Below are 56911 nucleotides of genomic sequence, written 5' to 3' on the forward strand. Positions count from 1 at the left end.
TCGGCAACGCGATCAAATTCACCCCGCGCCTGGGCACCGTCGATGTATATGCCAAATCGGTCGGCGACGACATCGTCTTCACGGTACGCGACAGCGGCGAAGGCATCCCCAAGGATCACTTGCCGCACGTGTTCGACCGTTACTGGACGGTAAAGGAAGGCAATCCGACCGGCACCGGGCTGGGGCTGTACATCACGCAGGGCATCGTCGAGGCCCATGGCGGGCAGATTGTTGCCGAGAGCGAGCCGGGGCAGGGCAGTGAGTTCCGTTTCACCGTGCCGCGTCTGGACTAATCAAGCGGATCGGCGTTTGGGGGCCTGCAACATGGCCACCCACTCGGCGGCGAATCGATGGCAATCGCCGGGCCAGCGCGCCGTCAGCAGTTGCCCGTCGCGCACCACAAATCCCGTTTGTGGTGCCTGCGCGCAATCTCGTTTGGCGACCAGCGGCCCGCGTATAAAGTCGGATTTGCTGGCCAGCGCTGTTTTCACTTCCGCTTCGACGGTCTGCTTGTAGGTGCGGTAGTAGCGCCCCAGCCAGGCAGCGGTCATCAGCCACGCCGGCAACTCCATGGTTGCCGCGAGCAACGCCGTGACCTTGCGCCCGAACAACACCGAACGCCCGGTATCGGGGTCGAGCGTGCGCGCCAGCAACAGCACGCCATGACACACCGCCGCCACGGGTTTTTCGGCTTTGAAAAATTGCAGTGTGATTTGCTGGGCCTGTTTGGATTCCAGCAGTGTGCGCATCCCTTTGGCATGTCCGCCGGGAATCAGCAGACCATCGAACCGGCTCGTGTCGACATCGGCATACGCCAGCGGCTGCCTGAACGCTTCGGATTCGATCATTTTCGCGTAACTGTCCAGATCGGCCTTGCGCGTCATCAGCAGCGAACTCAACGGGCCAAAGCCGATATCCACCAACCGTGGGTCGGCGTGGGCAGGCAAGCCTTGGGGCGTGGCAAAACGCACCTCAATGCCTGCATCACGCATCGCCTGCCAGGGCACGCTGCTTTCGGTGGGGTCGTAATCGGCGCAGGGCAACAGAATCAGAATCATCGAGGACAGACTTCCAGGTCGTGAGTAATCGCATAGCCAGAGCGTAGTGGGTCTGCGCGAGCGGGGGGTAATTTCCTTCAATACCGCCTGCTGTGCGCCGGCTACCGTGAGCGCCTTGTTCCCCGATTTGAAGCAGGTGTGCGATGAGTCTGATTGTGTCGATGGCGGCGTTTGCCCTGGCCGCGTCCATTACTCCGGGGCCGGTGAATATCGTGGCGTTGAGCTCGGGGGCGCAGTTTGGCTTTCGTGCCAGTCAACGGCATGTAGCCGGAGCGACGCTGGGGTTTGTGCTGTTGCTGGTGTTGATGGGGCTTGGGCTGCATGAAGTGCTTGCGCTGTGGCCGTCGCTGACCCGCGTGGTGCAACTGGCCGGGGTGGCGTTTCTGCTGTTCATGGCCTGGAAACTGGCCACCGATGACGGACAGTTGAATGCCGGGGAATCAGGCAGAGCACCATCGATGCTCTACGGCGCAGTGATGCAATGGCTCAATCCCAAGGCCTGGCTGGCCTGCGTGGCGGGGATGGGCGCGTTTGTCGCCGATGGCGAGGCGCGGCTGGTGTGGCAGTTTGCGGCGGTGTATCTGGTGATCTGCTATCTGTCGGTGGGTTGCTGGGTGTACGCCGGGACGTTTTTGCGCGGCTATCTGCACAACCCGGCGGGGATGCGCTTGTTCAACCGGGTGATGGCGTTGCTGTTGGCTGTAAGTGCGGGGTATTTGCTGCTGCCCTGATCCGTACTCCGGCAAGTGGAGTACGGATCAGCTTGTAGTCAGATCAATCAGGCATCGTCAGAAAATGCCATTGAGTTCCCGGAAGACGTGGGGCGGCATGGCCGTAAATCGGTTATTTCGCAGTTGGCTGATCGAATACAGCGCGCTGGCCGTACGACCGTTGCCGTCACCGAAGCCCTGAAAGCCGACTACCGCGCCCAATACCTGTTTATCAAAGTGCGGATGGCTTGGGTCCAGGGTTTTCAGATGTTGTTCGAGCAGCGCGAATCCGGTAGGGCTGCTGCCGTATTTGGTAGGGGCACCGGCATCGCGCACTTTGCCGAAAGCTTCCGGTACCAGTTTTCGATGAACCTCCCTGATCACGTTCGGGTCGTTCAGGGGGGCCTTGTTCGCGGTGTAATCGCGCAATACCCCAAGGACATTGTCGAAGTCGTTACCACTGGAGCTCGAGCCGTTCAACATCCACGCGGTGGCTCGTTGTGAAGGATCGGTATAGCCAAGGGGATTGAAGCTCGCTTCCGGCATCACGTCGTTGTACGGCGATTTGCCCAGATCCAGTTTCAGAATGTCTTGCTGATAGCCCTTCATGTATCGGGCTTTTCTGCTCTCGAGTTCGTAGAGGACAGCCAGTGTTTCGGTGTAACCCTGCACCGTGCTGCGCGCATCGTTGAGCTGGACGGGGTGGCCCTTGATGAATGCTTCTGTCAGTTCTTCCAAAGCCCCTCGACCGATCAGCGACTCCAGATCGCCTGCCTGTTTCGACTGGTAAGCGGATTCCTTCACGGCGTTGTTCGCGAGGTGGCGCCATTCTGTTTCAGTTGCCCCTTTGGGCAGCTTGAAATTCTTGTCGCTCAAACGCGTAACGACGTGTTGTACCGTTTCGATGGCATCGCTTTTGAGCAGTGCCCGAGCATGAGAAACCGTGTCCAGCGACATCCGCGCGTGCGCTGCCGAGCCGCTGTGATCAATGACTTTGAGCAGGTCATAACTGTTGGCGCCGGTCAGGTATCTCAGTTGCTGTTTCGCCTGGTGCGCAAGTGAGCGGGCACTTCCGCTCAATTTCGCAACACCTCGGCCGAGCAGTTTGCCACCGACCTTAAGCAGTTGCGGCAAACCGGATAACGGGTTGAACAGACTGAGGGCCGTGCTGGCCAGAACCCGCGAAGCCGACAGTAGTTTGCCGGCGATGCTCGCGGCTTTACTGGCGGCGGCAGCGATTGCCGCTGGCGCAGCGAAGAGGGTCATTGCGAGAACGGCGGCATCGACAATGCAGTCGAAAATTGCACCACCCTGTTTCTTCGGATCCCCTGACGTCAGTCCTTCGACGCAGCTCTTGAAGGGGATGATCAGGTTAAGAATCATGTTGAAGATGGCCTCGGTCTTCTCGATCGCCTTCTCCCGTACCGTTTGTTGCAGACCCAGTTGGTGGATTTCCTGCTCGGTGATATACGGATTTTTTCTGGCGATCAGTGAACCCAGGTCTTTCACGCGTGCGGATCGGTACAGGGGTGTTTGATCGTCCCGGTTTTTATACGGGTCGGGGGCTTCAAACGCACCAATCTTGCGCACCTGGATTCTGGATTTGACGTTGGCCCTGGGGGTGACGTTTTGCAGGTAGGCCTGTAGATCAACGGGGGCTCTTTCGAGTTGCTTCTGATCGGTGAATCGAGTGTCGAGCTGGAAGACGCTTCCGGAAACCAGCGGATTGAAGAGTGTTTCCAGATCAGGGTTGTGCCGACACTCCATCCGCAGAGGAAACAGCTCAAAACACTTGATGGCGTAGCCATGCTGTACACAGAGAATGACGCCATAACGGCCGGTTTCTCCCGGGATGTAAGTGGCAGGGCTGAAGCCATAACGACCGGTGACTCTCGCCGGTTTGTAGTTCATCTGCTGAACGCAATAGATACCGATCGCTCCATCTTCAATAGACGCTGCATCTTCCGGAAACAGCTGTGAAATGGCGATCTGGATGTTGCGCGTCAGACCTTCGAGGACGGCGTCGAAATGACTGGCGGTCGCCGTTTCGTAAAGCTCGGCAACGGGAAACAGATCGGGCAGCCTCGCAAAGGATTTGTAGATACTTGTGCCTCTGATGCGATCCCAGTCCCGGGTGTGCAGTTCGTCACTCATGTAGAGATCCAGCACCGACACTTTGCGACCGGCGCCACCGCCACTGCCACGGTGTTTGACCAGCAGTTCATCGGGGTCGCATTCCGGTTCCCGGGACTTGAGTTCTTGCAGTGCGAGCTGTCTGCGATCAGGAAATGGCCTGGAAAAACGTTCGGTGGCTTCCAGCATTATGGCGACGTACTGGTCGTACTCGCGTATGGCGTGCTCGATGTCATCGGGCTTGAGATTGCCTTGCGCATCGCGTGTGATGAGGCCGTTCATCCAGGCCCAGGTCACCACCGGGTCCACCGATCCCTCGGCCTGCAATGACGCCAGTGGCGCGAGTGATTTAGTCGACTGGCTGAACCCCATCAAATGTTGATAGGTCATTTTGCGGCTGGCGCCGGGAACCAGCGCTTCAACCAGATGTATAGCCTGCGTAGCGATCACGCAGGCCGGTGTTCCCATCTGCAGGCTGGGCGGCCAGTCTGGAAAAAGGTACTCGGGGGCCATGCCTGCCAAAACCATTTGTGCCACCAGCGGCGCGAGTGGGGGGGCGACGTGCAGGTTCTTGATCAGATGCGCTTCCAGGTCGACCCGAATCCGGGAGGGGTGCTGTTTGAAGTAGCTTTTTGAATACAGATCGAAGCCGGCGAAGTGGGTATTGGCGATATTGAGCCCCGGGTCGAGGTCCAGCAAGATCACGGCAGCCGCCAGTTGTTCTGCCAGCTCAGTCGTTTGGTTTGTTGCTGCTGGTTCATCAAGCCAGCCCAATTTCGACAAGTAATATTGCCCGTGCCGGGACGCCGCACTTTCGAGCACTTGCTGCAGGCGATAGTCCGTGCTGGTTGTAGCGCCGTCGCCCGGTACGCTTTCAATCAGCACACGTCTGCCGAGGCCATTGATGATGGCTTCAGAACCCTGCCTGCAACTTTGTGTCAGATCAAGAATCATGACCCGCTTGTTTCCCACAAGTTTGAACGGCGACTCGTCGGGCGCGTCCAGAAGTTGCCAATAGTTTCCGAACTTCGGAGGCTCAGGCAATGTCGAGAAGTTCAACAGATCGAGCAAGTTGCGGGTGTCTTGTTCGGTATCCGGCACTTGCAGCCCGTTGAATTGCAGCCACTGGCCGACGGTCACTTCGCCTCCCGTAGCGATCCAGCCGCCACTGGATTCGGCGACCTTGGCCAGAAGTTTCAGGCTGTCGCCGAAGCTCGTCAGGCCTGCGACATCCGCGGTGATATCCCGGGGAGAAACAAAGGGGGTAGCGGGCCGGTCGTTGCTGGCGACCATGTTGCGGTAACTGAAGTAGAGACGTCCATGCTCGTCCAGCAGAAAAACCGCGTTGTCCGGAATCTGGCGCCGAGCGCGGACAAAGTGAAAATCCTCGTGGCGCAGAAGTATGGAAAGCGACACTTTACCGTTGCGATGAACTCGGTCGAGTGCGCTGTTTTCTATACACGTAACCAGGATTTCGTTGCATTTCCAGTCGAGGCGTTCAGCGGCGTATTCATCGCTGATAAAGTTTGTAATGGTCTGGGTTACGTTATTTTTCTGAAGTGAGTCTGTGGAATCGTAAGCGTAGTTGTCTGTTGGTTTCATGATTCGGAATCCATTCTCTAATAGTGAAATAAACAGAAATAGATGATCGTTTTCTGATTGTCGTGTTTGTGAAAGTGGCTTTTTAGAGTACGGCGACAAAACGTAAAGTTAGTGGGGATTGCTGTTCCAGGTATTTCTTTACGGTGTCCGGATTGGAGGGGAAGGTTGATTTAAAAGGCCTGGGATGTTGGGGGCGATAAATATGTATATTTTTCCGGGTGTGTAGAGTCAGGAAGGCAGCTGGGCAAAACAGTTGAGTAGAGAAAAAGGAGAGAAAAAGGAGGAAAAAGAGGGGAAAAAGAGGGGAAAAAGGGGACGCATTTATTTACCAGTCCCACTATGTAAACCCGCAGCTCCTTGCAACGGGGAGCGCGGGTTTTGTCGTTTCCGGGCTTTCGGAAACCATCGTTGAAGAGTGTTTAAGTTTATGTCCGTAAAGCCACGCAACCTTGCGCCTTTGCCTACGCATCCGCCAGAATCCGCCGGCTTGTGGGCCTTGGGGTCGGGTTCTATTGTGGGTCGGTCGCTGACGAATCAGCGATCGGGTTTCGCAGCCCGGATCAATCAAGGCGCCCAGCGCGCCGTTTCCGTTCAGCTTGATTTGGCTGATCGCGTAATGGCGGTTGTGCGCGGGATACCTTCGGGTATGCCGGGTTCCTTGATTCCCGGTCTGCGAACCCGCGTACAGCTGCCACCTTTCTTCGTTTCGCAGCGAACCCTGGCAGCTCCATTAATCAAGGAGTTTTACCATGATCAAACCAACGCCAAACCCGCCTGAAACCGACCCGACCTCGCCCTACGAAACCCTCGACTCCAAGAAATTCCACGAAGCCGCCGACCGCGCCCTCGATCATTACCTCAATCCGCTGCTCCCCCGAAAACCACTCCTCAAACCCAATACCCGCTACCTCATCGCCCCCGGCATCCCGAACGAAGAACTATTGGCCGATGCCTGCGAAACCCTGACCTCGGCCAAAACCATGGCCAGCGATTTCGCGGGGATGATCGAGGCGCCGCAGCGGCATGTGCTGTTGGGCATCGGGCAACTGATCATGCTGGCGGAACTGGCGGTGAATCGGGTGCTGGATAATCTGGATGTGGCGGCTGAGCCGCGTGCCTGAGTGCTGAAACCGAAACGGCCCATTGCGGGCCGTTTTTGTTGTTATCCCCGATACTGCCCCGGCGTCGCCGCCAGATGCTGTTTGAACGCCCGCTGAAAGTGCGCCTGATCGGCAAACCCGGCCTCCAGCGCCACATCCGCAATCAACTGCCCGCGACGCAGACACTCACGCGCAAACTGAATGCGCTGGTTGACCAAAAACGCATGAGGCGTCATGCCGAAGTGCTGTTTGAAGGCGCGGATCAGATAAGACGGCGAGAGTTCGGCGGCGACGCAAATGTCGTCAAGGCTGAGCAGATCGGTGCAGTGCTGGCGAATGAAGTCGGCGGCGCGTTCAAGTTTGAAATTCGGTTCTCGCAACGGTGGCTCGATAGGGTTCAGACACAGTTGCAGGTCGCTGAAAAACTCCACCGCTGCACTCTGTTTGCGCAGCACGTCTTGCTGTTCGTCGACCAACACGGCGTACAACCCGTTCAAGTCGCGAAACAGGCGGGCGTCATTCAAATGGGTATCGGAAAACCGCCGAAACTCAAGTTCCCCACTGAAGCCCAGCTGATGCTGCAGATCCGTCAGCCACGGCGTTTCCACATACAGCATCAAATACGACCACGGCTGATCGTCGATCGGGTTGCAGGCGTGCACGTCCCCCGGATTCATCAGCACCACGGTGCCGGCCGCCACTTCGAACGAGGATTGCTCATGCACGTAAGTGCTGCGCCCGGCGGTGATCGCGCCGATGGAAAAGTGCGCGTGGGAGTGCCGTGAATAGCAGACCTCACGCCCGTCGGCGATGGCCCGCGCTTCGATAAAGGGCAGGGCGTCGTCGCGCCAGAAGCGCGGGGCTTTTTCGGGGTTCTTGGTGGCAGCTTTCATTGTTGGGGTTCTCGGCAGACCAGTGCCCGAGTGTATTAGCTCTGGCCGGCGAAGGCTCGTTCCAGTTCGGCGATGTCGAGTTTTTTCATTCCGAGCATGGCCTGCATCGCCCGTTGCGCCTTGGTCTGGTCGGGATCGGTCATCATGTGCGTCAACGCTACCGGCACGATCTGCCACGACACGCCGAACTTGTCCTTGAGCCAGCCGCACTGTTGCGCTTCCACCGGCCCGCCGGCGCTGAGGTTGCCCCAGAAATGGTCGACTTCTTCCTGATTCTGGCAATTGACTTGAAACGAAATCGCTTCATTGAACTTGAACATCGGCCCGCCATTGAGCCCGGTGAAGGTCTGGCCGTCGAGTTCGAAACTGACGGTCATCACCGAGCCTTCCGGGCGGCCGTGAAACTCCTGGCCGGCCTTGCCGTAGTGGGTGACGGCGGTGATTTTCGAGTGGTCGAAGATCGAGCAGTAAAACTTCGCCGCCGCTTCGGCCTGATCGTCGAACCACAGGCAGGGCGTGAGTTTTTGAAAGCGTTGCATGGCAGTCTTCCTCGGCAGGTTGGACACGCTGGATTAATAGCGTAGCCAGTCTGTGCTCGGCTGGCGGTGCCCCGGATCGATGGTTGGATGCAAGGAGGACGGGATGCAGTCGTATTGACCTTGTTGTTTGTCAAAACGACTATTTTCGTCTGTGTCAAATTGACTCGTGTTCGCGCAACTGATTGATATTGCTGGGCGAATAATCTGGCACGCAAGTTGAAGTGTCTTGCGTACAAACCGATCCGCTCAGGAGTACGAAAACATGTTCGCTTTCTTCGAGAATCCGCTGAACGTTCTGCACCTGTCGAGCAAAGTGCTCGTCGCCGGTCTGGTCATGTTGCTGGCGGGAATCTACGGCGCTTATCTGTATCAGGGCCACATGCCCATTGCGTTGCTGGTGGCGATGCATGCGATGACCATCGTCGGCCCGACGTTGATCAAGATTGGCTATGTGATGCGCCTGCTGTCGCAGTATCGGTTGGGCCAGTCACCCGCACTGGCGGTGGCCTGAGATGCGCAGACTCGCGGCGGCGCCAGTGTTCAGCTTTGGCTTTCGGCCGCTGTTTCTGGCCGGGGCCGGATTCGCCGCTCTGGCGGTGCTGATCTGGGGTCTGTGGCTTTGCGGCCATTGGTTCGATCTGCAACCGACGGGCGGCATGCTCGCCTGGCATCGGCATGAAATGCCGTTTGGTTTTGCGGCGGCAATTGTTGGCGGATTCCTGTTGACTGCGGTGCCCAACTGGACCGGCATTCCCGGCGTACGCGGCGGGGCCTTGATCGCGTTGGTGTCGGTCTGGCTGCTCGGGCGTGGTGCTTGGGTTTGCACTGGTGTTGATCGCGGCGGGTTGCCGGGTGTTGGTGGTGCCGTTTTCCAGCCTTGGCCTCGGCTTGTCCGTGGTGCTCTGGGGCGCGGGGTTCGGGCTGTTTTTACGGCATTACACCGGGATCCTGCTCTAGCCAAGGCTCTAGCGTTTTACCCGCGACGCTCGGCAATCATCAGCAATGACTGCGGCACCGGGCTTTGCGGATGCTGCGGCTCGCGCAGGTCGGTCAATTGCAGGCCGGCCATGTCCAGCGCATTCAGCCAACTGGACAAGGTGCGGAAATACCACGGCATCGGCGACCACTCGCCCTGAAACCCGTCGAAGGTTTCTTCCCGCCAGCCATCCTGATAATCACCGGCGGCCACCGACCATGGATGCAGCGTCTGGATCACCAGCGCACCGCCCGGCGCGAGCAGGCCATTCATCGCCGCGAGCAGCGGGATGATGTCCTGATGCAGCAGGGAAAAGTTGGCGCAGATCAGGTCGTAGTCGCGGCCAATCTCGACTTTCGCCTCAACCAGATCTTCGTAACTGGCGACATGCACGGGCGATGAACCGGCCAACTGCGCAGCCTCGACCAGTGTCGCATCACCGTCCACGCCGACCGCCTCTAATCCTCGCTCGACCAGCGCCCGCAACAGCCAGCCTTCGCCGCATCCCAGATCGAGCACGCGCTCGGGCTGGCGTCCCATCACCGCCAGCAGAACGGCCTGATCGGTCACTTGCCGGCGACTCTCGATGGCGCCGCTGCGCACGGCTTCGGTCCAGGCCCGGGCGTTGTGGTGCCAGCTCTGGAGGAGGGTGGATTCAGGCGAGGACATGACAAACTCCGGGATCGCGGGATGCAGGCAAGGATAGGTCAGGTGTAGTCGACCAGTTGAATGCGGTTGCGCCCGGCGCGCTTGGATTCGTAGAGCGCGCTGTCACCTTGCTCGATCAACGCTGCGAGGCTGGCCGGCGGCTGATCGAACACCTTGGCGCCGATGCTCAGGGTGACGGCCTGCGGGGTGGTGTAGGTCTGGGTCGTCATCTGCTGAAACTGCTCACGCAGCGCACTGTCCAGCAGCATGATCTGTGCGTGGGATACATCGCCCAGCAGCATCACGAATTCGTCACCGCCCAGCCGTGCCGCCAGCGCGCCTTTGGGCAGCACCGCGCGGATCATTTCGCTGAGGGCAATGAGCAACCGGTCGCCGGCGGTATGGCCATACAGGTCGTTGATCAGTTTGAAGTTGTCGATGTCGATCAGCAGCAGGGCGCCGGGGCGGGTGTTGGAGACTTCATCGAGCAGGCGCGGTGCACGGACTTCCAGGGCGCGACGGTTGTACAGCGCGGTCAGCGGATCCCGGGCGGCCAGTTCGGCGATCTGTTTTTCCCGACGATAGCGCTCGGTGCCGGTCATCGACAGCGCGATCAGCATGATCGCCATCGCGCCCTCGACCAGGGAAATCTGAATGATCTCGCCGCGCAGCGACGCCAGATCGATCAGCGTGCCGGGAATTACCGCGATGATCGCCTTGGTGAAATAGAACGTGCCGTGGATCAGCAGCACATAACGCAATTGCACCGCGCCGACGCTCAGCGAACTGCCATGCGGGCGCAGTAACAGGCTGGCCCGCAGCATCAACGCGGCCACCAGCAGCGAGTTGGCCATCAGCATGATCTTTGACCACGATGGACTTTCAGGTAACAGCAGCAACGCCAGCCACAGCAGGAACATCAAGTACCAGGCTCGCGACAACCGGCGCTGGGTAAACCGCGCGACCCCCAGCAGAAACAGCCAGTGCGCGACCACCAGCAAGCCGTTGGCGAACCAGATGCCGATCAGCGGATAACCGTTGGCGCGCAACAGGGCCAGGCTCGAGCCGACGGTGATGGTGGCGAAACCGGCGCTCCAGAACAGCAGGGAGGGTTCGCGGATGCTGCGCCATTCGACCGCCAGATACAGGGCGGCCGCCGCGGCCAGGGCGGTGGAAATGGTCAACATCGTAAGGGGGTCGAGCGCCATGAAGGGAGTGGTCTGTCTGAATGGTGGTAATGGGCCACGATTGTAAGCGTTCCCCCAGTGCGCTGCTATTTTCACTCACCGGATATTCCATTTTCAGACGAGGTGTCCCATGGACCGAGTGACCGGCGGTTGTCTGTGCGGCGCGGTGCGGATCGAAACGACGGGCCGACCCTGGCGGGTTGGCGTTTGCCATTGTCTGGATTGCCGCAAACATCATGGTGCGCTGTTTGCGTCGGCGGCGATCTTTCCGGCGGAGGCGGTGACCATCACGGGAGAAACCCGCGACTACGCCGGGCGGTTTTTCTGTCCGCGCTGCGGGTCGTCGGTGTTCGGGCGCAGTGGTGATGAAATCGAGGTCAGTCTGGGTGCGCTGGATGCGCCCGATCAGTTGCAGCCGACTTATGAACTCTGGACGGTGCGTCGCGAGTCGTGGCTGCCGGCGTTTCCATTGGCCAGACACTATGTGGGTAATCGCGAGGGGGCGGGGAGAACCGAAGAGTAGCCGGGGCAGGTATGGCGCCTGACCCCGGCCAATAAAATCAGCCGCGAATAAAGGCCAGCAGATCCGCGTTGATCGTCGGCGCCTCGGTGGTCGGCATGCCGTGGGGGAAGCCCGGGTAGATCTTCAGCGTGCTGTTCTTCAGCAGCTTCGCCGAGAGTACGCCGGCGTTTTCGTACGGCACGATCTGGTCGTCATCGCCGTGCATCACCAGCACCGGGATCGAGATGCCTTTCAGGTCTTCGGTGAAGTCGGTCTGCGAGAACGCGACGATACCGTCGTAGTGAGCCTTGGCGCCGCCCATCATGCCCTGACGCCACCAGTTGAGAACCACCGCTTCCGAAGCCTTGGCCCCGGGCCGGTTGTAGCCATAGAACGGGCCGGCCGGCACGTCGTGGTAGAACTGCGAGCGATTGGCTGCCAGTTGCGCCTGAAGATCGTCGAATACCGACTTCGGCAAGCCGCCGGGATTGCTCTCGGTTTTCACCATCAGCGGCGGCACGGCACTGATGATCGCGGCTTTGGATACCCGATCCTCGCCATGCCGGGCGATGTAATGAATGACTTCGCCACCACCGGTGGAGTGGCCGACGTGCACGGCTTTCTGCGTCCCCAGATGGTTGACCACCGCCGCCACGTCGTCGGCGTAATGATCCATGTCGTGGCCGTCCCAGACCTGGCTCGAACGCCCGTGGCCCCGTCGATCATGGGCCACGACCCGGAAGCCCTGAGCAAGGAAGAACAGCATCTGCGCATCCCAGTCATCCGCGCTCAGCGGCCAGCCGTGGTGGAAGTGGATTACCGGAGCGTCTTTCGGGCCCCAGTCCTTGTAGAAGATTTCGACGCCGTCTTTCGTTGTGACAAATCCCATGTTTGCGACTCCTGGAAATGCGGAACGTGACCCCGAAGGGAGTGATGACAAGCGTTATCAACTCTAGGATTGAAGTGCACTTCAAGGTCAAGCAAGTTCCGAACGGTCATTGCTGGAGTGAATGGTGGGTCATAGGCGTTGTGCGCTTGACCTTAAAGTTTGGTTGAACCTTAGAGTTCTTGCTCACCGGCCATTCGCCGGGTCAATCAGCGAGAGGGTCAGCGAACATGAACAAGCGCTTTACAGAGGTGGAATTCGGAACGCACAAGGTTGAAGTGCTGGAGGGCGGCTACTACGACCGATTCCGGATGAACCCCAACCTCGACGAAGTGGCCCGGGACAATGCAGCCGGCAACATCGACTTCTTCCGGCGCATTCCCAAGCTACAGGTCGCGTCGAGAGTCGGGCCGACCTGGGCGCCGAACTTCTATTACCGTTCCGGCAGCGTGCAGTTGCTGTTCCTGGCGCCGCTGGACCGTCTGCGCGCCACCTTGCCTGCGCCGCTTGAACCGCTGCGGGCGTTTCCCGGTTACGGACTGGTGGCGCTGACGTTTTTCTCCTATTCGGTTTGCGACAACGACCCGTACGACGAAGTCTCCGTGGCGATTGTCGTGCGTCGCCCCGGCGCCCGCGGCTCCCATGCGTGGGAACTGATGGACGCCATGCGCCGACGCAGTTTCACCGCCCATGTGCTGGCGCTGCCGGTGAACACCGAAATCGCCCGGGTGCGCGGCGTGCACGGCTATCAATTGCCCAAGTGGCGCGCCGACATCAACGTGAACATCGGCACCAGCGTCAGTGCCCACATCGACGGGCCCAAGGGCTTGCCGGACCTGGTGCTGAAAGCGCCGCTGCCAACCCTGAAAAACGTCACGCCGCAATCGCGCATGAGCACCGCCACCATGATTCATCAGGTCGATGGCCTGTGGCACCAGAGCGTGGTGCAGAGCAACACACTATCCTTTGCCCAACGCCTGTTTCCCCGCGATGTGCAGCTGGATCGCAACGGCGGCCCGCTGAGCCAGTTGCTCGATGGCCTCGGGGCTACGCGGATCCTGCGGCTGGACGTGATCAAGGACGCGCAGATCGTGCTGAACCTGCCGGTGCCGCTGACGGCGTTCGGTCAGGCCGGTGTTACCCAGAGAGAGGCTGCCAAATGACCCACCGTATCCTGCATGTCGTGACCAATGTCGCTCACTATGCCGATCCGACCGAACCCACCGGGCTGTGGTTGGGGGAGTTGACCCATGCCTGGCAGGTGTTCGCGGAAAAAGGCTTTGAGCAGCAACTGGTCAGCCCCAAGGGCGGGCAAAGTCCGTTGGAGCCACGGGCGCTGAAGTGGCCGATGCTCGACCGCTCGGCGAAGGCCTGGCTGAACGACCCCGCCAGCATGGCGCTACTGGCGAATACCGCCAGCCCGGAACAGATCGACAGCGCGGATTTCGACGCCATCTACTTCACCGGTGGCCATGCGGTGATGTGGGACTTTCCCGATGACCCCGGTCTGCAACGGCTGACCCGGGAGATCTTCGAGCGCGGCGGGATCGTTTCGTCGGTCTGCCATGGTTATTGCGGGTTGCTCAACACGCGACTATCGGACGGCAGCCTGCTGGTGGCGGGGCGCAAGGTCACCGGTTACTCGTGGATGGAAGAAGTGTTGGCTGGTGTCGCGAAAAAAGTACCGTACGACTCGGAACAACAGATGAAAGATCGCGGGGCACGCTACGAAAAGGCGTTTCTGCCGTTCACGTCGAATGTGGTGACCGACGGCAAACTGGTAACCGGGCAGAACCCGCAATCGGCCAAGGCTACGGCGCAACGTGTTGCCGCGATGCTGTAGATCCATGACCGGTGGTCGCGGCAACTGGTCGTCGAGTCAAAATGCGCTTAGCTCAAAGGGATAAGCCGAGGCGCGCGCAGCCATCGAAAGCTGTAGCCGCGCCCTTCAGAACACCGTGAGTCTGAGGAAATCCCCGATGCTGACCTTGAACATCAATGGCAAGGATCAGGAGCTCGATGTCCCTGCGGACATGCCGTTGCTCTGGGTTCTGCGCGATGTCGCGCACCTGACCGGTACCAAATTCGGTTGCGGCATGGCCCAGTGCGGTGCTTGCACCGTGCATGTCGATGGCGCACCGCTGCGCTCGTGCATCACGCCGGCCACCGCCGTGGCCCACGGCCAGAAAATCCTCACCATCGAAGGTTTGTCCAGTGACGGTTCGCACCCGGTGCAGCAGGCCTGGGCCGAGCTGGACGTGGTGCAGTGCGGCTATTGCCAGTCCGGGCAGATCATGTCCGCCGCCGCGTTGCTGGCGAAAATCCCCAAACCCACCGACAGCGATATCGATCAGGCGCTCTCCGGCAACATCTGCCGCTGCGGCACGTATCCAAGAATCCGTGCGGCGGTCAAACGCGCCGCCGACATCGGTTGAGCGAGGGGATGTGAGTGATGAACAGTCCTGTATCCCGTCGCGGATTTCTCAAGGGCAGCGCCGTGCTTGGCGGTGGTCTGATGGTGGCGTTCGTGGTGCCCGGCGGTAACCGCTTTGCCACGGCAGCGGAAAATGAAGGCAAGGCCTTTGCGCCGAACGCATTCCTGCGGATTGCCCCGGACAACAGTGTCACGGTGCTGCTCGGCCATTCGGAAATGGGGCAGGGTATCTGGACCGGCCTGACCATGTTGATCGCCGAAGAACTGGACGCCGATTGGTCGAAGATTCATGTCGAGCACTCACCGGCGTCAGCAACCGATTACGGCATGCCCGCGTTTGGTGGGATGCAGATCACCGGTGGGTCGACCTCGACCTGGATGGAGTTCGACCGCTACCGACTCGCGGGCGCTACGGCGCGGCAGATGTTGATCGAGGCCGCGGCCAAGCGTTTCAACGTGGCACCCTCGACGATCCGCACCGAGTCCGGCGTGGTGATTGCCGGTGACAACCGCGCCACCTACGGTGAACTGGCGGACGCCGCCGGGCAACTGCCGGTGCCGGATCCGAAGTCGATCACGTTCAAGGAAGCCAAGGACTGGAAGGTCATCGGCAAACCCACCAAACGCCTCGACACCCCGGAGAAAATCACTGGCCGCGCGAAGTTCGGCATGGACGTGCAGTTTGAGGGATTGATGACGGCGATGGTCGCGCGTGCCCCGGCGTTTGGCGCCACGGTGAAATCCTTTGAAGGCGCTGGGGCGCTGGCGATCCCCGGCGTGCACAAAGTGGTGCAGGTGCCGACCGGTGTGGCGGTAGTCGCCGAGCATTACTGGGCGGCGAAACTCGGGCGCGATGCGCTGAAGGTCGATTGGGACCTTGGGCCTGGCGCTGACCTGAGCAGTGAAAAGCTGTTGGCGAGTTTCCGCAAACTGGCGGCCACGCCGGGCACCTCGGCGGCGCAGGCTGGCGATGCCAAAGGCAACTTCGGCAAGGCTGCGAAGAAAATCGACGTCGAATACAGCGTGCCGTACCTGGCCCATGCACCGATGGAACCGCTGAACTGCACGGTGAGGATCAGTGCCGACAAGTGCGAGATCTGGACCGGCACCCAGTTCCAGACGCTGGATCAGATGGTCGCCGGCAAAATTACCGGGCTTAAACCGGAGCAGGTCGAGATCCACACCGAGTTCCTCGGTGGCGGTTTCGGTCGCCGGGCCAACCCGACCTCGGACTTTGTCGCCGAAGCGGTGCAAGTGGCCAAGGCTGCCGCGATGCCGGTGAAAACCGTGTGGTCGCGTGAGGATGATATTCGTGGCGGTTATTACCGCTCGATGTTCCTGCATCAGGCGAAGATCGGCCTCGGCCCCGACGGCATGCCGCTGGCCTGGCAGCATGTGCTGGTCGGGCAGTCGATCATGGCCGGCACCATGCTCGAGAAAACCATGGTCAAGAATGGCGTCGACCAGACGTCGGTCGAAGGCGTTTCGGACAGCCCGTACATCAAGGGCCTGGCCCATCATCAGGTCGAACTGCATTCGCCGACCACCAGGATCAACGTGCTGTGGCTGCGTTCGGTGGGCCACAGCCACACCGCGTTTGTCGTGGAATCGCTGATCGATGAAATGGCCACGGCGGCGGGCAAGGATCCGGTGGAGTACCGACGAACGCTGCTCAAGGACCACGCCCGGCATCTCGGCGTGCTGAACCTGGCGGTGGAGAAGGCCAACTGGAAAGCGCCGCTGCCGGACGGCCATGCGCTGGGCGTGGCGGTGCATGAGTCGTTCGGCAGCTATGTGGCGCAAGTCGCCGAGGTGTCCCAGGACAATCTGGCGATCCGCGTGCATCGCGTGGTCTGCGCGGTGGACTGCGGAGTTGCGGTCAACCCGCAGAGCATCGCGGCGCAGATGGAGTCGTGCATCACTTTCGGCCTGGGCATGGCGCTGCACAGCAAACTGACGCTCAAGGACGGCCAGGTCGTGCAGTCCAACTATCACGACTATCAAGTGTTGCGGCTCAATGAAATGCCGGTGGTCGAGGTGCACATCGTGCCGAGCACCGACAAACCCGGCGGCATCGGCGAGGCCGGTGTGCCGCCGACCGCGCCGGCGGTGGCCAACGCGGTGTTCGCCCTGACCGGGCAGCGTTTGCGGGAACTGCCGCTGCAACTGTCGGGGGTGTGAGATGAAACGACATCTGTTGTTGGGCACGGTGATGCTGGTCGGGCTGGGCGGTTACGCGTCGGACCTGTTTGCCGACGATCAGGAAGCCTTGAAAGCCTTCGGCACGGTGCAGAAAGTCTTCCAGAGCCCGCGTTGCCAGAACTGCCACATTCCCGGCGATTCACCGTTGCAGTTCGACGCCGGCATTCCCCACGCCATGAGCGTGGTGCGCGGCATGGACGGCAAGGGCGCGGCTGGTTTGCCTTGCGCCACCTGCCACGCCGAGAGCAATCCGCCGGCCAGTTACGGCCCTCACGCGCCACCCGGCGCGCCGCACTGGAGCCTGCCGCCTGCCGCCCACAAAATGGCCTGGATCGGTCTGCCGCCGGACCGCTTGTGCGCAATGATCAAGGACCGCGCCAGCAACGGCGACCGGGATTTCGCCGCACTGATCAAACACGTCAGCGAGGACAAACTGGTGCTCTGGGGCTGGAATCCCGGAGCAGGGCGCGCGCCGGTTCCGGTGCCGCACGATATCTTCGTGACCCAGTTCAAACTGTGGGCCGATGCGGGCGGGCCGTGTCCGGTGGTCGGCGGGTGAGAGGTTGAGTGATCGCTGATTCGGGCTACTCTCAACTGCATCGACGTCAAAGGAGTGTGTGATGCTGGTACCCGGCAAACCCGCCAATGAAGCTGTCCGTATTCAAGCGTTGCAGGACCTGAAACTGCTCGACACCGCACCGGAAGAGCGCTTCGACCGGCTGACGCGACTGGCCAAGCGCCTGTTCAACGTGCCGATCGCACTGGTCACGCTGGTGGATAAGGAGCGGCAATGGTTCAAGTCTTGCGTGGGTCTGGACACGACCGAAACGCCGCGCTCGGTTTCATTCTGCGGTCATGCGATTCTCAGGGACGAGCTCATGCTGGTGCCTGACGCCCGAGAGGACGACCGTTTCCACGACAACCCGTTGGTTACCGGGGAGCCAAACATCCGGTTCTACGCCGGTTATCCGCTGACCGTTCCCAACGGCAACAAGATGGGCACCTTGTGCCTGATCGACACCAAACCCCGCGATCTTGACGATGAGGAACGCGCCTTGTTGCGCGATCTGGCCGGCATGGCCGAACAGGAACTGATGGCCGTGCAGATGGCGAGCATGGATGAGCTGACGCTGCTGTCCAACCGTCGTGGCTTCAAGATGCTGGCCCAGCATGCGCTCGACGCCTGCGCACGCCTGGAAAAACCGGCGACGCTGCTGTTTTTCGATCTCAATGACTTCAAACAGATCAACGATCTTTATGGGCATGCCGAGGGCGACAGCGCGCTGAAGAACTTCGCCGATGTGCTGCGCATCGCCTTTCGCGAGAGTGATGTGGTCGGGCGCCTGGGTGGCGATGAATTCGTGGCGCTGCTGACTGGCTCAAGTCACGTGGAAACCACCCGGATCATGGCGCGGCTCAAGGACATTCTCGAAGAGCGCAATGCCACATTGCACCGGGGTTACGCGATTCGCTTCAGTGTCGGCCAGATCGAATACGACCCGCGACGGCATGAAACGGTAGACAAGTTGCTGGCGGATGCGGATGCAGCGATGTATGAGCACAAGCAGGCATTGAAGCGTTGTTAGTGCGGGCCTCTTCGCCAGCCGGCTCGCTGCCACCCGGATTGTGGGAGCAAGCCTGCTGGCGAGGCGTCTTTGAAGACGCTGCTATTTGGCAAACAACTGCCCCTTATCCTTGAACGCCTTGAACTCCAGCGCATTGCCGCATGGATCAAACAGAAACATCGTCGCCTGTTCTCCCACCTGACCCTGAAAGCGAATGCCGGGCTCAATCACGAACCGCGTGCCCAGTGATTTCAGACGCTCGGCCAGGGTGCGCCATTCCTCCATGCCCAGCACCACACCGAAATGCGGCACCGGCACGTCATGCCCGTCCACGGCGTTGGTGTGGGCGGCTTCCTGCGAGGCGTTTTTCGGCGCCAGGTGAATCACCAGTTGATGACCGAAGAAATTGAAGTCGACCCAGTGATCGCTGGAACGACCTTCCTCCAGGCCGAACACTTCACTGTAAAAGTGCCGGGCGGCTTCGAGGTCGTATACGGGAATGGCCAGATGGAAGGGGCTGAGTGGCATGGGGCTGGTCTCGATCAGCGATTGGGATGGGTTGAGTCTAACGCTGTGCATTTCGATTGAAAGACGATAGTTTTTGCGCCGAGCTCAAATTATTTCGATCAATCGAGGTGTCCATGCTGCGTGAATTAAGAACCTTTCTGGCAGTGGCGCAGCACGGCACCTTTGCCTCGGCGGGCCTGCATGTCGGCCTGACGCAATCGGCGGTCAGTGCGCAGATTCGCAATCTGGAACAGGCGCTGGGGGTAAAACTGTTCGATCGCACCGGGCGGCAGGCGATCCTCAATCCGGCCGGACAGCGCGCGGTGCCGATGGCGAAGGAAATGCTCGCCACTTTCAGCCGCATGGCGATCAGTGAAGACGCCAGCGAGTTTCGCGGCGAGCTGAGAATCGGTGCCGTGGCCACCGCGCAGACCGGGTTGTTGCCTGAGGCCTTGCTGCGTTTACGCCAGCAGGCGCCGGGCGTGGAGCCGAAACTGGTGCCGGGTGTGTCGTTGAACCTGTTGAGCCAGGTGGATGCCGGGGAAGTCGACCTGGCGATCATGATCAAGCCACCGTTCGAATTGCCCAAGGAGTTGTCGGCGCAGGTGATCCGGCGCGAGCCGTTTGTGCTGATCGTGCCGCCCGACGTCGAGGGCGACGATCCGCTGCAATTGCTCGCAGAACAGCCGCACGTCCGCTATGACCGTAATTCGTTTGGCGGAAGGCTGGTGACGCGATTTCTGCGAGAGCAGCGGATAGACGTTCACGTAGCGCTGGAGCTGGATGAGCTGGAAGCGATCGTGAAGATGGTCGAGTGCGGGCTCGGGGTTTCGTTGCTGCCCAGAGCCGGGCTATGGCTGGAGCATCCGCTGAAGGTGAGGGTGATCGAACTGGGAGAACTGACGTTTCATCGGGAGATGGTGGTTTTGCAGCGCTACAGTCAGCGTTCTCAACCGATTCAACAGATGTTTGCCCGTTGCCTGGAATCGCAGGCATGAAAAAGCCCGCCTGAACAGGCGGGCTTTTTATCGGCAGCGCGAAGATTACTCTTCGATGTTGCCCATGGCGGTGGTGTTGAAGCCGCCGTCCACGTAGGTGATTTCACCGCTGATGCCGGACGCCAGGTCCGAGCACAGGAAGGCGCCGACGTTGCCGACTTCTTCGATGGTGACGTTGCGACGCAGCGGGGTTTGCGCTTCGTTGGCGGCCAGCATCTTGCGGAAGCTCTTGATGCCGGAAGCGGCCAGGGTGCGGATCGGACCGGCCGATACGCAGTTGACGCGAGTGCCTTCCGGGCCCAGAGAGCCGGCCAGGTAGCGTACGCCGGCTTCCAGCGAAGCCTTGGCCATGCCCATGACGTTGTAGTTCGGCATGGTGCGCTCGGCGCCCAGGTAGGACAGGGTCAACAGGCTGCCGTTGCGGCCCTTCATCATTTCGCGACCAGCCTTGGCCAGCGCGACGAAGCTGTAGGCGCTGATGTCGTGGGAGATGCGATAGCCTTCACGGGTGGTGACTTCGGTGAAGTCGCCGTCCAGTTGGTCGCCCGGGGCGAAGCCGACGGAGTGCACGATGCAGTCCAGGCCGTCCCACTTCTTGCTCAGCTCTTCGAAGACCTTGGCGATTTCTTCATCGCTGGCTACGTCGCACGGGAAGCACAGCTCAGGGCTCGAACCCCAGCCCTGTGCGAACTCTTCCACGCGACCTTTCAGTTTTTCGTTCTGATAAGTGAAGGCAAGCTCAGCGCCCTCGCGATGCATGGCGGCAGCGATGCCGGATGCGATGGACAGCTTGCTGGCGACACCGACGATCAGTACGCGCTTACCGGCGAGAAAACCCATGTGTTGCTCCTCTTTCAGGTTATTGCGCAGTGGCTGGTGCCAGGAAAGCGGCCTCCAGCAACTGCTGTGTATACGGATGTTGGGGGGCGGCAAAGATACTTTGCGCGTCTCCCTGTTCGACCACTTGGCCATGCTTGACCACCATCAGCTGGTGGCTCAGCGCTTTCACAACAGCCAGGTCATGGCTGATGAACAAATACGTCAGGTTGTACTTGGCTTGCAGTGAACGCAACAACTCCACCACTTGCCGCTGCACCGTCCGGTCGAGGGCCGAAGTCGGCTCGTCCAGCAGGATCAGCGCCGGTTTGAGCACCAAGGCTCGGGCTATGGCAATTCGCTGCCGTTGCCCACCGGAAAATTCGTGGGGGTAGCGGTGCCGGGTTTCCGGATCCAGACCTACCTCCTTCAATGCCGCAATAATTGCCGCTTCCTGCTCGGCGGCGGTGCCCATCCTGTGGATCCGCAAACCTTCGCCAACGATGTCGCTTACGCACATCCGCGGGCTCAGGCTGCCAAACGGGTCCTGAAACACCACCTGCATCTCCCGGCGCAGCGGCCGGACTTCGCTTTGCGTCAGGCAATCCAGCTGTTTGCCCTCAAAACGGATCGCACCCTGGCTGCCGATCAACCGCAGGATCGCCAGACCCAGGGTGGATTTACCGGAACCGCTTTCTCCCACAATCCCCAGGGTCTGACCCTGAGGCAAGCTGAAATTGATGCCGTCCACTGCCTTGACGTGATCCACCGTGCGCTTGAGCAGGCCTTTCCTGATCGGGAACCAGACTTTCAAGTCCTCGACCTCAAGCAGCGGCGCCCCGATTTTATTGCTTGCCGGGCCTCCGCTGGGCTCCGCGCCAAGCAGTTCCCGAGTGTACGGATGCTGCGGCGAACGGAACAGCTCTTCGCACGATACCTGTTCGACGATGCAACCGCGCTGCATGACACATACACGATGCGCAATTCTTCGCACGAGGTTCAAATCGTGACTGATCAGTAACAGCGCCATGCCCAATCGGGCCTGCAATTGCTTGAGCAGGTCGAGGATTTTCAGCTGAACGGTCACGTCCAGCGCGGTGGTCGGTTCGTCGGCGATCAGCAGTTCCGGCTCGTTGGCCAGGGCCATTGCGATCATCACCCGCTGGCGCTGGCCGCCGGACAATTCGTGGGGCAGGGCCTTGAGGCGCTTGTGCGGCTCGGGGATGCCGACCATTTCCAGCAGCTCGAGCGTGCGCTTGGTCGCGACCTTGCCGGTCAGGCCCTTGTGGATGCCCAGCACCTCGTTGATCTGCTTTTCGATCGAGTGCAGCGGGTTGAGCGAGGTCATCGGCTCCTGAAAGATCATTGCGATCCGGTTGCCGCGAATGTGACGGATGGTCTTTTCGCTCAGCCCCAACAGGTTTTGCCCGGAATAGTTGATGCTGCCGGACGGATGTCGCGCCAGCGGGTAGGGCAGCAGGCGCAGGATCGAATGCGCCGTCACCGACTTGCCCGAGCCAGACTCGCCGACCAGCGCCAGGGTTTCGCCGCGCTTGATGTCGAAACTCACGCCCTCGACCACCCGTTGCACGCGATCGCCGAGGCCGAATTCGACGGCGAGGTCGCGGATTTCGATCAGATTGTCCTGATTCATGTCACTTCCTCGGGTCGAAGGCATCGCGAGCGGACTCGCCGATGAACACCAGCAAACTCAACATCAGCGCCAGCACCGCAAACGCACTCATGCCCAGCCATGGCGCCTGCAGGTTGGATTTGCCCTGGGCTACCAGTTCTCCCAGCGACGGACTGCCGGCCGGCAAGCCGAAACCGAGGAAGTCCAGGGCGGTGAGGGTGCCGATGGCGCCGGTCAGGATGAACGGCATGAAGGTCATGGTCGAAACCATCGCGTTGGGCAGGATGTGGCGGAACATGATCGCGCCGTTCTGCATGCCCAGCGCCCGGGCTGCGCGCACGTACTCGAGGTTGCGCCCACGCAGGAACTCGGCGCGCACCACGTCCACCAGGCTCATCCACGAGAACAACAGCATGATCCCCAGCAGCCACCAGAAGTTCGGCTGGACGAAACTGGCGAGAATGATCAGCAGATACAACACCGGCAAGCCCGACCAGATCTCCAGGAAGCGCTGGCCGGCCAGATCGACCCAGCCACCATAGAAACCCTGCAAGGCGCCGGCAATGACGCCGATGATCGAGCTGAGCACGGTCAGGGTCAGGGCAAACAGCACGGAGATACGGAAGCCGTAGATCACCCGCGCCAGCACATCGCGGCCCTGATCGTCGGTGCCCAGCAGGTTGTCCGCCGATGGCGGGGCGGGGGCCGGGACTTTCAGGTCGTAGTTGATGCTCTGGTAGCTGAACGGAATCGGCGCCCACAGCACCCACGCGTCCTTGGCCTTGAGCAGTTCGCGGATGTACGGGCTCTTGTAGTTGGCCTCCAGCGGGAACTCGCCGCCGAAGGTGGTTTCCGGGTAACGCTTGATCGCCGGGAAGTACCAGTTGTTGTCGTAGTGCACCACCAGCGGCTTGTCGTTGGCGATCAGTTCGGCACCGAGGCTCAGGCCGAACAGGATCAGAAACAGCCACAGCGACCACCAGCCGCGCTTGTTGGCCTTGAACAGTTCGAAGCGCCGGCGGTTGAGAGGGGACAGGTTCATCTCAATGCTCCCGGCTGGCAAAGTCGATGCGCGGATCGACGAGGGTGTAGGTGAGGTCGCCGATCAGTTTCACCACCAGCCCCAGCAGGGTGAAGATGAACAGGGTGCCGAACACCACCGGGTAATCGCGGTTGATCGCCGCTTCGAAACTCATCAGGCCGAGGCCGTCGAGGGAGAAGATCACTTCCACCAGCAGGGAACCTGTGAAGAAGATGCCGATGAACGCCGACGGGAACCCGGCGATCACCAGCAGCATCGCGTTGCGAAATACGTGGCCGTAGAGCACGCGATTGCGGGTCAGGCCTTTGGCCTTGGCGGTGACCACGTACTGTTTGTTGATTTCGTCGAGGAAGCTGTTTTTGGTCAGCAGAGTCATGGTCGCGAAGTTGCCGATCACCAGTGCCGTCACTGGCAGCGCCAGGTGCCAGAAGTAATCGAGAATCTTGCCGCCCAGGCTCAGTTCATCGAAGTTGTTCGACGTCAGGCCGCGCAAGGGAAACCAGTCCAGATAACTGCCGCCGGCAAACACCACGATCAGCAGGATCGCAAACAGGAACGCCGGGATCGCGTAACCGACGATGATCGCCGAACTGGTCCAGACGTCGAAATGACTGCCGTGCCGCGTGGCCTTGGCGATCCCCAGCGGGATCGACACCAGGTACATGATCAGCGTGCTCCACAATCCGAGCGAGATCGACACCGGCATCTTTTCCTTGATCAGGTCGATGACCTTGGCGTCGCGAAAGAAACTGTCGCCGAAATCCAGCCGGGCGTAGTTCTTGACCATGATCCACAGACGTTCCGGGGCCGACTTGTCGAACCCGTACATCTTTTCGATTTCCTTGATCAGCGCCGGGTCCAGACCCTGCGCACCGCGATAGGAGGAACCGGCCACCGACACTTCGGCACCACCGCCGGCAATGCGGCTGGTGGCGCCTTCGAAGCCTTCGAGCTTGGCGATCATCTGCTCCACCGGCCCGCCGGGCGCGGCCTGGATGATCACGAAGTTGATCAGCAAAATGCCGAACAGGGTCGGGATGATCAGCAGCAGTCGCCGAAAAATGTACGCCAGCATCTGATTACTCCGTGCCCGCAGGGTCGGCTTGCAGTTGGGTTTCGACTTCTACCGCCGGTTTCGCATCGGGTTTGACCCACCAGGTGTTAATGCCGATGTCGTACTTGGGGGAGACTTTCGGGTGGCCGATGTGGTTCCAGTACGCCACGCGCCAGGTCTTGATGTGCCAGTTCGGAATCACGTAGTAACCCCATTGCAGCACGCGGTCGAGGGCGCGGGCGTGGGCCACCAGGCTTTTGCGCGAATCGGCGTTGATCAGGCTTTCCACCAGATGATCGACCACCGGATCCTTGAGGCCCATCGAGTTGCGGCTGCTGGCCTTGTCGGCGGCCGCGCTCATCCAGAATTCGCGTTGTTCGTTACCCGGCGAGTTGGACTGCGGAAAGCTGCCGACGATCATGTCGAAATCCCGCGATCGCACGCGATTGACGTATTGCGAGACGTCGACACGGCGGATCACCAGATCGATGCCGAGGTCACTGAGGTTGCGCTTGAACGGCAACAGCACGCGTTCGAACTCGGTCTGCGCCAGCAGGAATTCGATGACCACCGGTTTGCCGGTGGTGTCGACCATTTTGTCGTCGACGATTTTCCAGCCGGCCTCTTGCAGCAACTGATACGCCTCGCGCTGTTGCGCGCGAATCATGCCACTGGCGTCGGTTTTCGGATTTTCGAAGGCTTCGCTGAACACCTGCGCCGGCAGCTTGCTGCGAAACGGATCAAGGATCGCCACCTGCTCGGCATCAGGCAGGCCGGTGGCGGCCATTTCCGAATTCTCAAAATAACTGCGGGTGCGCGCATAAGCACCGTTGAACAGTTGCTTGTTGGTCCATTCGAAGTCGAACAACAAGCCCAGAGCCTGTCGTACCCGCACGTCCTGAAACACCGGGCGGCGCAGATTGAAGACGAAACCCTGCATCCCGGTCGGGTTGCTGTTGGCAATCTGTTCCTTGATCAGCCGCCCTTCGTTCACTGCCGGCACGTTGTAGGCGTTGGCCCAGTTTTTTGCGGCCATTTCCAGCCAGTAATCGAACTGCCCGGCCTTCAACGCCTCCAGCGCGACGGTATTGTCACGGTAATAGTCGGTGGTCATCACATCGAAGTTGTAGAAACCGCGGTTGGCCGGCAGATCCTTGCCCCAGTAGTCCTTGACCCGCTCATAGCGCACCGAGCGTCCGGCCTTCACTTCGGTGACCTTGTAAGGACCGCTGCCCAACGGGATTTCCAGGTTGCCCTTGTTGAAATCACGATCGGCCCACCAGTGCTTCGGCAGCACCGGCAACTGACCGAGGATCAGCGGCAGCTCGCGATTGTTAGTGTGCTTGAACTTGAACAACACCTTGAGCGGGTCTTCGGCGATCACTTCTTCAACGTCGGCGTAGTAGCCGCGGTACATCGGCGCGCCTTCCTTGGTCAGGGTCTGGAAGCTGAACACCACGTCGTCGGCACGTACCGGGTGGCCGTCGTGAAACTTCGCTTCGGGGCGCAGGTAGAAGCGCACCCAGCTGTTGTCCGGGGCCTTTTCGATCTTGGCGGCGATCAGGCCGTATTCGGTAAACGGCTCGTCCAGACCCTGTTTGGCCAGCGTGTCGTAGATCAGGCCGATATCGTCCGCCGGCACACCCTTGCTGATGAAAGGGTTGAGGCTGTCGAATCCGCCGAAGCCGGCCTGGCGGAAGATCCCGCCCTTGGGCGCGTCGGGGTTCACGTAATCGAAGTGCTTGAAGTCGGCGGGGTATTTCGGCGGCTCGTTGTACAGGGTCACGGCGTGTTGCGGGGCGGCAAAGGCCAGCCCGGCGAACAGCAGACCGCTGGCCTGCACGAGCAGGGCGCGGATAGGCTTCATCGATCTTTCTCCGAAGATTTCAGCCACCACGCGCTCAGGCCCAAGGTGTAGGGCGGCGTAGTGACAAAGGCGAACCGGTTGCGGTACGCCAGACGGTGATAATTGAGGTACCAGTTGGGAATGCTGTAGTGCTGCCAGAGCAGCACGCGGTCCAGCGCCTTGCCGGCGGCGACCTGTTCATCGCGGGTACGGGCGGCGAGCAGTTGCTCGAGCAAGTGGTCGACCACCGGGTTGGCGATGCCCGCGTAATTCTTGCTGCCCTTGACCCCGACCTGGCTGGAGTGGAAGTACTGCCACTGTTCCAGCCCTGGGCTGAGGGTCTGGTTGAGGGTCATCAGGATCATGTCGAAATCGAACTGGTCCAGACGCTGTTTGTACTGGGCGCGGTCCACCGTGCGCAGGCGCGCGTCGATGCCGATGCTGTTGAGGTTTTCAATGTACGGCTGGAGGATTCGCTCCAGGTTCGGATTGACCAGCAGCAGCTCGAAACGCAGCGGCTGGCCGGCGGCGTTCTGCAGACGCTGGCCGTTGAGCTTCCAGCCGGCCTCGGCCAGCAGGGCCAAGGCTTTGCGCATGGTTTCCCGGGGGATGCCGCGGCCGTCGGTCTGCGGCAGCGTGAACGGTTCGGTGAACAGGCGCGCCGGCAGTTGATCCTTGTACGGCTTGAGCATCAGCCATTCATGACCGACCGGCAGGCCAACGGCACTGAACTCGCTGTTGGGGTAGTAACTGGTGGTGCGCTTGTAGGCGTCGCTGAACAGTGCGCGATTGGTCCATTCGAAGTCGAACATCAGGCCCAGCGCTTCACGCACCTTGATATCGGCAAACGCCGGGCGTCGTGTGTTCATGAACAGGCCCTGACTCTGGGTCGGGATCTGGTGGGGGATTTGTGCCTTGATCACGTCGCCGCGACGGATCGCCGGAAAGTTGTAACCGTTGGCCCAGTTCTTGGCCTGATGCTCGATATAGATGTCGAACTCGCCGGCCTTGAACGCCTCGAAGGCCACATCGCTGTCGCGATAAAACTCGACTTCCATGCGATCGACGTTGTATTTGCCGCGATTGACCGGCAGATCCTTGCCCCAGTAGTCCTTGACCCGCTCGAAAATCAACTGCCGCCCCGGCGTGACCGAGGTGATGCGGTACGGCCCGCTGCCCAGCGGTGGCTCGAAGGTGGTGGCCTTGAAGTCGCGACCCTTCCAGTAATGCTGGGGCAGCACCGGTAATTCGCCCAGGCGCAGGATCAGCAACGGATTGCCGCTGCGCTTGAGCACAAAACGGATACGTTGCGGGTTGAGGATATCGACGCGCAGCACTTCCTGAAGGGCGGTGCGGTACAGCGGATGACCTTCCTTGAGCAGCAGGCGATAGGAAAACGCCACGTCGTACGCGGTGATCGGCGTGCCGTCGTGGAAGCGCGCCTGCGGGCGCAGATTGAACACCACCCAGCTGCGATCTTCGCTGTACTCCACCGATTGGGCGATCAGACCGTAACTGGACGCTGGTTCGTCCCCCGACGGTGCGTATTGCCCGGTGCCGACCATCAGCGGCTCGTTCAGCTCGTTGATGCCGTATTGGAGGAAGTTCGCCGTGGTGACCGGGCTGGTGCCCTTGAAGGTGTAGGGATTGAGCGTATCGAAGGTGCCAAACGCCATCACCCGCAAGGTGCCGCCCTTGGGCGCTTGCGGGTTGACCCAGTCGAAGTGGGTAAATCTGGCCGGGTACTTGAGCGTGCCGAACTGCGCATAACCGTGGCTTTCGGTGATCGTCGCGCTGACGGGGGAGCTCAAGGCCAGGCTGATCAGGAGCAGGAGGAGGGGACGCTTCAAGTCAGATCCGATCCAGGCGGCTTGGGCTTTGTGGGCCGTACAGTAACAGCTTGTATGGACAGGAAAAAGACAGGGGCTTAATGCGCGGTTAATTGTGGGAGCCGTCTGCGCCGATCTACGCAAATATCAAAAAAATGACAGACGAAAAAAAGCCCCTGAAAAGCAGGGGCTCCTTGTCAGTGCGGCTGGTAGACCGTGAGCATTTGCCCAGGCTTGAGCGCCTTGCCAGCGCCCGGATTCCAGCGCTTGAGGTGCTGCATCTCGACGTTGAAACGCTTGGCCACCACGTACAGGGTGTCGCCGCGCTTGACCTTGTACTGGGTCTGCTTGCCGTCGTCGTTGTCTTTGGTCTTGCTGCTGGTCTTGCTGTTGGCGGCGATGACCGTATTGATGCGCCCGCCACTCTTGCGTACCGGCGTACGTTTGGTGGTGTCCTGCATGACCAGGGTCTGGCCGACCTTGAGGTTCTTGCCGGTCAGCTTGTTCCAGCGTTGCAGGTCCTTGACCTCGACCTTGTTGGCCTTGGCGATGGAGCCAAGGTTGTCGCCACGCTTGACCCGATAGGCGCGCTTGGCCTGGGCGATTTCGCTCGGATCGGCACCTTCGAACACTGGTTTCAGCGAACGCGGGCTGATCAGCTCTTCAGGGCGCATGGTTTGCAGGCTGGCGGTCAGCAGTTGCGCCTTCGAGGTCGGCACCAGCAGGTGCTGCGGGCCATCGATGGTGGTGCGCTGCTTGAACGCCGGGTTGAGCTGGAACAGTTCGTCTTCGTCTATGTTGGCCACCGCCGCGACCTTGGAGAGGTCCATGCGCTGGTTGATTTCGACGACCTGGAAATACGGTTCGTTGGCGATCGGGTTGAGGTTCACGCCATAGGCTTCAGGGGTCAGAACCACTTGCGAGAGTGCCAGCAGTTTCGGCACGTAAGCCTGGGTTTCCGCCGGCAGGGGCAGGTTCCAGTAATCGGTCGGCAGGCCGAGCTTCTCGTTGCGCTCGATGGCGCGGCTCACTGTGCCTTCACCGGCGTTGTACGCGGCCAGTGCCAGCAGCCAGTCACCGTTGAACATGTCGTGCAGACGGGTCAGGTAGTCCATCGCTGCGGTGGTCGAAGCCGTAATGTCGCGACGGCCATCGTAGAAACGGGTCTGACGCAGGTTGAAGTAGCGCCCGGTGGAAGGGATGAACTGCCAGAGGCCCACCGCATCGGCCCGGGAATAGGCCATCGGGTTGTAGGCGCTTTCGATGACCGGCAGCAGCGCCAGTTCCAGCGGCATGTTGCGTTCTTCGAGGCGCTCGACGATGTAATGAATGTAGAGGCTGCCGCGTTCACCGGCGTTCTCGAGGAAGGAAGGGTTACTGGCGAACCACAGGCGCTGTTGCTCGATGCGCGGGTTTACGCCCAGGCCTTCCTGCAGCTGGAAACCGCTGCGCATGCGCTCCCAGATGTCCTGGGGTACCTGCGGGCTGGGCTTTTCCGACAACCAGATAGGCTTCTGCTTGGCTCGCGCAGCAATGTTCGGCGTATGCGTCGCTTCAGTCTGCGGAGCATGGCTGGAACAACCCGCCAGTGTGGCGGACACAGCCACCGCGATGGCTTGCGCCAGGCGGGTCAATGCATCTGAATTGACGGACTTACGTATGGATGACGACATTGGCTGGAAGTAAGTTCCGGGCAAAAATGTCGGGCGATTCTAGAAAGCGCACCCCCTGCGGTCAACCATTCAGAACTTTTGAACCAAGCGGTGCGCTGCTTAGAACGTATCTTTCCATGCCCGCAGAGCCGCAAAAACCTCACTCGGCGCCCGGTTTTGAGGGCCGTTCCGTTCGTCCACTTTTTGTGTAACTAATATTTCACTGGTGCGCAGAAAGGGGTTTGTGAGCTTTTCCAGTGCAAGGGTCGAGGGCAGGGTCATGACGCCGTTCGCACGTTGCTGGGTGACTTTTTCCAGACGGGCGGCGATGTCCCGGTTGCCCGGCTCGACGGCGGCGGCAAATTTCAGGTTGCTCAGGGTGTATTCGTGGGTGCAGTAGACCAGCGTGTCTTCCGGCAACGCTGCCAGACGGCTCAGTGACTGGTGCATCTGTTGCGGCGTGCCTTCAAAGAGACGGCCGCAACCGGCGGCGAACAGGGTGTCGCCACAGAACAGCAGGCCGTGATGGTAGTAGGCGATATGTCCCAGGGTGTGGCCGGGCACGGCATGGACGTCGAAGTCCCAGCCGAGCACGCGCACCGTGTCGTTGTCCTTGAGGGCCACGTCCCGCCCCGGAATGCTCTCGCTGGCCGGTCCGTAGACCGTGGCGCCGGTGGCCTTTTTCAGTGTCTCGACGCCGCCGACATGGTCGTGGTGATGGTGAGTGATAAGGATATCGCCGAGCACCCAGCCCGGATGTGCGTCGAGCCACGCCTGTACGGGGGCGGCATCTCCCGGATCGACCACTGCGCAACGCCGGGTGGCATGATCCTGTAACAACCAGATGTAGTTGTCGGTGAAGGCGGGCAGGGCACTGATCTGTATCATCGTCGAATTCGCCAAGCGGGTAACATTGGCGCATCTTAGAGGTTCCTGGCGTGTTGGAGAATGCAATGATCGATAAAGCGTTCGCTCAGGCCGATCCTGACTGGCTCGCGCTGATCGGTGCAGCCCGTGAATGGCTGTCCGGCCCCCTCGGGCAATTTCTGCTGGACGAAGAACGGCGCATGCTCGAAGACGAACTGGGCCGGTTCTTCGGCGGCTATCTGGTGCATTACGGTCCGTCCGCCGAGACGCCGCCGTCGGCGCCGCAAGTGCAGCGCAATGTGCGGCTGGGCGCGCCGTTGCCGGGCGTGGAGATCGTCTGCGAAGAACAGGCCTGGCCATTGAGCGAGCACGCCGCCGACGTGGTGGTGTTGCAGCATGGTCTGGATTTCTGTCTGTCGCCCCACGGACTTTTGCGCGAAGCGGCCAGCAGCGTGCGCCCCGGCGGGCATCTGCTGATCGTCGGCATCAACCCCTGGAGCACTTGGGGACTGCGCCATGTGTTCGCCCATGATGCCTTGCGCAAGGCGCGCTGCATCTCGCCGTCACGTGTGGCGGACTGGCTCAATCTGCTGGGCTTCGCGCTGGAGAAACGCCGCTTCGGGTGCTATCGTCCGCCGCTCGCGTCACCCAAGTGGCAGGCCCGTCTGGCCGGCTGGGAACGCAAGGCCGGTGACTGGCAATTGTCAGGCGGCGGCTTCTATTTACTGGTCGCACGCAAGATCGTGGTCGGCCTGCGTCCGGTGCGGCAGGAACGCCGCGAGCCGATGGGCAAGCTGATTCCGCTGCCGATGGCCAAGGTCAATCGGCGCCGCATCGAACCGTAAACCTTCTTTTATTGTGGCCGGGTCTGTCCCGGCCCGGGCCGTTGTCGATCCTTGATCGGCGAGGCCAGGCATTTTTCTGGATAGAGTGGCATGAGCGAAAGCGTCGATAGCGTAGAACTGTTCACTGACGGCGCCTGCAAGGGCAACCCCGGCCCGGGCGGCTGGGGCGCCTTGCTGGTGTGCAAGGGCGTCGAAAAGGAGCTGTGGGGCGGCGAAGCCAACACCACCAACAACCGCATGGAGCTGCTCGGCGCGATTCGCGGCCTGGAAGCCCTCAAGCGTCCGTGCGAAGTGCTGCTGGTGACCGACTCGCAATACGTGATGAAAGGCATCAACGAGTGGATGGCCAACTGGAAAAAGCGCGGTTGGAAAACCGCGGCCAAGGAGCCGGTGAAAAACGCCGACCTGTGGAAGGAGCTCGACGAGCAGGTCAACCGCCACAAGGTCACCTGGAAATGGGTCCGCGGCCACATCGGCCACCACGGCAACGAACGGGCCGACCAGTTGGCCAACCGTGGAGTGGATGAGGTTCGCGGTTACAAGCAGAGCTGAGCCCTTGGCACTGAAACCCTTCCGGCGAGCGTGTTAACATCGCCGCTTTTGCACGATTGACCCGTTGAGAGCTGAACACTGATGGCCACCAGATCCGTTGTACTCGATACCGAAACCACCGGCATGCCGGTGACCGACGGCCACCGGATTATTGAAATCGGTTGTGTCGAGCTGATCGGTCGACGCCTGACGGGCCGGCACTTTCACGTTTACCTGCAACCGGACCGCGAGAGTGACGAAGGCGCGATCGGCGTCCACGGCATCACCAATGAATTCCTGGTCGGCAAGCCGCGTTTCGCTGAAGTGGCCGACGAGTTCTTCGAGTTCATCAACGGTGCGCAGCTGATCATCCATAACGCGGCGTTCGACGTTGGTTTCATCAACAACGAATTCGCCCTGATGGGGCAGCACGATCGTGCCGATATCACGCAGCACTGCACGATCCTCGATACCCTGATAATGGCCCGGGAGCGTCACCCGGGTCAGCGCAACAGCCTCGATGCCTTGTGCAAACGCTACGGCGTCGACAACTCCGGCCGTGAGCTGCACGGCGCACTGCTCGACTCGGAGATTCTCGCCGACGTCTACCTGACCATGACCGGCGGCCAGACCAGCCTGTCGCTGGCTGGCAATGCCTCCGACGGCAATGGCACGGGCGAGGGCGCGGACAATTCCGCCACCGAAATCCGTCGTCTGCCGGCAGATCGTCAGCCGGGGCGAATCATTCGCGCCACCGAAGCCGAACTGGCCGAACACCAGGTGCGCCTGGAAATCATCGCCAAGTCGGCCGGCGCCCCGGCGTTGTGGACTCAACTGCTGGAAGCCGAAGCTCAGGCGTAAAGCAAAGAGGATCGCCCGAACATACCAGCCGTGTTCGGGCGATCCTTTGTTTTTGGCAGTACTGACAACTGGCCACCCTCGCCACATCCGCTCCGACCCTCTACCCTGAGGACATTGGCAGATCACTCTCCGCCGCCTCAGGACACTGAGCCCATGTACAAAGATCTGAAGTTCCCGGTATTGATCGTTCACCGCGACATCAAGGCCGATACGGTTGCTGGCGAACGCATTCGCGGCATCGCCCATGAATTGGAGCAGGAAGGTTTCAGTATCGTTTCGGCCACGGACTACACCGAGGGCCGGCTGGTTGCGTCGACCCACCATGGTCTGGCGTGCATGCTGATCGCTGCCGAAGATGCCAGCACCAATTCCCATCTGTTGCAGAACATGGCCGAACTGATCGGTCTGGCCCGGGTGCGGGCGCCGGATCTGCCGATCTTTGCCCTCGGCGAGCAAGTCACCCTGGAAAACGCCCCGGCCGATGCCATGGCCGAGCTCAACCAGTTGCGCGGCATTCTCTACCTGTTTGAAGACACGGTGCCGTTTCTCGCCCGGCAGGTGGCGCGGGCGGCGCGCAAATATCTGGACGGCCTGTTGCCGCCATTCTTCAAGGCGCTGGTGCAGCACACCGCCGATTCCAACTACTCCTGGCACACCCCCGGCCATGGCGGCGGGGTTGCGTATCACAAGAGTCCGGTGGGGCAGGCGTTTCATCAGTTTTTTGGTGAAAACACTCTGCGCTCGGACTTGTCGGTCTCGGTGCCGGAGCTGGGGTCGCTGCTCGATCACACCGGTCCATTGGCCGAGGCAGAAGCACGGGCTGCACGCAATTTCGGCGCCGATCACACCTTTTTCGTGATCAACGGCACCTCGACCGCCAACAAGATTGTCTGGCACTCGATGGTCGGGCGCGATGATCTGGTGCTGGTGGATCGCAACTGTCACAAGTCGGTGTTGCACGCGATCATCATGACCGGCGCGATTCCGCTGTACCTGTGCCCGGAGCGTAATGAGCTGGGCATTATCGGCCCGATTCCGCTCAGTGAATTCAGCCGCGAATCGATCCAGGCCAAGATCGATGCCAGCCCGCTGACCAAGGGCCGCGAACCGAAAGTCAAACTGGCGGTGATCACCAACTCGACCTACGACGGCCTTTGCTATAACGCCGAGCTGATCAAGCAGAGTCTGGGCAACAGCGTCGAAGTCCTGCATTTCGACGAAGCCTGGTATGCCTACGCGGCGTTTCACGAATTCTTTGCCGGCCGTTACGGCATGGCCACCTCGCGCAGCGATGACAGTCCGCTGGTGTTCACCACCCACTCCACCCACAAACTGCTGGCGGCGTTCAGCCAGGCCTCGATGATCCATGTGCAGGACGGCGGCGCGCGGCAGCTGGATCGCGACCGGTTCAACGAAGCGTTCATGATGCACATCTCGACTTCGCCGCAGTACAGCATCATCGCCTCGCTGGACGTGGCGTCGGCAATGATGGAAGGGCCGGCCGGCCGCTCGCTGCTACAGGAAACTTTCGATGAAGCCTTGAGTTTTCGCCGGGCCCTGGCCAATTTGCGCCAGCACATCGCGGCTGACGATTGGTGGTTCTCGATCTGGCAGCCGCCGGGCGTCGAGGGGATTGACCGGGTACAGACCGAGGACTGGCTGCTGAAGCCCGAGGCGGACTGGCACGGTTTCGGCGAAGTCAGCGACGACTACGTCCTGCTCGACCCGATCAAGGTCACCCTGGTCATGCCGGGCCTGACCGCCGGCGGCGCGTTAAGCGACAAGGGCATTCCGGCGGCGGTGGTCAGCCGTTTCCTCTGGGAGCGCGGACTGGTAGTGGAGAAAACCGGGCTCTATTCGTTTCTGGTGCTGTTCTCCATGGGCATCACCAAGGGCAAGTGGAGCACGCTGTTGACCGAACTGCTGGAGTTCAAGCGCAGTTACGACGCCAATGTCAGCCTCGACACCTGCCTGAAATGCGTTGCCCAAGAAGATCCTGTGCGCTATCGGGGCATGGGTCTGCGCGATCTGTGCGATCAGCTCCACACCTGCTATCGCAGCAATGCCACCGCCAAACACCTCAAGCGCATGTACACGGTGCTGCCGGAAATCGCCATGAAACCGGCCCACGCCTACGACCAGTTGGTGCGCGGCGAAGTCGAGGCGGTGCCGATCGATGAACTGGAAGGCCGGGTAGCGGCGGTGATGCTGGTGCCGTACCCGCCGGGCATTCCGCTGATCATGCCCGGCGAGCGTTTTACCGAATCCACGCGCTCGATCATCGAATACCTCAGGTTTGCTCGCACGTTCGATGCAATGTTTCCGGGGTTCGTGGTCGATGTGCACGGTCTGCAACACGAAGATGAGGGCAATGGACGGCATTACACCGTCGATTGCGTCAAGGAATGAGGGCTTTTCCGAGTATGCAACCGGTCATGAATCCGAAATACCCAGGGCTGTCGGTGCGGGTCGCCGACGAGGGTTTTGCTGAATATATCTGGGGCAGCGATTTCAGTTTCGAGGTGGCCGCCTACGGCGTGGCCGAAATCGGCAAACCCGTGGCGCAATGGGGCGTGACACCTATCGTGCCGTACCGCAAGTGCTACGGCATCGATCCGGAGGAATTCAGCAGCTTTCGCGATGCCGCCGACAGTGCAATATTCATGGCGTATCTGGAGGACGAGCCGGTCGGTCATCTGGTGATCAGTACCAACTGGAACGGTTTCGCCCATATCGATGAACTGGCGGTGCACGCGCCGGCGCGGCGCCATGGCGTGGCCAAGGCCTTGCTCGACGTGGCGCAGTTCTGGAGTCGCAAGAAAAAGCTGCCGGGGATCATGCTCGAAACCCAGAACAACAACCTTGGCGCCTGTCGCCTGTATGAGCGTTGCGGTTATGTGATTGGCGGCATCGACCACCTGCGTTATCGCGGTATCGATCCGAATACCGCCGAAGTGGCGCTGTTCTGGTATCGATTGTTCGATAACCCGCTGGAACACCCGATCAGCTCGCCAGCATCGCCTCGGCTTGTTCCGTGACGATTGCGAGCAGCGTCTGAATCGCCGCCGACGGCGTGGCGTGTTTGAAGGTCAGGGCATAGAGGCTGATCGGCACCGCCGGCGACAGAGGGCAGACATCAAGACCGCCCGCCCGCGCGCCGAGGGCGGTGAACGGGTCGACGATCGCCAGACCTTCGCCGGCCTCGACCATGCCGCGCATCATCTGGTGAGTTTGCACCCGGGTCTGGATGGTCGGCGCCGGGCGCAGGGCCTGAAGCTTGTTTTCCAGGGCCGGGCTCAGCGGGTCCTGGCCTTCGAGGCCGACCATCGCCTGGCCGGCCAGATCCTGCAGGGAAATGTACTTCTGCTTCGGTTGCAGCCAGCCGTGGGGCGCGAGCAACTGCAGCTTGCCCTGGGCCAGCGGCTGGCAATGAATATCGGGGTGCTGTGGATCGTGCAGGCTCAGGCCCAGATCGCTGTCGCGCAGCAGAAGGTGACGGACGATGTCGCGGGTCGGTTCGCTGAGCAGGGTGCAGGGCACGTCGGGCAGACGCCGACGCAGGGCAGCGAGACTTTGCGGCAGCAGTTGCTGGGCCAGCGGCGGGGTGCCGATGATCCGCAGGGGCGGGGCAAGGTATTGCTTGAGACTGCTGGCCAGCCGTTGCACCGGTTCCAGCGCTTCATAGATGTGACCGATCTCGACTTGCAGCGCCCGGGCCTCCGGGGTCGGCTGAAGTCGTCCGCGTACGCTGGCGAACAGCATGAAACCGAGCTGGCTCTCGGCTTCGCGCAAACGCTCCTCGACCTCGGGCGCCGCCAGTTGCAGCCATTCGGCGGCGGTGCCCACGTGACCGGTCTGCAAAAGCGCCTGAATCACTTCGATATGACGTAAACGCATGCGTGAAGTCCATGTCCGGCCGTTGGGGTCAGTGGCTGAATCCTACCCCAACTCGGCGCGGATGACTTCTGCTCATAACGATCGGTTATGAAGCGACCGATGGCTCGGGTTCGCGGATCAGGGTGATGCCCGACTGAACCAGCAAAAACTCGTTGTCGTCGATCTTGTTGACGCGGTCGCCAATCGCCAGTTTGTAGGTGGTAACGGGCTCCGTGCCGGTGAAACCGTCTGCCGACGGGTTGGATTCCTGGAACTCATGCACGGAATAAACGCGGCCTTCCGCATCTCTTGCATGGAACTGACCGACGAGTACTGCTGCCATCTGCTTAGAACCTCTGGAGATAAAACGCCTGATTTGCGGCTTGGTAGACCGTCATCGAGCTTGGTAAGTTTTCCTACAGGAAAAAAATATTCCAGACGCAGGAAATTACCTTCAGCGTCTGGTGGAATCGTCGCCGGATCATCTATAACTACTGGCTCCTCCCACGGACAGTCGAGAGTCCTCCAATGAGCAATGTCTATAACGTCGCAGTAGTGGTCGGCAGCCTGCGCAAAGCGTCCATCAACCGCAAGGTTGCCCTGGCGCTGGCGGAACTGGCACCGGCCAATCTCAAGCTGAACATTGTCGAAATTGGCGATCTGCCACTCTACAACGAAGACATCGACGGCGATTCACCGCCGGCAGCCTACAGCACTTTCCGGCAAAAAGTGGGTTCGTCCGACGCTCTGCTGTTTGTCACTCCGGAGTACAACCGCTCGGTGCCGGCGCCGTTGAAGAATGCGATCGACGTCGGTTCGCGGCCATATGGCAAGAGTGTCTGGAGTGGCAAACCGGGGGCGGTGATCAGCGTTTCGCCGGGCGCCATCGGCGGTTTCGGCGCCAACCAGCATCTGCGCCAGTCCTTCGTTTTCCTCAACGTGCCATGCATGCAGCAGCCGGAAGCCTATCTGGGCGGCGCGGGCACCGCGTTCGACGAGGCGGGCAAGCTGAACGAATCGGTGAAACCTTTCCTGCAAAGTTTCATCAATGCCTTTGGAGAGTGGGTGGCACAGCACAAGAAGTGATCCACCGTTTTTTCTGACAAGATATCGACCCTGTGGGAGCGAGCTTGCTCGCGATAGCGGTGTATCAGCTGACACATCAGTTGAATGACACATTGCAATCGCGAGCAAGCTCGCTCCCACAGGTTTTTTCGTGTGGTTTGATTTCCCCCAAAACTTTATTGAAGGCTGTCGCGAATGCTCGCTGCGTCACTGATTTTCCTGCTGACCATTACCCTGGTGATCTGGCAACCCAAAGGCCTCGGGGTCGGCTGGAGTGCAACGTTCGGCGCCATCGTTGCGCTGATTTTTGGTGTGGTGCACCTGGGCGACATCCCGTTGGTGTGGCAAATCATCTGGAACGCCACCGGCACGTTTGTGGCGCTGATCATCATCAGCCTGCTGCTCGACGAGGCCGGGTTCTTCGCCTGGGCCGCGTTGCACGTAGCGCGTTGGGGGCGGGGCAGTGGGCGCAGGCTGTTTGCTTTCATGGTGCTGCTCGGCGCACTGGTGTCGGCGCTGTTCGCCAATGACGGCGCGGCGCTGATCCTCACGCCGATCGTGATTTCCATGCTGCTGGCCCTGCGTTTTTCCCCGGCGGCGACCCTGGCGTTCGTCATGGGCGCTGGGTTCATTGCCGACACCGCCAGCCTGCCGCTGGTGGTGTCGAACCTGGTGAACATCGTTTCGGCCGACTTTTTCCACATCGGTTTCAACCGCTATGCAGCGGTGATGGTGCCGGTCAACTTCGTCAGCGTCGCGGCCACGCTGGGCATGTTGCTGTGGTTCTTCCGCCGAGACATTCCCAAGAGTTACGACCCGGAACAGCTTGAGCACCCGGAAACCGCCATCCACGACAAAGCCACGTTCTACGCCGGTTGGGCGGTGTTGCTGATTCTGTTGATCGGCTGCTTCGCGCTGGAGCCGCTGGGGATTCCGATCAGCGCGATCTCGGCAGTATGTGCGGCGCTGCTGCTGGCGATTGCCGCGCGCGGACACAAGATTTCCACGCGTAAAGTCATGAAAGAGGCGCCGTGGCAGATCGTGATTTTCTCGCTGGGCATGTACCTGGTGGTCTACGGCCTGCGCAACGCCGGGCTCACCGATTATCTGGCCGGCTGGCTCGATGTGTTCGCCGGCTACGGCGTATGGGGCGCGGCGATGGGCACCGGGGTGCTGACGGCGTTGTTGTCATCGATCATGAACAACCTGCCGACGGTGCTGGTCGGGTTGCTGTCGATCGATGCCAGCCAGGCCAGCGGCGTGGTGAAGGAAGCGATGATCTACGCCAACGTGATCGGCAGCGACCTGGGGCCGAAAATCACCCCGATCGGCAGTCTTGCGACCCTGCTCTGGCTGCATGTGCTGGAGCGCAAGAACATCAAGATCGGCTGGGGTTATTACTTCAAGGTCGGGATCGTGCTGACCGTGCCGGTTCTGTTGGTTACCCTGGCGGCACTCGCCGTGCGGTTATCCCTTTAGAACAGGTTGGCTTCAATCGCGAGCAAGCTCGCTCCCACGGGTGATGCGGTGAACACTGAACCTGTGGGAGCGAGCTTGCTCGCGAAGGGGCCAGATCAGGCGCCACAGAAATCAGGATTGGCCGGGCACATTCGGCCACAGATCCGACACCAGAAACAGCCGCTCGGCTTCTTCCCACTCGCCCCGGGCATTTTCGGTCAGGCGCACCATCAGTTGCGCCGGGGCCAGCGGTTCGAGTTCGTCGAGCCAGGCCTGCAAGTGGCCGTTGCTCCAGGTCTGGTCTGCCGGGTAGTGCGCCGGCGCCAGCCAGGCGTGGCGGGGCAGGGGTTGCCAGCGTCCGTCCGGGCGCTGGGTGACGAAGGCCGGCCAGTCTTTCTGATGCAGCCAGCTGCCACGCAAATGTTGCGGGTGGGCGCCGTTGGGAGGTGCGGACTGACCGGGCCACGGGTACAGCAAGTACCCGCCAAGCCACAATTGCGCACTCAAAGACCCCACATCCAGCGCCGCCAGCACTTCGCGGCTCTCCGGGCGCGCGGAGATCGGCAGCTGATGTTCGCTCAAATGCGCCAGTTTGCGGTCCAGTCGATCATGGCAACCCGGCCCCAGCCACGACGCCGGATCATGGCCGTCGCCGTTCTGCGGGCCGAGGTAGAGCTTGATCGCCAGTTCCAGGTGATGCACGCCGTCGCGGTCGCGCAGCAGCATGTCCAATTCGCCAAGGGTGTGGCCTTCGCGGCGGATCGGCAGGTTGGCGGCGATCAGCTCAATGCCCGGCGCGTGTTCCACCGCAAATTGCCACAACCGCTCGTAATACAGACCCAGGCGCCGGGTGCGAGCCTGGGACAGCCAGTGCAGCAGGCCGTAACTGTCGCGGTCGAGCTGGCGCAACCAGTGTTCCAGACGCTCGGGGTCGCTGACCCAGTCGCTGCCCGCCAGCGGATGGCGCTGCGGCCACGGGGTGGCGGCGAGCATCGGCGGGGCGAGGATCACCCACGCCAGATCACGCACCTCGGGGTGGCGCAACTGGTGGGGCAACTGCAACAAATCGGGAAATAGGATCATCTTGCGAGCATAGCCTCAAACACCGCGGCCTCCTCGGGGCTGAAAGGATTTTGTCTATCCGGCGCTTTCGCCCATAATCGTGCTTTTCGCCGTCTCAGTCCCCCGCAGGAGTCCCATGGAGCAATTTCGTAATATCGGCATCATCGGTCGCCTGGGCAGTTCCCAGGTGCTGGATACCGTCCGCCGACTGAAACGCTTCCTGCTCGATCGTCACCTGCATGTGATTCTCGAAGACACCATCGCCGAAGTCCTGCCGGGCCATGGCCTGCAAACCTCGTCGCGCAAGATGCTTGGCGAGGTCTGCGACATGGTCATCGTGGTCGGCGGTGACGGCAGCCTGCTCGGCGCGGCACGGGCACTGGCCAAGCACAATATTCCGGTGCTCGGGATCAACCGTGGCAGCCTCGGATTTCTCACCGATATCCGCCCCGACGAGCTGGAAATCAAGGTCGCCGAAGTGCTCGACGGCCACTATCTGGTGGAAAACCGCTTCCTGCTGCAAGCCGAAGTCCGTCGCCACGCCGAAGCCATCGGCCAGGGCGATGCGCTGAACGACGTGGTGCTGCACCCCGGCAAATCGACGCGGATGATCGAGTTCGAGCTGTACATCGACGGCCAGTTCGTCTGCAGCCAGAAGGCCGACGGCCTGATTGTGTCGACCCCGACCGGCTCCACCGCGTACGCACTGTCTGCCGGCGGCCCGATCATGCATCCCAAGCTTGACGCTATTGTGATTGTGCCGATGTACCCCCATACCTTGTCGGGCAGACCGATCGTGGTCGATGGCAACAGTGAGCTGAAAATCGTCGTGTCCAAAGATATGCAGATCTACCCGCAGGTCTCCTGCGACGGGCAGAACCACTTCACCTGCGCGCCGGGCGACACCATCACCGTCAGCAAGAAAGCGCAGAAGCTGCGGCTGATCCATCCGCTCGACCACAACTACTACGAAGTCTGCCGGACCAAGCTCGGCTGGGGCAGCAAGTTGGGTGGTGGAGGCGACTGATGCTCGATCCCGCGCGCAGTTATGACCTGATTGGTGACGTGCACGGATGCGCCCTGACCCTGGAACACCTGCTGGACCGTCTTGGTTACCACAAGCAGGGCGGGGTCTGGCGGCATCCATCGCGCATGGCCGTGTTTGTCGGCGACATCATCGACCGCGGCCCGCGGATTCGCGAGGCGCTGCACATCGTCCACGACATGGTCGAGGCCGGTCAGGCGTTGTGCATCATGGGCAACCACGAGTTCAATGCCTTGGGCTGGAGCACGCCGGCGCCTCCGGGCAGCGGCAAGCAGTTCGTGCGCGAGCACACGCCGCGCCATGCCCGTCTGCTGCACGAAACCCTGACCCAGTTCGAACAGCATCCCGGCGACTGGCACGATTTCCAGCAATGGTTCTATGAGCTGCCGCTGTTTGTCGACGCCGGTCGCTTCCGGGTGGTGCATGCCTGTTGGGACGCCGGCCTGATCGAGCCGTTGCGCGCATTGTTCCCTGATGGCTGCGTCGATGAACACTTCCTCCAGGCCTCGGCGGTACCGGGCAGTTTCGCCTGCACCGTGTTCGACCGCCTGCTGCGCGGCACCGACATGCGCCTGCCGGATGGCCTGACCATGACCAGCGGCGACGGCCTGGTGCGTTCATTCTTCCGCACCAAGTTCTGGGAAGACGATCCGCAGACTTACGGCGACATCGTGTTCCAGCCCGATGCACTGCCGGAACCGGTGGCGCAAAAGCCGTTGACCTCCAGCGAAAAGAATTCCCTGCTGCGCTATGGCATCGATGAGCCATTGCTGTTCGTCGGTCATTACTGGCGCAGCGGCAAACCGGCGCCCATCCGGCCGAACCTCGCCTGCCTGGATTACAGCGCGGTGCTGTACGGCAAACTGGTGGCCTATCGTCTGGATCAGGAAACCCGCCTCGATCCGCATAAATTTGTCTGGGTCGACGTCGAGCGGCCGGAGGTGCTGCGATGAGCGTGGTAGCGGTATTGCGTCTGCCACTGGCGGTGGACCTGAGCGGTTTCGTCAAACTGCTGCAACGCATGCAGGTGCCTCACCGCGTCAGCGAAGAGTCGGGCGAGCAGGTGTTGTGGGTGCCGTCGGAAATCAGCGAAGACGTACGCTCGCTGTACGAGCGTTTCCCGGCGGGCGACCCCGATCAGCAACTGGACATTCCGGTGGCGCCGACCTTCAAGCGTCCGAGCTTCGCCGAGCAACTGAAACATGCCAGGGCCACCGGCTTCATCCTGTTGCTCAGCCTGCTGGTAGCGGGGCTGACGTATCTGGGCGACAACCTCGACACGATGCGCTGGCTGACCTTCCTCGATTTTCGCGTGGTCGGCGACTACATCCACTTCACACCGTTGGCCGACAGCCTGGCGGCGGGGCAATGGTGGCGCCTGTTCACCCCCATGCTGATCCACTTCGGCATCCTGCACTTGGCAATGAACGGCATGTGGTACTGGGAGCTTGGGCGGCGCATCGAGTCGCGCCAGGGCAGCGTCAACCTGATCGGCCTGACGCTGCTGTTCAGCCTGGTGTCCAACTACGCGCAATTCGCCTGGAGCGGCCCGAGCCTGTTCGGCGGTCTGTCCGGCGTACTTTACGGGTTGCTCGGTCACTGCTGGATCTTCCAGTTGCTGGCGCCGAACCCGGCCTATCGCCTGCCGCGCGGTGTGCTGGTGATGATGCTGGTGTGGTTGCTGGTGTGCATGTCGGGGCTGATCTCGATGATCGGTTTCGGCGAAATCGCCAATGCCGCCCACGTCGGCGGGTTACTCATCGGATGCTTCACCGGTTTGTTGGGCGGTTTGTACAACCGCCGTAAACTGGCCGCCTGAATTTTTTGAATAAAGAGCACGGAGACCCTGATGTCCTCTTTTAACGATTTGATCAAGAACATCACCCCGGACATCTACCAGAGCCTGAAACTGGCCGTAGAGATCGGCAAATGGTCGGACGGTGGCAAGCTCACTGCCGAACAGCGTGAGCTGTCGCTGCAGGCGATGATCGCCTGGGAAATCCAGAACCTGCCCGAGGAAGAGCGCACCGGTTACATGGGCCCGCAGGAATGTGCGTCGAAGTCGATCGAAGTGCCGAACATCCTGTTCAAGTCGGACGCCATCCATTGATCGAGATCGGCCGCGGTGCAATCAGCAAAATGTCGGCGCGCCTGGACGGGCCGAACGTGCAGTACGCGTTTCGTCTGGATGACGTCGAGGTGCCGGTCAATCCGTTGATCGGCAGCACGGTGCGTCTGGAATACCTGGGGGCGATTCACTGCACCCATTGCGGGCGCAAGACCAAGACCAGTTTCAGTCAGGGTTATTGCTACCCGTGCATGACCAGACTGGCCCAATGCGACGTATGCATCATGAGCCCGGAGCGCTGCCACTTCGAGGCCGGCACCTGCCGGGAGCCTGAGTGGGGCGAGAAGTTCTGCATGACCGACCACATCGTCTACCTGGCCAATTCGTCGGGGATCAAGGTCGGCATCACCCGCGCCACCCAGTTGCCGACCCGCTGGCTCGATCAGGGCGCCAGTCAGGCGTTGCCGATCATGCGCGTTTCCACGCGCCAGCAATCGGGCTTCGTCGAAGACCTGTTCCGCAGTCAGGTGGCGGACAAGACCAACTGGCGCGCCTTGCTCAAGGGCGACGCGTCGGCGGTGGATCTGGCGCAGGTGCGCGATCAACTGTTCGAAAGCTGCGCCCCGGGTTTGCAAGGTTTGCAGGAGCGATTCGGTCTGCAGGCCATTCAGACCATCGCCGACGTCGAGCCGCTGGAAATCCGCTACCCGGTCGAGCAATACCCGGCCAAGATCGTCAGCTTCAACCTGGACAAGAACCCGATTGCCGAAGGCACGCTGCTGGGGATCAAGGGCCAGTACCTGATCTTCGACACCGGCGTGATCAACATTCGCAAGTACACGGCCTATCAGCTCGCCGTGCATCAATAAGGACTTCAGCATGCGCACCGAACAACCGAAGATGATTTACCTGAAGGACTATCAGGCGCCCGAGTACCTGATCGATGAAACACACCTGACCTTCGAGTTGTTCGAGGACCACAGTCTGGTCCACGCGCAACTGGTGATGCGCCGCAACCCGGCCCGTGGCCCGGGCCTGCCGCCGCTGGTGCTTGACGGCCAACAGCTGGAACTGCTGTCGGTGACCCTGGCAGACCAGGAACTGAGCGCCGCCGACTACCAGCTGACGGAAAACCACCTGACCCTGCAACCGGCCAGCGAAACATTCACGGTCGACACCAGCGTCAGGATCCACCCGGAAACCAACACCGCACTGGAAGGCCTGTACAAGTCCGGCACGATGTTCTGCACCCAATGCGAGGCCGAAGGGTTCCGCAAGATCACCTATTACCTCGACCGCCCGGACGTGATGAGCAAGTTCACCACCACTGTGGTGGCCGAGCAGCACAGCTATCCGGTGCTGCTGTCCAACGGCAACCCGATTGCCAGCGGCCCCGGCGAAGACGGCCGTCATTGGGCAACCTGGGAAGACCCGTTCATGAAGCCGGCGTACCTGTTTGCGCTGGTGGCCGGTGACCTGTGGTGCGTTGAAGACTCTTTCACCACCATGACCAACCGCAACGTGGCGCTGCGCATTTATGTCGAGCCGGAAAACATCGACAAGTGCCAGCACGCCATGAACAGCCTGAAGAAGTCGATGCGCTGGGATGAAGAGGTTTACGGTCGCGAGTACGATCTGGACATCTTCATGATCGTCGCCGTGAACGACTTCAACATGGGCGCCATGGAGAACAAGGGCCTCAACATCTTCAACTCCAGCGCCGTACTGGCCCGTGCCGAAACCGCCACAGACGCTGCGCACCAGCGGGTCGAGGCGATCGTCGCCCACGAATACTTCCACAACTGGTCGGGCAACCGCGTGACCTGCCGCGACTGGTTCCAGCTGTCGCTGAAAGAAGGCTTCACGGTATTCCGCGACGCCGGGTTCTCCTCCGACATGAACTCGGCCACGGTCAAGCGCATTCAGGACGTGGCGTACCTGCGTACCCACCAGTTCGCCGAAGATGCCGGCCCGATGGCCCACGCGGTGCGCCCGGACAGCTTCATCGAGATTTCCAACTTCTACACCCTGACCGTGTACGAAAAGGGCTCGGAAGTGGTCGGCATGATCCACACCCTGCTCGGCGCCGAAGGCTTCCGCAAGGGCAGCGACCTGTACTTTGAACGCCACGACGGCCAGGCCGTGACCTGCGATGACTTCATCAAGGCCATGGAAGATGCCAACGGCGTCGACCTGACCCAGTTCAAGCGCTGGTACAGCCAGGCCGGTACACCGCGACTGGCGGTCAGCGAGTCTTATGACGCCGCCGCGAAAACCTACAGCCTGACCTTCCGCCAGAGCTGCCCGGAAACCCCGGACAAGGTTGAAAAACTGCCGTTCGTGATCCCGGTGGAACTCGGCCTGCTCGACAGCCAAGGTAACGAAATCGCCCTGCGTCTGGCTGGCGAAAGCGCTGCTCAAGGCACCACTCGTGTGATCTCGGTGACCGAAGCCGAGCAGACCTTCACCTTCATCGACATCGCCGAACAGCCGCTGCCGTCATTGCTGCGTGGCTTCTCGGCACCGGTGAAACTGAGCTTCCCGTACAACCGCGATCAGTTGATGTTCCTGATGCAGCACGACAGCGACGGTTTCAACCGCTGGGATGCCGGCCAGCAACTGTCGGTGCAGGTGTTGCAAGAGTTGATCGGTCAGCAGCAGAAGGGCGAAAGCCTGGTGCTTGACCCGCGTCTTGTTTCCGCGCTGCGTACCGTGCTGTCGGACGAGTCGCTGGATCAGGCGATGGTCGCGGAAATGCTCTCGCTGCCAAGCGAAGCCTATTTGACCGAAATCAGCGAAATCGCCGATGTGGAGGCGATCCACACCGCCCGCGAATTCGCCCGTCAGCAACTGGCGGATAACCTGTTCGAGGCGCTGTGGCTGCGTTATCAGGCCAACCGCGACCTGTCGAAACAAACCCCGTACGTGGCCGAAGCCGAGCACTTCGCCCGTCGCGCGTTGCAGAACATCGCGCTGTCGTACCTGATGCTCAGCGGCAAGCCGGAAGTGCTGGCGGCGACGCTCGAACAGTTCGACAGCTGCGACAACATGACCGAGCGCCTGACCGCGCTGGCCGTGCTGGTCAACTCGCCGTTCGACGAACAGAAAGCCAAGGCGCTGGCCAGTTTCGCCGAGCACTTCAAGGACAACCCCCTGGTCATGGATCAGTGGTTCAGCGTGCAGGCCGGCAGCACCTTGCCGGGCGGTCTGGAACGTGTGAAGGCGCTGATGCAGCACCCGGCGTTCAACATCAAGAACCCTAACAAGGTGCGTGCGCTGGTCGGCGCCTTTGCCGGGCAGAACCTGATCAACTTCCACGCGGCGGACGGTTCGGGCTATCGCTTCCTTGCGGATCTGGTGATCGAGCTGAACGGCTTCAACCCGCAGATCGCTTCGCGTCAACTGGCGCCGCTGACTCGCTGGCGCAAGTATGACGGTGCTCGTCAGGCGCTGATGAAGGCGGAGCTGGAGCGGATTCTGGCGTCCGGTCAGCTGTCCAGTGATGTGTATGAAGTGGTCAGCAAAAGCCTGGCGTAAGCTGGGATAGCACCGCTTAAAACTGTGGGGGCGACGGTGCGACGATTCGACTTGCTCGCGAATGCGGTAGTTCAGACGACATCTGCGTGTCTGATACGCCCTCTTCGCGAGCAAGCTCGCTCCCACAGTTGTTTTGCGTTTCCTCAGTTACTTCAGATCGAACCGGTCCAGGTCCATCACCTTCGCCCACGCGGCAACGAAGTCGTTGACGAACTGTTCCTTCGCATCGGAACTGGCATACACCTCGGCCAGCGCCCGCAGTACCGAGTTGGAACCGAACACCAGATCGACCCGGGTCGCCGTCCATTTCACGCTGCCGGTTTTACGGTCACGACCTTCGAACTCGGTTTTGGACGTCGGTTTCCATTCCACGCCCATGTCCAGCAGGTTGCGGAAAAAGTCGTTGGTCAGGGTGCCGGGTTTGTCGGTGAACACCCCGTGTCTGGTTTTACCGACGTTGGTGTCCAGTACGCGCAGGCCGCCAATCAGCACGGTCATTTCCGGTGCCGAAAGGGTCAGCAGTTGCGCCTTGTCGATCAGCAACGCTTCGGCCGGCACGCGATAGGTGGTGGCAGCGTAGTTGCGGAAGCCATCGGTGTGCGGCTCAAGGAAACCGAACGATTCGACGTCGGTCTGCTCCTGACTCGCATCGGTGCGCCCCGGATTGAACGGCACGGTCACCGTGTGCCCGGCATTTTTCGCCGCTTGCTCGACCCCGGCATTACCAGCCAGCACGATCAGATCCGCCAGCGAGACTTGCTTGCCGGATGCCCCGGCGTTGAACTCGTTCTGAATGCCTTCGTAGACTTTCAGCACCTTGTCCAGTTGCTCCGGCTGATTGGCCTGCCAGAACTTTTGCGGCGCCAGACGCAGACGCCCGCCATTGGCGCCGCCGCGTTTGTCCGAACCCCGGAAGGTCGATGCGGCCGCCCAGGCAGTAGAGACCAGTTCCGAAACGGACAGCCCCGATGCCAGCACTTTGTCTTTGAGCGCCCTGATATCGCTGTCATCCACCAGTGGATGTCTGGCCTCGGGAATCGGGTCTTGCCACAGCAGTTCTTCCTGGGGCAATTCCGGGCCGAGGTAGCGCGACAGTGGGCCCATGTCACGGTGAATCAGCTTGTACCAGGCGCGGGCGAAGGCGTCGGCCAGTTGATCGGGATTGGCCAGAAAACGTCGCGAAATCTTCTCGTAGGCCGGGTCGAAACGCAGGGCCAAGTCGGAAGTAAGCATGGTCGGGTCTATGCGTTTGTTCGGGTCGTGGGCGTGGGGAATGGTGCCGGCCCCGGCGCCGTTTTTCGGTTTCCACTGATGGGCGCCGGCCGGGCTTTTGGTCAGTTCCCACTCGAAGCCGAACAGGTTTTCCAGATAGTTGTTGCTCCACTTTGTCGGGGTGGTGGTCCAGGTCACTTCCAGGCCGCTGGTGATGGTGTCGGCGCCCTTGCCGGTGCCGAAGGTGCTTTTCCAGCCCAGGCCTTGTTCTTCAAGGCCGGCGGCTTCCGGTTCCGGGCCGACGTTATCGGCCGGGCCCGCGCCGTGTGTCTTGCCGAAAGCGTGGCCGCCGGCGATCAGGGCGACGGTTTCCTCGTCGTTCATGGCCATGCGGCCGAAGGTTTCGCGGATGTCCTTGGCCGAGGCCACCGGGTCCGGATTGCCTTCCGGACCTTCCGGGTTCACGTAGATCAGGCCCATCTGCACGGCGGCGAGCGGGTTCTCGAGGTTGCGTTCGCCCTGATTGGTGCGGCTTTCTTCATTGCCGTGTTCGGCGGGCTCGGCCACCAGCGTGCCTTCGCCCGGCGGCTGCATGGATTGCGGATCCTTGCCGTAGCGGTTGTCGCCGCCCAGCCATTTGTTTTCCGAGCCCCAGTACACGTCTTCATCCGGTTCCCAGACGTCGGGCCTGCCGCCGGAGAAACCGAAGGTCTTGAAGCCCATGGACTCCAGCGCGACGTTGCCGGTGAGAACGATCAGGTCGGCCCAGGAAATGTTGCGGCCGTATTTCTGCTTGATCGGCCACAGCAGGCGGCGGGCCTTGTCGAGGCTGACGTTGTCCGGCCAGCTGTTGAGCGGGGCGAAGCGTTGCTGGCCGGAGCCGGCGCCACCACGGCCGTCAGCGGTGCGATAGGTGCCGGCGCTGTGCCAGGCCATGCGGATGAAGAGCGGTCCGTAGTGGCCGAAGTCCGCTGGCCACCACTCCTGCGAGTCGGTCATCAGCGCCGTCAGATCGCGTTTGAGGGCCTGGAAATCCAGGCTTTTGAAAGCCTTGGCGTAGTCGAAGTCCTTGCCCAGCGGATCGGACGCGGGCGAGTGCTGACTCAGGATTTTCAGGTTCAGTTGATTCGGCCACCAATCGCGGTTCGTCGTGCCACCGCCGGCGGCGTGATTGAACGGGCATTTCGATTCATTTGCCATGTTCGGGTCCTTATCAGGTCATCTGCGGCCGGCTCGTGCCGACTTCGGAGTAGTAAGGCTAGACCCGACTCGGAGAGTCAGCTAATAGGCCGACTATTGGTGCCTGATAGGCGCAGTCTCTTACGTGAACTGTCGGGCGCCGGCGCCGGCGCCGGGCAGGGCGCTGAAATGCCCCTGCTTGAGCGATGGTTTGCCAATGTGTGGAAGAAACGTGATGGCCATTGGAAATGTTATTGTATAACATAAAAATGATTTCATCTGATTGATGCCGGTCACACGCACTCTGTCTCGCCGGCATTGATCCTCACTTTTCTGCCTGACGGATTCCTGAAATGCCTTCCCGTTTCCACTCCTTCCAACCCCGCCTGACGCTCATGGCCTCTGCGTTGCTGATCGCTTCCCCGACATTCGCCGCCGACCCGCTGGAGCTGCAACCGCAAGTCATCACCGGCAATCCGCTGGGCAGTCAGACCCTGGCCTCGCCCTCGACCGTGTTGAGCGGCGACAACCTGACGCTGCAGCAAAAAGGCAGCCTCGGCGAAACCCTGAACAAGCAGCCGGGCGTGTCCTCGTCCTACTTCGGCCCCGGTGCCAGTCGCCCGATCATTCGCGGGCAGGACGGCGATCGCATTCGCATCCTGCGTAACGGCGTCGGCGCGCTGGACGCCTCGTCGCTGTCCTACGATCACGCGGTGCCGCTGGACCCCGTCAACGTCGAGCGCATCGAAATCGTCCGTGGCCCCGCGGCCTTGCTGTACGGCGGCAGTGCCATCGGCGGGGTGGTCAACACCTTCGACAACCGCATCCCGACCGAAGCCATCGAAGGCATTCACGGTGCCGGCGAGTTGCGCTACGGCGGCGCCGACACCACCCGCAGCAGCGCTGGCAAGCTCGAAGCCGGTAACGGTCAGTTCGCCTTGCACCTAGACGCCAGCGCCCGCGAGTTCAATGACCTGAAGATTCCCGGCTACGCCAAGACCCGTCGTGAACGGGCGAACGACGATGGCGATTCGAAGAAGCATCGGCTGGCCAACAGCGACGGTCGTCAGGACGGCGGTGCGGTGGGCGGGTCGTACACCTGGGATGACGGTTACGCGGGGCTGTCGTACAGCAATTACGATTCGAACTACGGCTCGCCGGCCGAAGACGATGTGCGCATCCGCATGGAGCAGGAGCACTACGCCTTCGCCTCGGAAATCCGCAACCTCGACGGCCCGTTCAGCTCGGTGAAGCTCGACGCTGGCTACACCGATTACCAGCACCGTGAAATCGAGGGCGGCGAGGTCGGCACCACGTTCAAGAACAAGGGCTACGAGGCGCGGGTCGAAGCCCGGCATCAGCCGCTGGGGCCGTTCAACGGGGTGATTGGCGCGCAAGTCAGTCGCAACGAGTTCTCGGCGTTGGGCGAAGAAGCGTTCGTGCCGCACACCGATACCGATGTCGGTGCGCTATTCATTCTCGAAGAGCTGCAAGCCACGGATCGCCTGCTGTTCACCCTCGGCGGACGCCTTGAACACACCACGGTCGACCCCGACGCCAAAGGCAAAGAGCGCTTCGCCAATGCCGATCGCTCCAGCAGTTTCACCGCCGGCAGCCTGTCATCCGGTGCGGTGTACACGCTGACGCCGGTCTGGTCGGTGGCTGCCACGCTCGGCTACACCGAACGCGCGCCGACGTTCTATGAGCTTTACGCCAACGGCGCTCACGTCGCCACCGGCACCTATGAAGTCGGGGACGCGGGGCTGTCGAAAGAGAAAGCCGTCTCCAGCGACCTGGCCCTGCGTTTCGACAACGGTACGCACAAGGGCAGCGTCGGCGTCTTCTATAGCCATTTCTCCAACTACATCGGCCTGCTAGGGACGGGCCGCACACTCAACGACGAAGGCGAGGAGGACGCCGACGGCATTCCCGAGTACAACTATTCCGGCGTTCGGGCCCGCTTCAGCGGCATCGAAGCGCAGGATCGCTGGACCCTCGGCGAAAACGCCTACGGCAAGTTTGCACTGGAGCTGTCGGGCGACTACACCCGGGCCAAGAACCTCGACAATGGTCAGGACCTGCCGCGCATCGCACCGCTTAGGCTGAACACCGGTTTGTTGTGGGAGCTGGATCGCTGGCAGGCGCGGATCGATGTGGAACACGCCAGTTCCCAGCACCGGGTGCCGGACAACGAAAGCAGCACCGACGGCTACACCACGCTGGGGGCAAATGTGGGTTATCACTTTGATGTTGGTCAGAGCAAATGGCTGGCCTTCGTCAATGCCGAGAACCTGACCAACCAGACCGTGCGTTACGCCAGCTCGATCCTGCGCGATATTGCGCCGGCAGAAGGGCGCAGCATTCAGGTCGGGCTGCGCACCACGTTCTGATCGTTCACACCGGACAGGCGCCAGCGTCGTTGCGACGCTGGCGTTGATCTCAACTCGATTGAGCGGTGTCTTCTTCCGGGATCTCGTCCAGCAGATCCTGTTGCCCCGGCAGTTCTGTGATCACGCTGAAATCACTGACCTCCACGGCGCCCAGCCCATACCCCAACAAGTGGAACGAGAACGCCTTGCGCGGTTGCGGGTTGTCGAAGCTGAAATCCATCTCCAGCGGCTGATCTGCCGTGGCGACCATCTCGGTCGGCAGTCCCAGTTGCACGTCCTGTTCGAACTCCTTGGCCTTGAGCTGAATGTACGCCGCCTGCTGTGGATCGACCGAGCGCACGGTCAGGCGTACGCGGGTGTGGGAGCCCTTGGGCATTTCCAGGTATTGCGCGCCGATCAGGTTGTCGGCCCAGTCGTCCTTGATCTGCGCTTGCAGCGGGATAACGTTGGTGCTGCCGAACTGATAGCGCTGGTTCAGCGGGGTGCGCAACAGCGACAGGTCCAGGGCCGAGGCGCGGGCGGCGATGTCCCGGGCGTTCTGGCCGCTGGCGTTGCCTTTGAACGTGGCGCTTTCGGCGATGAATCCTTCGCTGGCGTAATTGCGGCAACGGCGTGGCATGTCGCATTCGGTCAGGAGGCCGCGACCGTCGTGATAGCGCAGCTTGCCGTTGGTGAACGACATGATTTCGCGGCCCGAATCGTAATCGCGAAACAGCGAGCGGCCGCTGAGGGCGGAAGGCACCGGAAAGTCGAAGTAATCCAGGATCGACGCGCTCAGATCGACGTGACCGTAGACCCCGGCGTTCAGGCGGGGCAATTGCGCCTGCTCCGGCGCGAGGGTCAGGTTGAAGCCCCAGGACGACGCGAGGCGGACGCCGTCGATGCCGTGGGATTCGTCAGAAGTGATAACCACCAGCGTGTCTTTCAGCACGCCCTGGCGTTCCAGGCCACTGAGAAACTGCTCCAGCGCATCGTCCAGATAACCGACGGCGGCCTGCTTGGGCGTGTCGTAGCGTTGCAGGTATTCCTCCGGCGCGGAGTAGGGCTGGTGAGTGCCGACGGTCAGCAGCGTGAGCATCCACGGCTGTTTCTGCTTTCTCAGGTCGCCGACGTATTTCAGCGCGCCTTCGAAAAACGCCTTGTCGTCCTTGCCCCACGGGAACTCGAGATAGTTGGCGTTGGTGAACCACTCCAGACCATGGGTCGCGTCGAAACCGATGTGCGGCATGATCTTGTCTTTGGCCATGAACCGCAGCCCTGCGCCTTGCAGGTAATGCGTGGCAAAACCGTGCTGGCGCAGCTGTGCCGGCAGGCAGGCTTGATTGCGTTTGTGCTGGGTCAGCATTTCCACGCCTTTGGGCGTGCCGTTGTCGAGTTTGTCGTAGTCGCCGCAGAGCATGGCGTACAGACCGCGAATGGTCTGGTGGGTGTGCAGCACGTAATCCGGAGTGTTCATGCCGCGCTCGGCCCAGCGGCTGAGGTTGGGCATCAGGTCTTCCTGATAATGACTGCCGATGGCCCGGCGATTGGCGCCGATGTAAGCGCCGGGAATGCCTTCGAGGGCAACGATCAGCACATTGCGCGCCTGGCCCTTGGCCGCCAGCAACGGGTGACCATTCAGATCAACATCGGTGAGCCCGGCCATGGGCGGAGGAGCGACCTGAGTGTCGCCGTCCAGCCATTCTTCGGTCTGCATCTGAAGATCGGCGACCTGCGCGGCCAGCAACTGGTGCGGCAAGTTGTACAGGCGCCACGGGTCGTCATCGCTCGGGGCCAGGTGTTGCGCGCCCCAGTACGCTGAGAACAGCAGCACCGGCATCGCCCAGATTGCGCGGGGCAGAGCGCGAACCGGTGTTGCACGTCGATTCCAATGACTGAGCAGCCACAGGGCGAGAGCCACCAGCAGCGCAACCGCCACACCGGGATGGGCGAAGCCACCGCCGGTGGAGTTTTCCACGAACTGCGGGTCGATCAGGTAATGCAGGTCTGCCACGGTCGGCAGGCGACCGACCGCGCTGACCAGTTCCGCGGTCGCTACCGCCAGCAATCCCCAAAACAGCAGCACCGGCAGCGCCAGCCACCAGGGACGGCGGTGTAACAAAACCATCAACAGACTGCCGATGGCCAGATCTGACAGATAACCGAACAGGCTCGACCAGCCGAGTGCCGCCCGCAGGCACACCGGCACGATCAGTACCAGGAAAACCAGAGAAAGAAGACGGGCATCCAGGCGCCGCAACCGTTGAAAAAGAGCGCTCACAAAAAAGACCTTCCAGCCATCAAATCGTCACAAAAGTGTGGGCGATCATACCAAGGGTGGGCTGTCTGATCGCCTTTTTAAACGGCAGGGTGATCTGATCTTGAAAGCCACGGTGAGCCACCCGGACGAGGCTGGGCCTTGATCGGCGTCAGTCCTGGCGATTTTTCGGCCTGAGCGAGGCAGCGGTTTTATTGTTTCAGGCTGTTTAACCGGCTTTTGATCCATTGCTGCTGCATTTGCGAACCAGTCCGATTTACAATGCGCGCCCCCTGATGGAGTCGGTCGTCGTGGATTTACTCACGCAACTTCATGCGCAGCTCAGCCGCTGGGTGATCGATCCGGTCACCGAGCGGTTCCTTGGCCTGTTCGATTTGAACGGCCGTCTTGGTGTGGCGTTTCTGCTCACGTCCTAAGGCGTGGCGTACGGCCTTTATCGCTACCGAAAATCCAGACACCTGACACAGGCCCGCTCCTTCTGGCAATTTGTCGGCGGTGGTCGTGTCCACGGGCATCGTTCGGCCTGGCTGGATTACCGTTATTACTTCATCAAGGCGATTCTGAAGGTGGCCCTGGTATTGCCGGTTGTTGGTCTCGTCGACCCGTACATCCTTCGCTCGGGCGACTATGCGCGGTTTTTCACCCAACTCTGGGGCGCTCGCGAGCAGGTTCCGGATCACCCGCTGATCGCGTTGTTCTACGGTCTGGGCGTTTTCCTGTTCAGGGATTTTCTGCATTACTGGATTCACCGCGCTTTCCACTCCCGCTATCTATGGGCGTTTCACAAGGTTCACCATTCGGCGCCGGTGCTGGTGCCGGCCACCGCCAGCCGGATTCACATCGTCGAATCGATCGTTGAACGAATCGTCATCACCGCCGGCCTCGGCGCGTTTGCGGGTGTAGTCTGGTACGCCTGCGGTGGTGAAGTCAGCCGCTATACGCTGTTCGGCGTGACCTGGCTGGCGCTGATCATCAACAGCCTGGCCTCCAATCTACGGCACAGCCATGTCTGGCTGTCGTTCGGGCCAGTGGTCGAACATGTGCTCAACAGCCCGGCCCAGCACCAGATCCACCACAGCGACGCGCCACGACATTTCGACAAGAACTTCGCGATCAATCTTTCACTGTGGGACTGGCTGTTCGGCACGCTGTACGTCACCACTTCAAAGCCCGAAGACTTGCGCTTCGGAACGGGCGAGCAGGACCACGCCCGCTACCTGACGCTGTACAGCCTGATCGTCACGCCGTTCGTGGACACCGCCAAACGCTTGTCGTCGAACGCCGACGGTCTCAAAACCCGGTTCAACCAGCGTACGCCTTGAATACTCGTCATTGTTGAACAACCCGCACGTCCGCTTGCCGGATGGGCGTTAAACCCGCGTCTATAGTGAGAGGGCTGTGTGAGACGGGTGGCGCACCTCAAGCTGCGACGGGAGGCGCCGAGTGAACAATCTGCTGTTTTTCATTCAGGAGATCGCCATGAGTCAGATTGAAAAAGTCCTCTATACCGCGAAAACCCACACCACCGGCGGACGTGACGGCGCATCGCGCAGTTCCGACGGGATCCTTGATGTAAAACTGTCGTCGCCCGGTTCCAGTGGCGGCGGGACCAATCCGGAACAATTGTTCGCCGCAGGCTGGTCGGCGTGTTTCATCGGCGCGATGAAAGCGGTGGCGGGGCAGCAGAAAATAAGCCTGCCGGCAGACCTGGCGGTGGATGCCGAAGTGGACCTGGGCACTAATTCGGGAGGGTATCTCCTGCAGGCGCGACTCAATGTAAGCCTGCCGGGCATGGAGCGCGGTGCGGCGCAGCAGTTGGTGGATGCGGCGCATCAGGTGTGCCCGTATTCCAAGGCCACGCGCAACAACATCGAGGTCGAATTGAAACTGGTCTGACCTCCAGACGCAAAAGGGGCGGCATGATCATCGATCATGCCGCCCCTTTTGTTTTTTTAAGCCGTATCTGTCAATCAGCGATCAATGCATCTTGCTGTGATCGTGGCCTTCCATGGTCAGCGCCTTGACCGGCGCTTTCACTTCAACGGTTTCCTTTTCACCTTTGGCGTTTTCGACGGTCAGGGTCAGCGGCACGCTGTCGCCTTCTTTCAACTGAGCAGTCAGGCCCATCAGCATCACGTGGTAGCCATTCGGATCGAAATTGACGGCTTTGCCGGCCGGCAGGTCGACCGAGTTGACCGGGCCCATGCTCATCACGTCGTTCTTCATGGTCATTTCATGAATCTGCACGTTCTTGGCCACGGGCGATGCAACACTGAGCAGCTTGCTGTCGCTGTCGGCGGTGACGGTCATGAACGCACCGCTGGCCGACTGGTTCGGCACGGTTGCCCGCACCCACGCGTCGTCGACCCTGGTCTGCGCCGAGACCTGGAAAGCCAGGCCCAGCAGCGACAGGCCCAATACGGCACATTTGATGTTGTTCAGAAAAGGATTCATCAGCAGACCTCCATGACGGTAAGCAAATCTTCCGTGCACTCTTGTGCCGAAAGCGATTGAGACAGGCCCACACGCAACGTGCCCCGGGTGTCGTAGACATAACTGGTGGCGGTGTGGGAAAGGGTATAGGTGTCGCCGGCCGGGACTTTTTCGTAGAACACGTCGAATTCCTTGGCGGTGGCCTTGGTTTCTTCGAGGGTGCCATACAGCGCGACGAAGCTTGGATCGAAGGTCTTGACGTAAGCGTCGAGGATTTCCGGGGTGTCGCGTTCCGGGTCGAGGGTGATGAACACCACTTGCAGGATGTCGCCGTCCTTGCCCATCAATTTCTTGATTTTTGCGGCGCGGGCCAGCGTCGTCGGACAGATCGCCGGGCACTGGGTGAAACCGAA

Annotated in this window: 51 protein-coding genes and 2 pseudogenes (2 of these 53 only partly in view); 30 read left to right on the top strand and 23 right to left on the bottom strand. The window is 61.0% G+C overall.

All coding sequences use genetic code 11. The features are described from left to right. A protein-coding gene (locus CAF73_RS23820) for an ATP-binding protein (RefSeq protein ID WP_085698806.1) crosses the window boundary here: on the top strand, positions 1 to 293 show its 3' portion. It extends 1945 nt beyond the left edge of the window; 293 of the gene's 2238 nt are visible here — the last part of the coding sequence; the start codon falls outside the window, past its left edge; it ends in the stop codon at positions 291 to 293. Here the strand turns inward: CAF73_RS23820 and CAF73_RS23825 are convergent, their stop codons facing one another. Then, positions 294 to 1058 carry a type 1 glutamine amidotransferase domain-containing protein gene (locus CAF73_RS23825; RefSeq protein ID WP_085704259.1) on the bottom strand — a complete coding sequence of 255 codons (765 nt, stop codon included), beginning with the start codon at positions 1056 to 1058 and terminating at the stop codon, positions 294 to 296. Between the two features lie 143 nt (positions 1059 to 1201). Here CAF73_RS23825 and CAF73_RS23830 point away from each other — a divergent pair, with 143 nt between their 5' ends. Beyond that, positions 1202 to 1789: a LysE family translocator gene (locus tag CAF73_RS23830; RefSeq protein ID WP_085704261.1), complete on the top strand. Its 588-nt coding sequence runs from the start codon at positions 1202 to 1204 to the stop codon at positions 1787 to 1789. Between the two features lie 57 nt (positions 1790 to 1846). Here the strand turns inward: CAF73_RS23830 and CAF73_RS23835 are convergent, their stop codons facing one another. Continuing rightward, positions 1847 to 5503: a hypothetical protein gene (locus CAF73_RS23835; RefSeq protein ID WP_085704263.1), complete on the bottom strand. Its 3657-nt coding sequence runs from the start codon at positions 5501 to 5503 to the stop codon at positions 1847 to 1849. 749 nt (positions 5504 to 6252) lie between these two features. On the opposite strand from CAF73_RS23835, the gene CAF73_RS23840 reads away from it, so the two are divergent. Then, entirely contained in the window at positions 6253 to 6624 is a 372-nt protein-coding gene (locus tag CAF73_RS23840) for a DUF6124 family protein (protein WP_085704265.1), read from the top strand. 41 nt (positions 6625 to 6665) lie between these two features. Here the strand turns inward: CAF73_RS23840 and CAF73_RS23845 are convergent, their stop codons facing one another. Together CAF73_RS23845 and CAF73_RS23850 are read right to left on the bottom strand one after the other, a co-directional pair. Further along, positions 6666 to 7496, bottom strand: a complete 831-nt coding sequence (locus tag CAF73_RS23845; RefSeq protein ID WP_085704267.1) for an AraC family transcriptional regulator — start codon at positions 7494 to 7496, stop codon at positions 6666 to 6668. Positions 7497 to 7531: 35 nt separating this feature from the next. Beyond that, positions 7532 to 8035 (bottom strand): VOC family protein, encoded by a 504-nt coding sequence (locus CAF73_RS23850; protein ID WP_085704269.1) that lies wholly within the window; start codon positions 8033 to 8035, stop codon positions 7532 to 7534. A gap of 262 nt (positions 8036 to 8297) precedes the next feature. Between CAF73_RS23850 and CAF73_RS23855 the strand changes: the two genes are divergently transcribed. The 3 genes and pseudogenes from CAF73_RS23855 to CAF73_RS30280 all read left to right on the top strand — a co-directional run bounded on the left by CAF73_RS23855 (position 8298) and on the right by CAF73_RS30280 (position 8992). After that, positions 8298 to 8546: a transmembrane sensor/regulator PpyR gene (locus CAF73_RS23855; protein ID WP_085698819.1), complete on the top strand. Its 249-nt coding sequence runs from the start codon at positions 8298 to 8300 to the stop codon at positions 8544 to 8546. A gap of 1 nt (position 8547) precedes the next feature. Continuing rightward, a pseudogene (locus CAF73_RS23860) lies at positions 8548 to 8853 on the top strand (NnrS family protein); the annotation flags it as partial. After that, entirely contained in the window at positions 8843 to 8992 is a 150-nt protein-coding gene (locus tag CAF73_RS30280) for a hypothetical protein (protein WP_170929737.1), read from the top strand. The pseudogene CAF73_RS23860 and the gene CAF73_RS30280, both read left to right, overlap by 11 nt. Before the next feature lie 16 nt (positions 8993 to 9008). On the opposite strand, the gene CAF73_RS23865 is transcribed toward CAF73_RS30280, so the two are convergent. Beyond that, positions 9009 to 9680: a bifunctional 2-polyprenyl-6-hydroxyphenol methylase/3-demethylubiquinol 3-O-methyltransferase UbiG gene (locus CAF73_RS23865; protein ID WP_085704271.1), complete on the bottom strand. Its 672-nt coding sequence runs from the start codon at positions 9678 to 9680 to the stop codon at positions 9009 to 9011. Between the two features lie 38 nt (positions 9681 to 9718). Then, positions 9719 to 10867, bottom strand: coding sequence for a GGDEF domain-containing protein (locus CAF73_RS23870; RefSeq protein ID WP_085704273.1), 1149 nt, complete (start codon positions 10865 to 10867; stop codon positions 9719 to 9721). A 109-nt stretch (positions 10868 to 10976) separates the two neighbouring features. Here CAF73_RS23870 and CAF73_RS23875 point away from each other — a divergent pair, with 109 nt between their 5' ends. Then, positions 10977 to 11369 carry a GFA family protein gene (locus CAF73_RS23875; RefSeq protein WP_085704275.1) on the top strand — a complete coding sequence of 131 codons (393 nt, stop codon included), beginning with the start codon at positions 10977 to 10979 and terminating at the stop codon, positions 11367 to 11369. 37 nt (positions 11370 to 11406) lie between these two features. Here the strand turns inward: CAF73_RS23875 and CAF73_RS23880 are convergent, their stop codons facing one another. Beyond that, entirely contained in the window at positions 11407 to 12237 is an 831-nt protein-coding gene (locus CAF73_RS23880) for an alpha/beta fold hydrolase (protein WP_085698827.1), read from the bottom strand. A gap of 227 nt (positions 12238 to 12464) precedes the next feature. On the opposite strand from CAF73_RS23880, the gene CAF73_RS23885 reads away from it, so the two are divergent. The 6 genes from CAF73_RS23885 to CAF73_RS23910 all read left to right on the top strand — a co-directional run bounded on the left by CAF73_RS23885 (position 12465) and on the right by CAF73_RS23910 (position 18456). Next, positions 12465 to 13397 (top strand): acetoacetate decarboxylase, encoded by a 933-nt coding sequence (locus tag CAF73_RS23885; protein ID WP_085704277.1) that lies wholly within the window; start codon positions 12465 to 12467, stop codon positions 13395 to 13397. Beyond that, positions 13394 to 14077, top strand: a complete 684-nt coding sequence (locus CAF73_RS23890; protein WP_085698831.1) for a type 1 glutamine amidotransferase domain-containing protein — start codon at positions 13394 to 13396, stop codon at positions 14075 to 14077. Before CAF73_RS23885 ends, CAF73_RS23890 begins: the two co-directional genes overlap by 4 nt. A gap of 136 nt (positions 14078 to 14213) precedes the next feature. Further along, positions 14214 to 14669, top strand: a complete 456-nt coding sequence (locus tag CAF73_RS23895) for a (2Fe-2S)-binding protein (protein WP_007956954.1) — start codon at positions 14214 to 14216, stop codon at positions 14667 to 14669. A 17-nt stretch (positions 14670 to 14686) separates the two neighbouring features. Beyond that, complete coding sequence (locus CAF73_RS23900; protein ID WP_085704279.1) at positions 14687 to 16849, top strand: xanthine dehydrogenase family protein molybdopterin-binding subunit; 2163 nt, start codon at positions 14687 to 14689, stop codon at positions 16847 to 16849. A gap of 1 nt (position 16850) precedes the next feature. Then, a complete protein-coding gene (locus CAF73_RS23905; RefSeq protein ID WP_085704281.1) occupies positions 16851 to 17429 on the top strand; it encodes a hypothetical protein in 579 nt (192 codons plus the stop codon). 61 nt (positions 17430 to 17490) lie between these two features. Further along, positions 17491 to 18456, top strand: coding sequence for a sensor domain-containing diguanylate cyclase (locus CAF73_RS23910; protein WP_085698839.1), 966 nt, complete (start codon positions 17491 to 17493; stop codon positions 18454 to 18456). A gap of 81 nt (positions 18457 to 18537) precedes the next feature. Here the strand turns inward: CAF73_RS23910 and CAF73_RS23915 are convergent, their stop codons facing one another. Beyond that, complete coding sequence (locus CAF73_RS23915) at positions 18538 to 18963, bottom strand: VOC family protein (protein WP_085704283.1); 426 nt, start codon at positions 18961 to 18963, stop codon at positions 18538 to 18540. Between the two features lie 113 nt (positions 18964 to 19076). Here CAF73_RS23915 and CAF73_RS23920 point away from each other — a divergent pair, with 113 nt between their 5' ends. Continuing rightward, entirely contained in the window at positions 19077 to 19940 is an 864-nt protein-coding gene (locus CAF73_RS23920; RefSeq protein ID WP_085704286.1) for a LysR family transcriptional regulator, read from the top strand. Between the two features lie 45 nt (positions 19941 to 19985). Here the strand turns inward: CAF73_RS23920 and fabI are convergent, their stop codons facing one another. From fabI to gloB, 8 genes are all read right to left on the bottom strand, one after another. Continuing rightward, positions 19986 to 20780 carry an enoyl-ACP reductase FabI gene (fabI, locus tag CAF73_RS23925; protein WP_085698845.1) on the bottom strand — a complete coding sequence of 265 codons (795 nt, stop codon included), beginning with the start codon at positions 20778 to 20780 and terminating at the stop codon, positions 19986 to 19988. A 19-nt stretch (positions 20781 to 20799) separates the two neighbouring features. Beyond that, positions 20800 to 22410 (bottom strand): ABC transporter ATP-binding protein, encoded by a 1611-nt coding sequence (locus CAF73_RS23930; RefSeq protein WP_085704290.1) that lies wholly within the window; start codon positions 22408 to 22410, stop codon positions 20800 to 20802. Between the two features lies 1 nt (position 22411). Continuing rightward, positions 22412 to 23431: an ABC transporter permease gene (locus tag CAF73_RS23935; RefSeq protein WP_085698849.1), complete on the bottom strand. Its 1020-nt coding sequence runs from the start codon at positions 23429 to 23431 to the stop codon at positions 22412 to 22414. A 1-nt stretch (position 23432) separates the two neighbouring features. Then, positions 23433 to 24506, bottom strand: coding sequence for a microcin C ABC transporter permease YejB (locus tag CAF73_RS23940; RefSeq protein ID WP_085686478.1), 1074 nt, complete (start codon positions 24504 to 24506; stop codon positions 23433 to 23435). Positions 24507 to 24510: 4 nt separating this feature from the next. Then, positions 24511 to 26352: an extracellular solute-binding protein gene (locus tag CAF73_RS23945; protein WP_085704293.1), complete on the bottom strand. Its 1842-nt coding sequence runs from the start codon at positions 26350 to 26352 to the stop codon at positions 24511 to 24513. Then, positions 26349 to 28181, bottom strand: a complete 1833-nt coding sequence (locus CAF73_RS23950; RefSeq protein WP_085704296.1) for an extracellular solute-binding protein — start codon at positions 28179 to 28181, stop codon at positions 26349 to 26351. Before CAF73_RS23950 ends, CAF73_RS23945 begins: the two co-directional genes overlap by 4 nt. A gap of 176 nt (positions 28182 to 28357) precedes the next feature. Beyond that, positions 28358 to 29833 (bottom strand): transglycosylase SLT domain-containing protein, encoded by a 1476-nt coding sequence (locus CAF73_RS23955; RefSeq protein ID WP_085698855.1) that lies wholly within the window; start codon positions 29831 to 29833, stop codon positions 28358 to 28360. A gap of 99 nt (positions 29834 to 29932) precedes the next feature. Continuing rightward, positions 29933 to 30700, bottom strand: a complete 768-nt coding sequence (gloB, locus tag CAF73_RS23960; protein ID WP_085704299.1) for a hydroxyacylglutathione hydrolase — start codon at positions 30698 to 30700, stop codon at positions 29933 to 29935. Positions 30701 to 30765: 65 nt separating this feature from the next. Between gloB and CAF73_RS23965 the strand changes: the two genes are divergently transcribed. The 5 genes from CAF73_RS23965 to CAF73_RS23985 all read left to right on the top strand — a co-directional run bounded on the left by CAF73_RS23965 (position 30766) and on the right by CAF73_RS23985 (position 35954). Further along, positions 30766 to 31524 carry a methyltransferase domain-containing protein gene (locus tag CAF73_RS23965; protein WP_085698860.1) on the top strand — a complete coding sequence of 253 codons (759 nt, stop codon included), beginning with the start codon at positions 30766 to 30768 and terminating at the stop codon, positions 31522 to 31524. Between the two features lie 90 nt (positions 31525 to 31614). After that, positions 31615 to 32076 (top strand): ribonuclease HI, encoded by a 462-nt coding sequence (gene rnhA / locus CAF73_RS23970; RefSeq protein ID WP_003224162.1) that lies wholly within the window; start codon positions 31615 to 31617, stop codon positions 32074 to 32076. An 81-nt stretch (positions 32077 to 32157) separates the two neighbouring features. After that, positions 32158 to 32916: a DNA polymerase III subunit epsilon gene (gene dnaQ, locus CAF73_RS23975; RefSeq protein ID WP_085698862.1), complete on the top strand. Its 759-nt coding sequence runs from the start codon at positions 32158 to 32160 to the stop codon at positions 32914 to 32916. Between the two features lie 153 nt (positions 32917 to 33069). Further along, positions 33070 to 35325 (top strand): Orn/Lys/Arg decarboxylase N-terminal domain-containing protein, encoded by a 2256-nt coding sequence (locus CAF73_RS23980; RefSeq protein WP_085704302.1) that lies wholly within the window; start codon positions 33070 to 33072, stop codon positions 35323 to 35325. 14 nt (positions 35326 to 35339) lie between these two features. Continuing rightward, entirely contained in the window at positions 35340 to 35954 is a 615-nt protein-coding gene (locus tag CAF73_RS23985; protein WP_085704304.1) for a GNAT family N-acetyltransferase, read from the top strand. Here CAF73_RS23985 and CAF73_RS23990 read toward each other — a convergent pair. Beyond that, the gene (locus tag CAF73_RS23990) at positions 35920 to 36813 is read right to left on the bottom strand and encodes a LysR family transcriptional regulator (RefSeq protein WP_085704306.1); all 894 of its coding nucleotides are present in this window, start codon (positions 36811 to 36813) and stop codon (positions 35920 to 35922) included. The genes CAF73_RS23985 and CAF73_RS23990 overlap by 35 nt on opposite strands. A gap of 85 nt (positions 36814 to 36898) precedes the next feature. Continuing rightward, a complete protein-coding gene (locus tag CAF73_RS23995; protein WP_007956926.1) occupies positions 36899 to 37135 on the bottom strand; it encodes a hypothetical protein in 237 nt (78 codons plus the stop codon). A 185-nt stretch (positions 37136 to 37320) separates the two neighbouring features. Here CAF73_RS23995 and CAF73_RS24000 point away from each other — a divergent pair, with 185 nt between their 5' ends. Beyond that, positions 37321 to 37878 (top strand): NADPH-dependent FMN reductase, encoded by a 558-nt coding sequence (locus CAF73_RS24000; RefSeq protein ID WP_007956924.1) that lies wholly within the window; start codon positions 37321 to 37323, stop codon positions 37876 to 37878. A 174-nt stretch (positions 37879 to 38052) separates the two neighbouring features. Beyond that, positions 38053 to 39336: an arsenic transporter gene (locus CAF73_RS24005; RefSeq protein ID WP_085704308.1), complete on the top strand. Its 1284-nt coding sequence runs from the start codon at positions 38053 to 38055 to the stop codon at positions 39334 to 39336. Positions 39337 to 39447: 111 nt separating this feature from the next. Here CAF73_RS24005 and CAF73_RS24010 read toward each other — a convergent pair whose 3' ends face one another. Continuing rightward, positions 39448 to 40398 carry a DUF1853 family protein gene (locus tag CAF73_RS24010; RefSeq protein WP_085698872.1) on the bottom strand — a complete coding sequence of 317 codons (951 nt, stop codon included), beginning with the start codon at positions 40396 to 40398 and terminating at the stop codon, positions 39448 to 39450. Positions 40399 to 40513: 115 nt separating this feature from the next. Here CAF73_RS24010 and CAF73_RS24015 point away from each other — a divergent pair, with 115 nt between their 5' ends. The 6 genes from CAF73_RS24015 to pepN are packed head-to-tail and all read left to right on the top strand — an operon-like array spanning position 40514 to position 47027. Further along, complete coding sequence (locus tag CAF73_RS24015; RefSeq protein WP_007956919.1) at positions 40514 to 41404, top strand: NAD(+) kinase; 891 nt, start codon at positions 40514 to 40516, stop codon at positions 41402 to 41404. Then, the gene (locus CAF73_RS24020; RefSeq protein WP_371918983.1) at positions 41401 to 42375 is read left to right on the top strand and encodes a metallophosphoesterase; all 975 of its coding nucleotides are present in this window, start codon (positions 41401 to 41403) and stop codon (positions 42373 to 42375) included. The genes CAF73_RS24015 and CAF73_RS24020 overlap by 4 nt, the downstream gene beginning before the upstream one ends. Next, entirely contained in the window at positions 42372 to 43241 is an 870-nt protein-coding gene (locus CAF73_RS24025; RefSeq protein ID WP_085704312.1) for a rhomboid family intramembrane serine protease, read from the top strand. Before CAF73_RS24020 ends, CAF73_RS24025 begins: the two co-directional genes overlap by 4 nt. 30 nt (positions 43242 to 43271) lie before the next feature. Continuing rightward, on the top strand, positions 43272 to 43532 hold the full coding sequence (locus CAF73_RS24030) for a YeaC family protein (protein WP_085698878.1): 261 nt from the start codon (positions 43272 to 43274) through the stop codon (positions 43530 to 43532). Then, a complete protein-coding gene (locus CAF73_RS24035; protein WP_085704314.1) occupies positions 43529 to 44359 on the top strand; it encodes a DUF2797 domain-containing protein in 831 nt (276 codons plus the stop codon). The genes CAF73_RS24030 and CAF73_RS24035 overlap by 4 nt, the downstream gene beginning before the upstream one ends. A gap of 10 nt (positions 44360 to 44369) precedes the next feature. Next, positions 44370 to 47027: an aminopeptidase N gene (gene pepN, locus CAF73_RS24040; RefSeq protein WP_085704316.1), complete on the top strand. Its 2658-nt coding sequence runs from the start codon at positions 44370 to 44372 to the stop codon at positions 47025 to 47027. Positions 47028 to 47174: 147 nt separating this feature from the next. Here pepN and katG read toward each other — a convergent pair whose 3' ends face one another. Then, positions 47175 to 49439, bottom strand: a complete 2265-nt coding sequence (gene katG / locus CAF73_RS24045; RefSeq protein ID WP_085704318.1) for a catalase/peroxidase HPI — start codon at positions 49437 to 49439, stop codon at positions 47175 to 47177. Positions 49440 to 49771: 332 nt separating this feature from the next. On the opposite strand from katG, the gene CAF73_RS24050 reads away from it, so the two are divergent. Beyond that, positions 49772 to 51808: a TonB-dependent receptor gene (locus tag CAF73_RS24050; protein ID WP_085704320.1), complete on the top strand. Its 2037-nt coding sequence runs from the start codon at positions 49772 to 49774 to the stop codon at positions 51806 to 51808. Between the two features lie 49 nt (positions 51809 to 51857). Here CAF73_RS24050 and CAF73_RS24055 read toward each other — a convergent pair whose 3' ends face one another. Beyond that, complete coding sequence (locus CAF73_RS24055) at positions 51858 to 54068, bottom strand: LTA synthase family protein (RefSeq protein ID WP_085704322.1); 2211 nt, start codon at positions 54066 to 54068, stop codon at positions 51858 to 51860. A 272-nt stretch (positions 54069 to 54340) separates the two neighbouring features. Here CAF73_RS24055 and CAF73_RS24060 point away from each other — a divergent pair. Both CAF73_RS24060 and CAF73_RS24065 read left to right on the top strand, forming a co-directional pair. Beyond that, positions 54341 to 55387 (top strand): annotated as a pseudogene (locus CAF73_RS24060) (sterol desaturase family protein). Between the two features lie 157 nt (positions 55388 to 55544). Further along, on the top strand, positions 55545 to 55961 hold the full coding sequence (locus CAF73_RS24065) for an organic hydroperoxide resistance protein (RefSeq protein ID WP_007956881.1): 417 nt from the start codon (positions 55545 to 55547) through the stop codon (positions 55959 to 55961). Positions 55962 to 56042: 81 nt separating this feature from the next. On the opposite strand, the gene CAF73_RS24070 is transcribed toward CAF73_RS24065, so the two are convergent. Both CAF73_RS24070 and CAF73_RS24075 read right to left on the bottom strand, forming a co-directional pair. Beyond that, positions 56043 to 56519 (bottom strand): copper chaperone PCu(A)C, encoded by a 477-nt coding sequence (locus CAF73_RS24070; protein ID WP_085704324.1) that lies wholly within the window; start codon positions 56517 to 56519, stop codon positions 56043 to 56045. Then, positions 56519 to 56911 carry the 3' portion of an SCO family protein gene (locus tag CAF73_RS24075; protein WP_039770777.1) on the bottom strand. The gene runs 213 nt beyond the window's last position, so the window shows 393 of its 606 coding nt (coding positions 214-606); its start codon lies off the right edge, out of view; it ends in the stop codon at positions 56519 to 56521. Before CAF73_RS24075 ends, CAF73_RS24070 begins: the two co-directional genes overlap by 1 nt.

This window comes from Pseudomonas sp. B15(2017) (assembly GCF_002113215.1).
Classification (GTDB): domain Bacteria; phylum Pseudomonadota; class Gammaproteobacteria; order Pseudomonadales; family Pseudomonadaceae; genus Aquipseudomonas.

Excerpts from the sequence above, each read along its gene's own strand:
- CAF73_RS23825 (WP_085704259.1), bottom strand. The coding sequence starts at position 1,058 with ATGATTCTGATTCTGTTGCCCTGCGCCGATTACGACCCCACCGAAAGC.
- CAF73_RS23830 (WP_085704261.1), top strand. The coding sequence starts at position 1,202 with ATGAGTCTGATTGTGTCGATGGCGGCGTTTGCCCTGGCCGCGTCCATT.
- CAF73_RS23835 (WP_085704263.1), bottom strand. The coding sequence starts at position 5,503 with ATGAAACCAACAGACAACTACGCTTACGATTCCACAGACTCACTTCAG.
- CAF73_RS23840 (WP_085704265.1), top strand. The coding sequence starts at position 6,253 with ATGATCAAACCAACGCCAAACCCGCCTGAAACCGACCCGACCTCGCCC.
- CAF73_RS23845 (WP_085704267.1), bottom strand. The coding sequence starts at position 7,496 with ATGAAAGCTGCCACCAAGAACCCCGAAAAAGCCCCGCGCTTCTGGCGC.
- CAF73_RS23850 (WP_085704269.1), bottom strand. The coding sequence starts at position 8,035 with ATGCAACGCTTTCAAAAACTCACGCCCTGCCTGTGGTTCGACGATCAG.
- CAF73_RS23855 (WP_085698819.1), top strand. The coding sequence starts at position 8,298 with ATGTTCGCTTTCTTCGAGAATCCGCTGAACGTTCTGCACCTGTCGAGC.
- CAF73_RS23865 (WP_085704271.1), bottom strand. The coding sequence starts at position 9,680 with ATGTCCTCGCCTGAATCCACCCTCCTCCAGAGCTGGCACCACAACGCC.
- CAF73_RS23870 (WP_085704273.1), bottom strand. The coding sequence starts at position 10,867 with ATGGCGCTCGACCCCCTTACGATGTTGACCATTTCCACCGCCCTGGCC.
- CAF73_RS23875 (WP_085704275.1), top strand. The coding sequence starts at position 10,977 with ATGGACCGAGTGACCGGCGGTTGTCTGTGCGGCGCGGTGCGGATCGAA.
- CAF73_RS23880 (WP_085698827.1), bottom strand. The coding sequence starts at position 12,237 with ATGGGATTTGTCACAACGAAAGACGGCGTCGAAATCTTCTACAAGGAC.
- CAF73_RS23885 (WP_085704277.1), top strand. The coding sequence starts at position 12,465 with ATGAACAAGCGCTTTACAGAGGTGGAATTCGGAACGCACAAGGTTGAA.
- CAF73_RS23890 (WP_085698831.1), top strand. The coding sequence starts at position 13,394 with ATGACCCACCGTATCCTGCATGTCGTGACCAATGTCGCTCACTATGCC.
- CAF73_RS23895 (WP_007956954.1), top strand. The coding sequence starts at position 14,214 with ATGCTGACCTTGAACATCAATGGCAAGGATCAGGAGCTCGATGTCCCT.
- CAF73_RS23900 (WP_085704279.1), top strand. The coding sequence starts at position 14,687 with ATGAACAGTCCTGTATCCCGTCGCGGATTTCTCAAGGGCAGCGCCGTG.
- CAF73_RS23905 (WP_085704281.1), top strand. The coding sequence starts at position 16,851 with ATGAAACGACATCTGTTGTTGGGCACGGTGATGCTGGTCGGGCTGGGC.
- CAF73_RS23910 (WP_085698839.1), top strand. The coding sequence starts at position 17,491 with ATGCTGGTACCCGGCAAACCCGCCAATGAAGCTGTCCGTATTCAAGCG.
- CAF73_RS23915 (WP_085704283.1), bottom strand. The coding sequence starts at position 18,963 with ATGCCACTCAGCCCCTTCCATCTGGCCATTCCCGTATACGACCTCGAA.
- CAF73_RS23920 (WP_085704286.1), top strand. The coding sequence starts at position 19,077 with ATGCTGCGTGAATTAAGAACCTTTCTGGCAGTGGCGCAGCACGGCACC.
- fabI (WP_085698845.1), bottom strand. The coding sequence starts at position 20,780 with ATGGGTTTTCTCGCCGGTAAGCGCGTACTGATCGTCGGTGTCGCCAGC.
- CAF73_RS23930 (WP_085704290.1), bottom strand. The coding sequence starts at position 22,410 with ATGAATCAGGACAATCTGATCGAAATCCGCGACCTCGCCGTCGAATTC.
- CAF73_RS23935 (WP_085698849.1), bottom strand. The coding sequence starts at position 23,431 with ATGAACCTGTCCCCTCTCAACCGCCGGCGCTTCGAACTGTTCAAGGCC.
- CAF73_RS23940 (WP_085686478.1), bottom strand. The coding sequence starts at position 24,506 with ATGCTGGCGTACATTTTTCGGCGACTGCTGCTGATCATCCCGACCCTG.
- CAF73_RS23945 (WP_085704293.1), bottom strand. The coding sequence starts at position 26,352 with ATGAAGCCTATCCGCGCCCTGCTCGTGCAGGCCAGCGGTCTGCTGTTC.
- CAF73_RS23955 (WP_085698855.1), bottom strand. The coding sequence starts at position 29,833 with ATGTCGTCATCCATACGTAAGTCCGTCAATTCAGATGCATTGACCCGC.
- gloB (WP_085704299.1), bottom strand. The coding sequence starts at position 30,700 with ATGATACAGATCAGTGCCCTGCCCGCCTTCACCGACAACTACATCTGG.
- CAF73_RS23965 (WP_085698860.1), top strand. The coding sequence starts at position 30,766 with ATGATCGATAAAGCGTTCGCTCAGGCCGATCCTGACTGGCTCGCGCTG.
- rnhA (WP_003224162.1), top strand. The coding sequence starts at position 31,615 with ATGAGCGAAAGCGTCGATAGCGTAGAACTGTTCACTGACGGCGCCTGC.
- dnaQ (WP_085698862.1), top strand. The coding sequence starts at position 32,158 with ATGGCCACCAGATCCGTTGTACTCGATACCGAAACCACCGGCATGCCG.
- CAF73_RS23980 (WP_085704302.1), top strand. The coding sequence starts at position 33,070 with ATGTACAAAGATCTGAAGTTCCCGGTATTGATCGTTCACCGCGACATC.
- CAF73_RS23985 (WP_085704304.1), top strand. The coding sequence starts at position 35,340 with ATGCAACCGGTCATGAATCCGAAATACCCAGGGCTGTCGGTGCGGGTC.
- CAF73_RS23990 (WP_085704306.1), bottom strand. The coding sequence starts at position 36,813 with ATGCGTTTACGTCATATCGAAGTGATTCAGGCGCTTTTGCAGACCGGT.
- CAF73_RS23995 (WP_007956926.1), bottom strand. The coding sequence starts at position 37,135 with ATGGCAGCAGTACTCGTCGGTCAGTTCCATGCAAGAGATGCGGAAGGC.
- CAF73_RS24000 (WP_007956924.1), top strand. The coding sequence starts at position 37,321 with ATGAGCAATGTCTATAACGTCGCAGTAGTGGTCGGCAGCCTGCGCAAA.
- CAF73_RS24005 (WP_085704308.1), top strand. The coding sequence starts at position 38,053 with ATGCTCGCTGCGTCACTGATTTTCCTGCTGACCATTACCCTGGTGATC.
- CAF73_RS24010 (WP_085698872.1), bottom strand. The coding sequence starts at position 40,398 with ATGATCCTATTTCCCGATTTGTTGCAGTTGCCCCACCAGTTGCGCCAC.
- CAF73_RS24015 (WP_007956919.1), top strand. The coding sequence starts at position 40,514 with ATGGAGCAATTTCGTAATATCGGCATCATCGGTCGCCTGGGCAGTTCC.
- CAF73_RS24025 (WP_085704312.1), top strand. The coding sequence starts at position 42,372 with ATGAGCGTGGTAGCGGTATTGCGTCTGCCACTGGCGGTGGACCTGAGC.
- CAF73_RS24030 (WP_085698878.1), top strand. The coding sequence starts at position 43,272 with ATGTCCTCTTTTAACGATTTGATCAAGAACATCACCCCGGACATCTAC.
- pepN (WP_085704316.1), top strand. The coding sequence starts at position 44,370 with ATGCGCACCGAACAACCGAAGATGATTTACCTGAAGGACTATCAGGCG.
- katG (WP_085704318.1), bottom strand. The coding sequence starts at position 49,439 with ATGGCAAATGAATCGAAATGCCCGTTCAATCACGCCGCCGGCGGTGGC.
- CAF73_RS24050 (WP_085704320.1), top strand. The coding sequence starts at position 49,772 with ATGCCTTCCCGTTTCCACTCCTTCCAACCCCGCCTGACGCTCATGGCC.
- CAF73_RS24065 (WP_007956881.1), top strand. The coding sequence starts at position 55,545 with ATGAGTCAGATTGAAAAAGTCCTCTATACCGCGAAAACCCACACCACC.
- CAF73_RS24070 (WP_085704324.1), bottom strand. The coding sequence starts at position 56,519 with ATGAATCCTTTTCTGAACAACATCAAATGTGCCGTATTGGGCCTGTCG.